Source organism: Bacillus sp. DU-106, assembly GCF_004799705.1.
GTDB lineage: Bacteria > Bacillota > Bacilli > Bacillales > Bacillaceae_G > Bacillus_A > Bacillus_A cereus.
On record NZ_CP026607.1, the window covers coordinates 3,097,034 to 3,154,704 of the forward strand.

Sequence of the window (57,671 nt, forward strand, 5' to 3'; positions counted from 1 at the left end):
TTGGTGGTAAAACGATGGTATGGGCACACAATATTCATATAGCTAAAGGAATTGTCGATGAGAAATTATACCCTTATGTTGCGGGGCAGTTTTTGAAGGAACGTTTAGACAATAATTATGTCACAATTGGTAGTACAACTACGGAGGGGAATTTTACCTTATACAGCGAATATGATCCTTCCACTGAAGGTAAGATTACAACCGACACTATTCCACAAGATGTAAAAAGTTTCAATTATACTCTCGGAAAAGTGCCATATAAAATGTTTTTATTGGATAACCGTCACCTTAAAGGACAAGCAGAAAAATGGGTTAAAGCAAAAAGACCATTACTAAGTATAGGGGGACAAATCCTCCCGAACAGTTCGGTGTATTTTGATACTTCATTGCTTGAGCAATTTGATATTATTTTTCATATTCGAAAAACAAGTCCATCTCATATTAAATAAAAGTACAAAGCAATCCCGTTCTTGCAGATGTAAGAACGGGATTGCTTTGTGGAGGAGTAATAAAGTGAAACTTTAATCAGCAGGTTTTTGTTCATCCCCCACTGATTATTAGCCTTCACCAATCGTGCGTTTACCGGCAGCCCGCCCCCCACCTAACGCTGAATTTTGAGGTGGGAGTCTTACTGCCCAGTAAATAGCGGGATAAAAGCATCTTTTTTAACCAGAAGTAAGCTGCTCTCCCCTTTTTAACATCATTTAGAACTGTCATATGACACTTTTACACTAGTGAGAATGACAAAAAAAGCAGTATGATTCGGTTATTACACAGATAGGAGCGATGAACTTTATGAAATCAAGATTCATCCATAATGGTTATTTTTTATTGCTAACTTTCGGTACAGGATTGTTTTATTTTTGTTTTTACCTAATAGCTCTGCTATTTAGTTTAACCCTTTCATTTACTGTTGTTGGGATTCCATTAATTATGCGCGTACTACAGACTACCACACCCTTTATCCAATTCGAGCGCATACAGACGAAAATTTATACAGATATTTCAACAGACTCTTACGATAGAAGTATAACAATGGATACATCGAACTGGTCTCAGGTGAAATTAGTGCTAACAGATCGTCGCACTTGGTGTGCTGTCTATTGGCTAATGCAGAAATTTACGATTGGCATTTTCAGTCTCATTAGTGCAATCATTTTTTACGTAATGCCACTTATGTTCCTGTTGGCACCACTACTGTATCGATACATCGATATGAATATTATATTTATACAAATAGATACTTTTGCCAAGTCACTCTTTGTAATGTTTATGGGTATAGTATTTACCGCCATAAGTATTAGAATAGTCGATGGTTTGACAAAGAAAATTGGGGGCTATACACGTAGTATGATTCGGCAACTAAATCAATAGAAGTTTGCAGTCTGTGAGTAGTATCGTAGTTTTAAATTAAAAAGTATAATAAGGCAGGAAGGATTAAATTATTATATAGGAAGTAAAATGGTAGGCTATTTAGGGGGTAAAGGACTTGTTAGATATGGTTAAGTATTGGTTTTGGTATGATTGGATTATGTTAGGGGTACGCCTACTTGCTAGTGTGTCTATCATTCTAGCTACATTAAATTTTCAGGATGGTTTAACATTACCACTTTGGATTATTATTCTTTGGGAAATTATTGCCTTCTCTGTTCCATGGGTAGCCTTACTATTCAATTATAAATATTATTTGTTCACAGAAATACTGCTATATGGTGGACTATGTATATATTTAACCTTATTATTTCCAGAAGCTTACAACACATTTCTTATATCGGTGTTTCTAATTGCTGCGAATAGTAAGCATTTGTCCTATTATTGGACAGCTCCAATAACGGTTTTTATAACAACTGGAATTTTCTATGCGGTTGCGCCAAGTAATAGCTATTGGATTATGGTCACCTATTATGGATTCGCATATGTAATGGGCTTCGCTTTTCATTTATTAATCGTCAATCATAAACAAAATGAATCAATTCGTAAACAAAACGCGGTACTTGAGCAATATATGTCTCAGATTGAACGCATTACACTGGCGGAAGAACGAAACAGACTGTCGAGTGAGCTTCATGATACAGTTGGTCACGCTTATACTTCTATTATTATGGGGATGGAAACGTTGCGCACCGAACTTGCTACTGAAATGGGTATACAGAGGCTAGATTCTCTGCTTGAAATGGGACGTAAAAGCATCGAGGACGTGAGAGGTTACCTACATCAAATGGAGTCTCCTTGTCAATCGCCTTCCTTAATTCAATCTCTCCAAAATCTTGGAGCCGAATTTCAGGAGCACGCTCTGGTTAATGTAAGTTTTCGGGCATACGGAGAGGAATATGAATTGTCTCGGCAAGCGAAGATAGCGTTCATTCGTTGCTTACAAGAGTCCCTTACGAATGCAGTACGTCATGGTCAGGGAACTGAAATTATAGTTTCATTGCAGTTTGAACAACAATATACGAGATTAGAAGTTCAAGATAATGGAAAAGGAAATGTAGAATGGCAAGAAGGCTTCGGTATGAATGCGATGAAAGAACGAGCAATGAATTTGCAAGGTCAATTGTCTGTATATACAAAGCCAGATGAAGGAATGCTTGTTACATGTACCATACCGCGACAAACTGAAATAAAAGATGGACTTATTCGTTTGTTAATTGTAGACGACCAGCCATTTGTTCGGGAAAGTTTGAGGACACTACTCGATAGATATGAAGATTTAAATGTAGTCGGTTTGGCCGAGGATGGCAATGAAGCCATCGATTTGTGTGGGCGCCTTCAACCTCATGTTATACTTATGGATTTAGATATGCAACACATGGATGGAGTCGAAGCAACCAAAAAGATTAAGCAACAATGGCCACATATCCGCATATTGATTTTTACCACTTTTCAGGATACCGAACAGGCGTTGGAATCGCTTCGCAACGGTGCGGATGGTTTTTTACTCAAATCTATTGAAACATTGGAGCTAGCTAATACGATCCGACTTATTCACAAAGGTGGGACACTGATTGATCAGGGAATGTCTCACAAAATATTTGAAAAGTTTGATGCGCAAAAAGAGACACCACAATCAAAAGCAACCGCTTATGAGCTAACAGCTAGGGAGATAGAAATATTGCAACTAGTAGCCAAGGGACTTCGATACACTACCATAGCATCAAGGTTATATTTATCGAATGGTACGGTCAGAAATTATGCTTCCACAGCTTATACAAAGCTAGGAGTCCGCAACAAAGAAGAAGCTGTGCAAAAGGCTCTAGAAATTGGAATTATTGAATAAAAAAACGTTTTTTGTTTCTTTACAGCAAGGTAAAATGTAGTTACAAGATACAGTAAAGGATAAAGTGAAACTTTAATCAGCCCTCATCAGTCGGACTTTTACGGGCAAATAGCGGGATAAAATGAGCGAACTATCATGAACTCCTGTTTTATGCGTATAATTAATAGACAACCTAAGTAACAAGTTTGTTCCATTTTTATCAGTAGTCGTATCTAGAAACCTAAAAAAGTCCATTTAGAAGATCTAAATGGACTTTTTCACTCATATAATCCTATCTATAGTTAAACGAATAAGATTAAATACATTTAAATTTTCTTGTTTTATCTACTAAACTGTTTAGGCATTTCTTTAACGTGCTCATCATCATCACGCCAATCATAGGTTTCTTTCTGCGAAACATCTAAAGTTTGATCTCCAATTCTAACAATATTCTTATTTACCCATTCAATATATGGATCGGTATCTGGATAATTCCAATATATATTTTTCTCTGAATCTGTATCAAGGTTAACTAATTCACCCCTAACAGCATCCGCACTTAATGATCCTGCATTATGAAAATAAGTCTTGATGAGATATTTTCCATCTGGAGATTTCACTGTTCGAATTAATTCCCCTTTTGGAACACCTTGCAAACTAAAAAGTTTCCAATATCCAAATCCAATTATAATTACTAACATAGTAAGTATAGTTAGTAATACTTTTCTTTTTGTTTTTTTAATTTCACCTTTTGTATTTATAATACTCATTCAACTCCATTCCATAATATATCAAAAATAAAAATCCTCCGTTAATACGGGATAAACATGAAAATTCCCATTTAGGAAAACTTTAAAAAATCAGACTGTATACTTGAATTGCTCTTCGCAAGAGAATATACTAATAAAGCAGGCTATGACGTTCCTTCCTTCTAACTTCTTTGGCGAAATAGGGATGTTACTTTCCTGCTAAACACATAGGCTATGACAATTCTTCCTTCTTTGTAGAAATTTCAAATTGTTTTAGAGTTGTCAATTTCCTATGAAAATAATTAGACTATAAAACCTCTTTCTTCTTTGGGTTTGAATAAACTTTAGTTTATCAACCATTGATGTAGAGGTTTTCTTTTCTTAATTAACAAATTACTACTTAACAACTAAATGTTACACCCCTAATTTTTCACTAAAAAATAGCTTTATACCCTCAGTGCATTTCTCTACAATTAGTGTGTTTATGCATGTAAAAATAAAAATCTACCACTGAAAGGAGGACAGTCGGACTATTCCCCTCTTTTATAAGGAGTGAATAATCGGCGTTCTCATGAAAAATTCTATTTACATAAGAAGAAGTTTGAAAGTAATTATAAAAAGAGAAGAAAATAAACTACCGAACATGTATTTAGCCACTGCTTTAAAAAACTTGGAAAGTTTAGGATTTACTTTTTCTGAGCCTTTAATAGAAGAGTTGCAAACACTTTCGGTTGGTGCATTCACATCGTTTTACAAAGAGTTGGTAAAACATTTAAAAGAAATGGTTGGTGCACATATTCAGTTTACTCCTATGTATCCAAACTTTCCGCAACAAATGATGGATTTAAGTGACGCTGATTTATACATCAATGCCGTTATTCATTATGTGACGTTGCGCCTACCTGTATCAAAAGTAGAAGAACGACTTCCTCTTTTAGATAGCGTTGATTTGAAAGTTATTGACTTAGGAAGTGAAGAAGATTTCAATCAAATGATTTCTCAATTGATTCGTGCAAACAGCTCTATTTCCTCAACTGATAAGACAGATGTAGAATGGGCTATTACACACACTGAAGATGTTTCCTGTTTTCTACCTAATGTAATTCCCCATAAGGAAAATATGTCTTTTATAATTGGGGTTTTATTAATAAACAGAAAAATATCAGCCGATGCTGCTGCAAAGTATTTTAAAACAGCAACTGATGTTCTTCGCCTTGCAGTTGCTTTATCTGAAGGTGATGTGAGTTTAGCATCCTCCGTTCGATTCAAGAAGTTTAACCGAGTAGAAAGACGCTTTCTTTTAGGATTGTTAGAGCAATGCGGAAACATTACCGAAGATATGATTCGATACAAAAAACGTTGGATTCGTTTAGGTGAAATTCTTCATCCAGCAGAATATCATACTCGTTTCCCAAAAACCCACCGAGCATTTGAGATGCTTCGCAACAACATTAAAGTTGAAACATTTAATGGAAAAATAGAAGCAGCTTTGTTGAATCGTGATATCATGACAGCGAAAAATCTTTTAAAAACTCGCCCGGGGGAATTTGCCAGACGCTTGGATCATTTAATCCGTTTATGTAGTGATACGTCAACAGATGTTTTCAATATTCTCGAAGAGTTTCTAAGTATAATAGGAAATGTTTCTACTCCTGTATTACTTCAACTCACGGCTCATTTTAAGCATCGAAATGATAAAAATGAATTTCGCACCTTTTTTCCAAAGGGAAATGTAGCAAAAGCTATAGGTATTGAAAATACACTTCCATTTATCTCAGAGGATATTTGTTTAATGATTGTAAAAATGTGTGAAGATACTTTAAAAAATCGCTTCGCAGAACTTCCAAGTCTCGGAAAAGTATTTTTGGATGAACAGTTAAAAAATCACTTAGTTCCCTTCTCTCAACGTTCAGCCAGCAAAGCGCTTCGCACATTATCTCGAGGAAGTAAAGTAGATTTGCCAGAAGGAGATACGATTCGTTTTTTCCTATGGTGGAAAGAAGGCTATGTGAATGGACAACATACAGGACGTGTTGACATTGATTTGTCTGCTGCAATGTACGACGAAGATTGGCAATACAAAGAACATGTATCCTTCACGAACTTACGTTCAAAAAATTTCAAAGCCTACCATAGCGGAGATATTACTTCTGCACCAAAGGGGGCATCTGAATTCATTGATTTCGATATTCCGTCTGTGCTGAAATATGGTGGACGCTATGTAGTTATGACTTTGCTTTCTTACACAGACCAACCATATAAAGATTTACCAGAATGCTTTACTGGTTGGATGGTTCGTCAATATCCTGGTTCAGGTGAAATATTTGAACCTTCTACTGTTCAAGATAAAGTGGATATTACTGCCGACACCCAAATCTCTATTCCAGTTATTTTAGACTTAAAGGAACGAAAATTGATTTGGACAGATTTGTCTCTTACAAGAGATCTAACTTATGATAATACCATCGAGGCTAATCAAAAAGGTATGATACTAGTTGGAAAGGCTTTAACTAATTTAGTTAAACCAAATTTATATGACTTGTTCCGATTACATATTGAAGCTAGAGGTGAACTCGTTCAAGACATCGAAGAAGCAGAAACTATTTTCTCTTTGAATAAAGGGATTACTCCTTTCGATATCGAAAAAATAATATCTGATTTTATAGCTGACTCAAAAGGCTAACTACATTACAAACATTGATAATGTGTGGAAAATATCGATGTATAATGTCTATGTGAAACAGGACCTGATAGATGTTATCAGGTCCTGTTTTTTATTTAGTAGATACTAAATAATCTGGTTAATCACTATTCATCTAAATACACTATACTAATAAAGTGAAATTTATTCGAAAGAAGTTCATTAGTTAATATGTATCTAATTAAGAAACATTCATATACCAGCCCAAACATCTTTTCCATATCGCCCTTCATCTTGCACACGATTCAACCAATTTCTTGCTTCTTGTTCACTGACTTCATGAATTTCTTGATATGCTTGACAAAGGGTATCTTCTACATCCGGAGCCATTTTACTTCCATCACCACATATATAAAGATGAGCTCCATTATCTAATAACGAAATTAAATTGATTCTATCTTGTTTTATCAAATGCTGTACATATGTTTTTGGATGTCCCTCTAAACGAGAAAAAGCTGTGTGTAAAGAGATTAATCCATCTCTTTCATCATTTTCTAGTTCTGTACGATAAAGATAATCTTTTTCAGGATGACGACAACCAAAATATAGATGCGCTTGTCCTAAGTTCATACCTTTTTGCTTTTGAACACGACGCGCTTGCAAGAATCCACGGAATGGTGCAATTCCAGTACCTGGCCCAACCATAATAATTGGTGTTTCTGGATCTTTAGGTAATTCAAAGTTTGATTGTGGCGTTCGAATGAAACAGATAATCTCATCTTTATTATGACGCTGAGCTAAGTAATTAGAAGCGACTCCTTCATATGTCCCTTCCCCACTCCATGCAGGTGCATTAACAACACCGACCGTAATGCTCAGACGATTGTGTGTAACGAGTGGAGAGCTTGAAATAGAATAGTAACGCGGTTTGAGCGCAGGGAGAAGTTCTAAAAAGCGTTCAAATCGGATTTCACAAGCCTCATACTTTTCAAGAAGGTCCAACATTGAAATCCGTTTCTTTAATATTTGTTCATGATAAACTCCTTCTTCTAATAATGCTTCCAATTCTTTTTTATGAGGAGGACATGCTGTGAATGTTACCATTTCTCGTATTTGTGCTCGAGTGGCAGCTTCTTGAACTTCAACACTATAACTAAGAAGGTCCAATAAACTAACAGGACTGTCTAAAGGTATGTGATTTATACTTCGTCCACTTGCACTCAGTATAACTTGATCCTTCCCATTTAATCCAAAACGTTTTAAAATTCGGTTGATATTTTTCTCGCTATTAACTGGCAACACTCCAAGGTGGTCTCCTTCTTTATATGTAGCGCCTTCTGGCAAAGATACCTCGATATGTCGTGTACTTCTATCACTGCTGGATGATTGGAGTTCACGATTTTCTAGTATAGATGCATAAACTGCTTCATATGTTCGTGCAAGAGGAGATCCTCCAAGACGACTGACAAATTGCAGACTCAAAGTACTGCGCTCTTTTTCCATATTTTTGTTGAGCTCCAATCCAAATGCCTTCATCGCATCAGACCACATGTTTTGTTTCCATTGCTCAAGCTGTTCCTCGAAATCACCACTTGCATCTGCTTCTCCGCGTTTAGAAAATCTTGTTGCTCCTTTTTGAGCCATTTGCTCATCAATGTATCTTGGAATCCGTTGGTAGGTACTAGCCCAATTATGATCTCCACAACCAAAAACTGCGTATTGAACCCCTTTTAGCTCATCTGGTTTTAGTTCCTCCAACCATTGCACAAACTGCCCTGCATTACTTGGCGGTTTTCCATTATAAGAAGAAGTCACAATAAGTACCGCTCCTTCTTTTGGCAAACTTCCAATTCGATCGTTAAGAGCTACCACTTCCGTTTGAACTCCTTCTAAACTAGCTGTATCTGCTAATTCTCTTGCAATACCTTCTGCTACACCTGTATCCGAGCCATACAGAACAAGAAGTGAAAGATTATCGGCCCCAATAATAGAAGGTGTCTTCTGGACGTGCTGCTTAATTTCATCGTTTTTCAGCTTGTCCTCTGTAGATGCAAGAACAGTAGGATGACTAATAGTTTGTTTTCGGGGTAGAATCCTAATCTTAAAATCACCGGGCTTTAGCGTTAATGTTTGTTTTACGTCCAGCTGATAGTTTTGATAATCAATTAATTCAAAATGTTGAAGAAGCATTCCCATTACAAGAGTGGCTTCATGAAGTGCAAATTGCATACCGATACATGCTCTCTGGCCATTTCCAAATGGCTTATAAGCATGATGAGGAACCTTATCTAGCTCTTCAAATCGTTCAGGTTGGAATTCTTCCACATTGTCTCCCCATGCATCTTTATCCCTATGTAGCTGTGGAATAAGAACAGAAATACGATCTTCTCCTTTCTTAATTGGGTATTTCCCGCCAATCACTGTATCTTCTTTTGCATAGAGACTGAATGCTGGAGCGGTAGGCCATAGACGTAGCGATTCATTTAAAATCATCCGTATATACTTCAGTTTCATAACTTGTTGGTATGTTGGAGTAGAATCTGTCAAAACACGGTCTACTTCTTCATAGGCTTTTTTCAACTTATCCGGATTCTTTAATAAAAAGTAAATTGCAAAAGATAACAATCCACTTGTTGTCTCATGCCCAGCTATTAAAAAAGTAATAATTTGGAAACGGATGTTTTCATCATCTAATTTTTCACCAGTTTCCGGATCCTGCACATTTAACATACGGGAAAGTAAATCATTTTCTTCCTGATTCCCATTACTTTTACGTTCAGCAATAATATTATCTACTAAAGAAAACATAGATTGAATATCATGCTGAAATTGACGTTTCGTTCTCCACATGAGTTTATCTTCTATATCCAGCCTCTGTAATTGGTGCATCGCCTCATCTAGAGCACGGGTCATGCTAGTAATAAAAGGATGAGGGGTCTCACGATAAAAGCTATTGAATCGGTAATTAAAACCACATAGACCAATTGTATCTAACGTAAGACGTGTCATATCCTCCGGAACATCTACGTTTTCATTCGGATTAAGCCGTGCCCATTTTTGAACGAGTTGTACAGCAATATCGACCATCATGGCATGGTAATCTTTCATTGCCCGTTGGCTGAATGTAGGCATCAAAATATTATGAGCTTTTTTCCAGTTAGGCTCGTGAGTCTCGCTAGTAAATAATCCGTCCCCAGCAAAGGCACGAACTTTTGCTAAAGCACCCTCTATACTTTTATCGAACCGTGTTTCGTCACAAACTTCTGCTACCAATTCATGTCCAGAAACGACAATGATGGTATCACTTAAAGTTTGAATTTGAAAAATGGGACCATACTCTTCCGCTATCTTGATAAAGGATAGGGTCGGTTTATCTTTATCGATTAATGGGAGATTACCCAGCGGTCCATATGTTTTCGGCTGAGGAATGGCAGATACTTTTTTTTCCATTAAAAACACCCTTTCAAAAAAGCATGAAATAAAGATATGTAATTGATTACCTTATTTTATCTTTTCCCTAACTATTCATGATTATGATATTGCGTATAAGCTTGGCAATTAGATTTATAACTTGTAGAAAAATACTAAATTAAAATGAAGCGAATAAATATAGTTGGAGCCTTTTAATGTTGGTATTAAAAGATAATCTAAACTTGTAATGTTTATGAGAAATTGCAAACGGATCTCATCTCTTGTATTTGTTCATAAAAATGATTATTTTGATTCATTTTCTTCTAAAACACCCCAAAATAGAGAAGTTGACGAGCTTAAGATTGTAGTATTTGAAAAATCAGTGGTTTAGTTAAACCAATACAATAAGCAATATACCGTGTTACTAATGAAAGAGGACCTGATATGAACATCAGGTCCTCTTTCACTATATAATTATGTCACTGCTTCTTTCAGTTCTTTTCCCATTTTAAATACCGGCGCCTTAGTAGCAAAAATTTGTATTTCTTTATAGTTTATCTAATCAGCAAACAACTTGTAGGAATCATTATCTAACGTTTTATTCTTCTCTACCGATTTAACTTCTCGACGGCTTCCGCACTTGTGTCTACACGTTTAACGAAAAAAACTAATAGTAGTGCAACAACATTCATGCCAAGCGCTACATAGAATGAATATTGAATTCCGGATAATAAAGCCTTCTGAGTTACTATTGCCTTCGTAGTTTCTGTGAAGGTTGTTGGATCTATATGAGACATTAAACTTTCAGCTTTTGTTTTTGTTACAGAGTTCATAATCGTAACAAGAATAGCAGTACCAATGGAACCGGACACTTGTTGAGCTGTATTATTAACAGCTGTACCGTGCGGATTTAAGCGAGTTGGCAATTGATTAAGACCATTTGTCATAAGTGGCATCATCACCATCGCCATCCCAAACATCCGCAGTGTATAAATAAGAATAATATGTGTATGACTAGAGTCAATTTGCAGACTTGCCAACATATAAGTTGAAACAGCTGTAATGGAAAGCCCTACTATGCCAAGAATCCGAGGACCATATTTATCAAATAGTTTACCTGTAATTGGTGACATAATCCCCATTATTACCGCACCTGGAAGCATCATCAGCCCAGAGCTCAGCGGCGAAATACCACGGACGTTTTGTACATAAGCTGGTGTTAAAATCATACCCGAAAACATGGCCACCGCGTTAACAATTGCAATTACAGACGCAAGTGCAAACATTGGGTACTTGTAAACACGTAAATCCAATAACGGCTCATCCATTTTTAATTGACGGATAATGAAAGCAATTAAGGCAATAGCGCCTATGATTAAGGCTGTTAAGACAACTTTATTCGTCCAGCCATCGGAGCTTGCAGAACTGAATCCATATAACAGACCGCCAAAACCGACAGAAGATAATAGTAATGAGAGATAATCAAGTTTTGCATTTTTGTTTTGTTTCATGACATTCTCAGATTTCCAAATCCCTAACAGTAAGCTAATGATTGCTAATGGTAAAATCATTTCAAAAAGCAAACGCCAGTCATAATACTCTACAATATAACCTGATAGTGTCGGTCCAATTGCTGGAGCTGTAATCATAACTAGTCCAAAAATCCCCATTGCTGTTCCCCTTTTTTCTCTCGGAAAGCTTACTAGCATAATATTCATTAACAAAGGTCCCATAACTGAAGAGCCTGCCGCTTGAACCATCCGACCAGTAAGTAATAAACCAAAATTCGGTGCTACAGCCGCTAAGGCAGTACCAAGAATAAAAATCACCATAGATGTAATAAATAGGCTCCTATTTGAAAAACGCGTTATTAAAAATGCTGAGGCCGGAATTAATATACCACTTACAAGCATATACCCTGTAGAAAGCCACTGGATCGTTGAATAATCTTGAATGTTTAAATCTTTCATTATTGATGGCAAGGCTACATTTAAAAGGGAGTTATTTAGAAATGAAACAAATGCCCCAATAAAAAGGATTACAAGCATTAAATATGGTGGTTTTCTTTTATGTAATGTTTCACTCATATATTTAATTGCCCCTTCATTATAAATTTCATTGATTCGTTTAAATCGTTTACATATTTGCACAAGAAAACATTACCCTTGCAGTATTTTGCCAAACTCTTCGAATGGATATTCTCTTTTTAGCAATTCCACTTGCTCAACATACCATTTTAAAATCTTTTTGTTGATGAAACCTTTATAAAAACGTTTGTTAACGGAATTTAAATTAGGCTGAAATACAAAAAGAAGCAACTGAAAATACCCTTCTAAAATAAATTGAAACTTTAAATCAATGGAAATTTTACAGGCAGTGAGAAAAATCAACAAGACCACGCACCCATTCCTTTAAATACAGGCTTGTAGATCTAGTTATGTAACCATCCCAAAAAAGGAATATTACATAGGCTAAGTCTAACATTACATTTTTAAAGTGAGGGGAATTAGTGTATGCACCAATATTGGTATTTGAAGTCACAGAGAAACGGGGAACAATATAATAACCAAATTTCATTATATTCACAGCCCGAAATAACTAAATCTGAGGTAATGAATGATTTGAAGCTTCCTGAGAATTGGAGTTACCGAGTTTATCCAGTTAGTTGGGATTCATCAGCCAATTATACGGGGTTCAATCCCCAACCTCCTCCCTTCTCTTTGGGGCAGCAGCCAATTAATTATGCAGGGATAATACCACAAGGTCACCCTGCTAATTGGACTCCATTACCAGGGCATGCAGGTTTTAATTTTCAAAAACCTCCCTTCCCCTGGGCGCAACCATTCAATCATACAGGGATGTTCGCACAAGGTCATCTTGCAGCTTTACTATCGCCGCCAGCCAAGCCTTTTCATTTCAATACCAATAACTCGGGTGTTTTTGGAAACCCTCCAGGATGGGGTGGTCCGTGGGCCCCAATGGGATGGGGAAATAACGGAGGTAACGGTCAGCTAGGACTGCTTGGAAACTTACTTACAGCAGGAAAAGGCACCATGAGTGGAATAGGAATGATCAGTAGTTTAATCGGGATGGGGAAGTTCTTCTTTTAGTTAATTAGAACAGGAGAATGTGGCTGTAGCTTTAATCAGCCACATTTAAGGACAGTAATCTCCCACCTAACTTCCTAGCATAGCATTCGCGGAAATTTTAGGTGGATATGTATTGTTACAAGTTACTGTTTTACTTTGAGTACTCCTTTACTTTCTTATCAAGTGCCTTACTATAAGCATCTTTGTTTTCCTGTGATAACTCATAAACTGCTTTTTTCCAATGCTCTCCGTCTACACCTGATAAAAATTCAGTACCTTTCATTGCAGCTTCTTGAATCTTCTGTTTATCTTCTTTACCAGCATCCTTAATTAACTTCGTTGCTTTTCTTACCTCTGTTACCCCTTCTTGTATGGATTTGTGAATGTCTTTGTATGTATCAGGTACTTTTATGTGTTCCATATTATCTAAAATTTTATCTATCTCGTTTGATGTTTTTAAAACAGCTTTTGCTTTTTCTTTATCCTTTAAGGATTCTCCTAAGTTTAGTAATAGTTCATCCTTCTTAAATTGGAACTCTACCACTTGCTCACATATGTAGTACGGATACTGTTGTTCGGAAAGTATTGTTATTGCTTTACTAGTTTGCTCAGTCTTATGAGTAGAATCTTTATCTCCTACCTCGCATCCGACTAACAGCATAAATGGAACTGCTAACGTTACTAGTTTCTTTGCTCTCATTATGTATTCTCCTTGTGGAAAGTATTGTAATTAATTAACATATCAAACTATAACATACATTACATTATGGTTCACTTCCATCACGCTTTTAAAATGTAAAATAAGAATACACCCCATAAGCCACAAATAAGATTAATAGAATAGAAATGCCGAGTACCGTATATATAATCCATTTTAAATTTGAATTCATATCATCCTCCTACCTCTCGATAATTCCAGTATATAACAAAAAAGCATTGGATACCCAATGCTTTTTACACTTACGCAAATAAAGAAGTATTCGCATATAAAGCTGGTGAACCACCTGAATGTACGAATAAAATATTGTCTTCCTTATTAAAATTACCTTTTCTAATTAAGTCGATTAATCCCGCTACTGCCTTACCTGTATACACTGGATCAAGTAAAATACCTTCTGTTTTCGCAAGTAACTGAACTGCCTCTACCATTTCCGGCGTTGGTAACGCATAGCCTGGTCCTACATATTCATCAAAGCACGTAACAGCGTCGCGCGAGATAAAGTTTGGAATACCAACATGTGCTGAAGTTTCATCTACAAGTTTTGCTACTTTCTCTTCTTGCTCAGCTTTTCCTCTACTTACATTAATCCCGATTACAGGAATATGGCTTTGTGTTCCAGAAAAACCAGTAATTAAACCAGCATGCATACCGCCGCTACCACTTACACAAACAACTGAACTGAAATCAATTCCTTGCTCAAATGATTGCGTCATAATTTCTTGCGCACAAGCAACGTATCCCATAGCGCCTGTAGGGTTTGATCCACCAACTGGAATTACATATGGTGTATTTCCTTTTTCACTTACTTCTTTTGCTACTTTATGCATTTCTTCCATCAGGTCTGCTCCGTTCGGTACAACAATGACGTTTTCAGCACCTAATAAGTGATATAAGAAATAGTTTCCGTTAAAGTCTCTCTTCTCTTCTGGCTCAAGCCCTTCCTCTAATACAAGAATACATTTCATTTTTTCTTTTACCGCAGCAGCAAGTGTCAGGCGGCAATGATTTGACTGAATACCACCAGCTGTAATTAATGTATCTGCACCATTTTCCTGTGCATCTGCAACTAGAAATTCTAACTTTCTCGTCTTATTGCCACCGGCTGTTAAACCAAGTAAATCATCTCGTTTAAAATAAATAGTCGGACCACCAAGTGCTTCAGAAAAGTTGTTTAACTTTTCAATTGGTGTATATAATTCTGTATATTTTTTCCTCGGGAATTTAGCTAAATTCATTGTAACGCTCCTTTTGCACTTCTTTCACAATATATGTAACGTTACTATTATTACACGTAAAAATGGTGAAGTCATCTTTCTCGGTTAAAAATGTATTAGAATTTCATTTTGATAAGTAAAACCGTATTAATGATTTTAACTTAATTACGGTACATGAAATTTATATCAACGATTTTTTAAATATATCGTTCATTACTTACAATATATCAACGATTTTTCAAATATATCGATCGTAACTTGCAGTATATCAACGATTTTCTTAATATATCGATCTATCGACAAAAAACGACAGACAGGCAACCCCTTTCTCATCAACAAAAAAAGAGCCCACACATTCAAATGCAGACTCCCTCCAATCACTTATTTACCGAAAAACGAAGTAACTGCGTTAATCCCGGCTCTAAATTCATTTCACCTTTATGGCGTACGTATACAGTTTTATCTCCATCAAATTTCGGAGGGTTTGCTTTACTATACGTATGCCACTCATTCGTTCCTTCTATAGAATACTCCATATATTCATTTGCACCGACAATTATATTTTTACGATCATCTGCCATTACATTTGGTGCCATCTGCGCAATTTTTGAATCACTAATTAATAACTTCTTTATATCCTTATCACGTTTGTAATCGTAAGCTGTCACAATTACATCGTTACCATATGCTTTCACTTGTAACCCTTGTTTAAATGAATAGCCATCTGGAGCAGTTTTCTCTCCTCCATTCGGTCCTGCTGACATCCAGCCTGTTTCAATCCCGCCCGTATTTACAACAGTGAAACCTTTTTCATCTCCGCCTGCAATTTTCTTTTTACCAGCCCAGTCCGGTAAGTTTAAATCCCAATGCGTATGACTCGTAAAGAAAACGACCTGCGGATAGTCTTTTAATATATCGTACAATTTATCCACGTTTAAATAATCTTGTAAATATGGTGATTGTCTTGATCCAGATACTGTATCAGGTAAAACGTGATGAGAGAAAATAAAGATTGGCTTATTTTTATCTTTTTGACTGTACTCTTCTAAATTTTGTTTTAACCAACCTAATTGCTCATCACTCATATATACTTCGTCCCACATTTTTGAATCGTGGTATTTCATATATTTTTCCGTTCCTAAAAATAGAAACGGATAACCGTCTAATTCTTTTTTATGATATACCTTTTCTTGTCCACTAAATTTCAGATAGCGGTTAAATAAAGTTTCCTCATTTACACCATTTGGCCATGTACTTTGAGAGAGTTTTCCATCTGCTGTCCATTTACCAGCATAAAACTCATGATTCCCAACAGTAGACCATACATTTTCTGGATGCTTATTTTTATTTAACACACGCTTTACATCATCATATTGTGACTGTTGTCCAGTCGGCGTTATATCCCCATTCATAATAAGCGCTCTAGAAAGTGGCGTCACTTTGTTCATATCTTTTAGCACATGATCAAAATCCCCTAAATCACCTTGAATATCACTAATAACATTAAAAGTTGTAGCTGATTTTCGGGCTTGCTCTTTCCCTTCCGCATGCACTGAAAACGTCGGTAATAATGCCGCCATAACTGCTAACGAAGCAACTGTCTTTTTCATACAAATTCTCCCCCTAATAATAGAATGTACAAACTGACATGTTCTGCTTTCTCTTAGGTGCTTGTCCAATTCACATTATAAAGAGGGATTGTAAAGATAGATGGAGTAAAAAATTAAGTGTTTTTTAAGAGATTTTGTTGTTTTTTGCACTCCACAATTCGCGATTCACGCCAATCTAGCTTTCTAGCCATTTACATTACATAAATGTAAATGAATATGATGAATCTCTTAGTTTAATATGTTGTCTTTTTAATCTCTGTTATATAACCGCCACAAAATATGCTATCTTTTCAAGTTCTCTTTCTTTAATAAACATTACTCCTCTTTTAATTTGCCTTAAAATTGTAAAGTGGCTTAATAATATGTTTAATATCAATTGTTTCTTTTGTATTCTCAATAATTTCTTCCATTGGCTTATATACCATTGGCGCTTCATCTAAAGTACTTTCTGCAACAGATGTAGTCCAAACCTCTGTCATTGTATTTTGAAAATCCTCTAAGTTAAGTACTTCTTTCGCCTTCTTACGGCTCATAATACGTCCTGCTCCATGAGGGCCAGAAAAGTTCCAATCTGGATTTCCTTTACCAAATGCAATGATAGAACCGTCTCTCATATTAATTGGAATGATTACTCGTTCATCTTTCTGAGCTGAAATAGCACCTTTTCTTAGAATCATATTGTCCATATCGATGTAGTTATGGATTGTAGTGAATTGATCTGTTACTTTCCAATCCATTTTAGTGACGATTTCATCAATCATTGCTTTACGATTTAACTCCGCATATTTTTGAGCAATTTTCATATCATTCATGTAATCTTTAAATCCTTGTCCTTCTAAATAAGCTAATTCTTTGCGAATCACCGGTTTCTTAATTCCACGTAAAGCTTCATGTATTTCTTGTTGTCTACCTTCTTTCGTTAAACGTTCAATAATTTCTTCTTTAATAGATTTAACGTTTATAAGTTGCTCGTAAGCAAAGTTTTGATAATACTCTGCTACCTGTTTCCCTAAATTACGCGAACCACTATGAATGACAATGTATACATTTCCTTTATCATCCTCATTCAGTTCGACAAAATGATTGCCCCCTCCAAGCGTACCAATACTTTTTTGAGCACGTTGCAATGTAAACGGGGCTCTTACACTATCAAAATCAATCATTTCTGAAAATCTATGTTCCTTATCTCGAATACGAAAACCACTTGGGACAAATTTGCGTATCGTTTCGTCTAAGTGATCGAAGTTGATTTCCTCTTTTTTCTTATTAATCATAACAACTTCCATGCCACAACCAATATCGTACTTACCTCTCAGTTTCCTGAAAGAGTGGACTATACCTTCTCTACAGTCATCGAGATATGCAGTCTCTACTGTAGGCTCACCGTATTAATTATTCCTCTTCAATTCAAAATGGATGAGGAATAATTCTGTACCTTAGTCTGCTAACATCGTACAAGTCTCTGAACCATTCGATTATGTCACCATAACCACTGGCTGCTGATTGCCCTCGCCTTTTATCGTTAGGGTTTCCAGTCAATTGAGTGAGTAGTTTAAAGTCTGAGCCGCTTAGTTAACCCCGACTAAATTAGGAACAATCTTATCTTGAATTGTCATTGTTGTCCCAATCGTACAACCTGCGCCCGCATGTGTATCTGGCATAATACGGATCTTGCTATCCTTTACGAATTGTTGGTTACAAAGATCAATAATTTGACCTGCTGCAGTTTTTTCTACATTCGTAGTAAACACTTTTGCTTCATTGTATTTCCCTTGTAATTTCAACATCTTCTATTTCCCCTTTCCTTTAGTTTCTACAAAAAATCAATTCATACATATTATATAAATATATTTCCCACCACTACATCTCATTTCCTTTTTTATAAAGAAAGACACAGAGATTCCTCTCCATGCCCACAAATCATCTACCTCTTCACCGCATGCACATAATATACCGTCTCGAAAGCTTTCAAATAATCATTTCTTCCGGCAAAATATAATGTATTTATATCCTCTGGTGATAAGTGCTCATAAATGAGTAAACCTGAATTCTCTAACAATGCTTCCATTTCGCGATAAGAATAACATGACTTCATCGGTTCTCCGCCTATTGCAGCCATTTTTACCATATTTTCAACTCGGTTAGACAACCCTTTTTCCGTAAATAAATTTTCATCGGGATAATCGAAAACGATAGAACTCCCTTCTGTAACCATCTCAAACAAGCACTCTATTAAACTAGCAAGTTCCTCTTTCGTTAAATAGTACGTAACACCTAAAAGGCTAAAGAAAGTCTTTTTATGTTCAAATCCTTCATTGCGTAACTGTTCATAGGAAAATCCTTTCGTAAAATCCATTGAAACAAAATGAAGGTTTTTTGGAACTTCAAGTTCTGTTTCTTTTATTCTTTCCTTCTTAAACGCCTGCGTAGAAGGATGATCCACTTCAAATATTTCTATTTTATTTTCTAATTCTTGGTGTCTAAAACTGAACGTATCTAAGCCTGCACCGAGTATGACGTATTGTTTCGCTCCCAGCGTAATCTCGTGTAGTAATACTCTTTCACAATATGCCGCACGTGCTAAAGGTGTTGGTGATAATTGCACTTGTGTAATCCATTTTAATATTTCTTGTGGATTATCTTGAAACTGCTGTGCAATGTCTGTATTGAAGAAATGTATTCCTTGAACCATATTCGTTTCAATATTAATTCGTTCTTTTGGCGAAATGAACTCTTTAGCTACATAATCATCAAAGATTTTCGGATTATCAAATTCACTATGATATGCCCTGCTGAAAGCTGATACTAACGACGTTACACTTGCTTCACCTTGTTTCACGCACATACACTCTCCTTCATTTTCACAACAAAAATAGGGTTCCCCTGGCCAGGAGAACCCTATTATACACCTTATTTTTATATTGGTAAATTATAGCATAAATAAGTTTTTTTGTCAAGTTTCCAGCCTGCTACGCTCCAACAATTTTTGTAATCTCTAGCAGGAAGACTTCGATCTACACCGAATATTCCAGTTTATAACAACACAAATGGAGGGCGTCATGAAAAGATTAGTTATCATTACAGTTGGAAAAACTACATTTGCTAAAGAGTACTCCCCTACCCCAAATAAGAGATTATAAAAATTACATAATCATAGATTATTATGTAAATACTTCCTCTAGGCGGCACAGATGGTATATAATGATGGAAGAATCTACTTCTATATGCTCAATTTTACACAAAACAGCTCATGCATATGAAAGAAAAGAGGTACAAAAATATGAAAACAAAACAAACAATTGCTGCGTCTACACTAGCTTTAGCAATGATTGCTGGCGCGAACTCTACTCATGCGGAAGTAAATGATGCTACTCCTCAGCAAAGTACGGGAGATCGATTAGCTGAAATTAAGCAACATAAACAAGAGTTAGATGCGAAATTACAGCAACACAAAGAAAACGTGGATCAAACATTAAATGAACTTAACAAAGTTAAGGAAAATGTTGATACGAAGGTGAATGAACTACATGAACGTAAACAAGTTGCTGATGAAAAAATTAACGAGATTAAACAACATAAACAAGAGTTAGATGCAAAACTTCAGCAAGACAAACAAATCGCCGAAGATAAAATCGCTGAAATTAAAGAGCATAAAAAACAAGTAGAAGATAAAGTTGCTGAAGTAAAAGAGCATAAACAAAATATCGATAACAAAGTGAATGAGATTAAAGAACATAAACAAACTGTCGATGAAAAAGTGAATGAAATGAAGCAACATAAAGAGAACATTGATCAAAAGGTTAATGAACTTAAGGAAGTTAAAAAACAAGTAGATGAAAAATTAGCTGAGTTAAAGAAAGCGAAACAAACTGCTGAAGACAAACTAGCTGAACTAAAAGAAAACAAGCCGAATACTGGTAACACGTTAGAGGAACTTAAGAAAATTAAAGGCAATTTAGACAGTCTTTCCGCTAACTTAGAACTAGCTAAACAAGATGTAAAAAACAAACTAGCTGAATTACAAAAGGCTAGAGAAGATTTACTAAATAAAATTAACGAAATTAAACAATCGAAACAAACTGTTTCAGACGATTTAACAAAGAAAAAACAAGACTTAGATATTAAAATCAACGACTTTAAGCATACTGAGAAAAAAATTGACGACAAATTAGCTGAGTTACATACAACGAAGCAAAATGTTGATAACAAGATTAATGAAGTATCACAGTCTAAACAAACGCAAGCAGATAATGGTACTAAAAACAATAACGCTAAAGAACTTCCTAACGCTGGTAGCGAGCAATCAAACAATATGGCTCTAGGAATGCTATCTGTATTAGGCGGGATTTTATTACTTACTCGTAATAAAATTAAAACGTTATTCTCTAAATAAATCCATTAAAAAAAGGAAAACCGCACATACATGTACGGTTTTCCTTTTTTTATATTAACTGTCCATCTCGAAGCGTCAATATACGATCACATACATCAAGCATTCTTTCATCATGTGTAATCATAATTGCTGCTTTTTGGCTCTCTTTCACTTCACGTTTCATCATTTCAACAACTTCACGTGCGCGTTTTGAGTCTAAGCTTGCCGTTGGCTCATCCGCTAATATTAAATCTGGGTTGTTCATGAACGCACGAGCAATTGCTACCCTTTGTTTTTCCCCACCAGATAGTTGATTTGGATAATGATTTTTTCTTTCTCCTAATCCAAATGCCGCTAATAAATGATCCGCACGCTTTTCTGATTCTTGTTTACTTTCTTTTTTTAACTTAGCAATGTAAAGTAATTGTTCTTTCACATTTAAATATGGAACAAGATTTGCGAACTGGAAAATGAAGCCGATTTTTTTCAAACGAATGTCTGTCATTTCCTTTTCTGATAGCTTCGTAATATTTTGCTCACGAATGTAAATATCCCCTTTTGACGGTGATAATAGTGCACCCGCGATTGATAATAATGTACTTTTCCCTGATCCAGAAGGACCGACGATTCCGATAAACTCTCCAGCTTTCACATCAAGCGACATCGGATGAAGGGCTGTTACTTCCGTATTCCCTTCTCCGTACACTTTACTTACTTTGTCTAATTTCAATAATGAAGTCATTACATCCCGCCTCCAATTGCTTCTAATGCATCAACTTTTAATACTTGGTATAACGAAATAAGTGTTCCTAAAATACTAATTACGATAAAGATTGCTGCGTATTGTGCAATCATCGGTGTTGTTAATAAGAACGGCATACCCGCTGGTAAAATTTGTTCTAACCCTTGTACAAGAACGATACTAATTACCATCGCAACGACTGATAAGAATAACGCCTGTACGACTAAGCTATTTGCTAAATATGAGTTCTTTGTACCAATTGCTTTTAATACACCTAATTGCTGTGTTTTTTGTAGTGTAATAACATAGAAGAATACACCAATTAATAACGCAGCGATCACAAGTAAGAACGCAATGATCATCGTTAATGTTCCTTGCTCTTCTTTAAATCCTGGAATACTTTGCAGTACTTCTTTTTTATCAATAACGTGAGCATTTTTAATTTCTTTATCTGTGTTAAGTGCAATTGCACTATAATCTTTTTGGTTTGGTTGTGAAATAGATCCCCATACGTCTTCATTTACATAAACGACTGGTGTATGGCTAAACATTTGATCTTTCGTAAATCCGACGATTGTAAATTCTTTCTTTGAAACAGGATCGATAATTGTATCTCCAATATCGATTCCCTTCTCTTTAATCGATTCATCAGCAACCATCTCGTTGTTTGCTGTACCTAATTTCTCCCCTTTTACAATGTTCGGTTCTAAAAATGAATCTCGTTCGCTTGAGAAAATAGCGATATCAACCTTTTTCGAGCTATCTTTCTTTTCATATGTTGAAACTTTCACACGAAACGGAACTGCCTCTTTCTCGCCTACTTGACTTACTACGTTATCTACATCGTCTTTCTTAATTTGTGAACGAAGTAATTTATTTTCCGCATCATCTGCTAAAACGAACTTATTTGCCTCCATATTTTGAATCGATGAAGCATTATCATATGATAATCCATTTGCTAATCCTGAAATAACAAGGACTAAAAATGATAATAACACCATAATCAATCCGATTAATCCGTATCTTAATTTTGATTGTTTTAATTCACGCAGAGCTAAAAACATTTCGCTCGCTCCTTCCTCTTTCTTTCTATGCACTTATCATAAAAAAGAAATATGAACGGAATATGAACAGAAGATTACAGAGATTAAGATTAAATTTTCAGAAAGTATTGAAAATATTTGAGATCCTTGATACAATTCAGTCAAATAATATTGACCGAGTAATTTAATTTAAGGAGTTGATCATTTTGAAGCCCGTATTAACACTAACTACTTATAGCCAACTAAAAGCATTAAGCGATCCACTACGTGCCGAAATGATGATACGTCTATGCGAACGTCCTTATACTGGACAATTACTATCTGAGAAATTCGGCATTTCAAGGGCGAAAATTCATTATCATTTAAAAGAATTAGAAAAGAATGGTCTTATAGAGATCGTTTATACAGAAGAAAAGAATGGGATTATTCAAAAGTTTTATCAATCTGTCGCGAAAGGCTTTACCCCTGCTGCCGAACTATTACCTCATTTAGAAATAGTAAGTGAATCAGGTCGCCAAATCTTTTTACAAATGACGGAAAGAACGAAAAGTCATATTCTTGCTGCACCCGAAGAAGCTTTTACATTAAGAAAAGAAAGTGAAGACCCGGCTGAGTGGAATTACGTTTCATCTTGCTGGGAGTTTGATGCTACGCCAGAACAATTTCAAGTGTGGGTGAAAAAATTTCATCAATTGATGGCTGAATTAAATGAAATCGCAAAAGACGCGGATAAAGATCCAAATAGTAAATCTTATTACATTTCTACTACTGCACTTCAAATCGCAGAGAGAACAATGCAGCAATTTGTTAAAGAAGAAGAAAAATCGTAATACGATTTTTTTTTACATAAACGGTCAAATATATTTTACCGAATAAATTTCTTATAAAGGAGTAGATTAAATGGACATATTGAAAAACCGGAATTTCCTCTTATTATTTTTAGGGAGAATTTTTACAAACATAGGAGATAGCTTGTACTACGTAGCAGCAATGTGGCTCGTATATAAGCTAAGTGGTAATCCTTTTTATTCTGGATTGGCTGGTTTCCTTACGTTACTACCTTCTGCATTACAATTTCTTACCGGCCCATTCGTTGATAGATGGCCAATTAAAAACACCCTCGTCATCACACAAGTTTTGCAATGCATTCTTATATTAATCATTCCTATTACACACTACTTCGACCTATTAACAGTCCAACTACTACTCATCATCATGCCCATCGTAGCCTTTATCGAACAATTCGCCTATCCTGCACAGTCAAAAGCTTTACCACTTCTACTGCATAAAACACAATTATTAAAAGGAAACTCTCTCTTCTCATTTGCGTATCAAGGCATTGATTTAATTTGTACGACGCTTTCTGGAATATTAGTAGCACTATTTGGCGCGATCACTTTATATGTAATTGACTCTTTCACATTCGCGATTACTGCCCTTTTGTTCTTTTCATTGAAAATACCAAAGCAAACCGAAACAGGTACAACACTTTCAACTAAACAATATTTCTCTGATTTAAAAGAAGGTTTTTCAATCGTCTTCCGTTCCTTAATGGGCGTATTCTTAATCGGTTCCGTTGTCGCTAATTTTTCAATTGGTATGACGATGGCCATACTCCCTTCTTTCGCTGATTCTTTAGGGGGCGTGAAATCATATGGCTTCTTCTTAGCTGCTATATCAGCAGGTAGTCTCATCGGTGCATTATTCAGTTCATGGGTTGGTAAACGTAATGTTGGCCGTGTCTCTATTATTGGCTTTGCGACTGGCGCTACCTTTTGGTTTCTCTCTACAATCGTACCGTTTCAATGGCTATCTATTCTCTTATTCGGCCTAGCTTGGATTCCAATTGGTGCAACCAACATATTATTTGCGACAATTAGCCAAATTGTAATTCCAAATCAATATATTGGCCGCATCAATTCAGTCATGCGAAGTATGAGCACAATTGCTATGCCGATCGGTTCTTTAATTGGCGGATACACTGCAAATGTATTTAGTAGCCAACTCATTTTCGCACTCGCTAGCATCGGTATTTTATTTATTTCTCTCGTATGGCTACTTCATCCGAAATTACGAGCATTGCCAAAAGCTGATGAGATTACAGCGGATACTTTTGGAGTGCAGTTTAGGGAGGAGCGCGGGAAAGGTGCTGCTTTATAGCCAGCAAACATAACCCCGTTCTAAATTTGGGACGGGGTTAAAAATATAATAATAAAGTCGTTTGAATATCTAAATTTTATTCAACAAAAGCACCAACCTAAAACGGCAGTTAACGCTTTGATGGCCATGCCCCCTGCATTTTCCTTAATTGAATAATTTGGCCTGTATGATAAGCATCATGAAGCATGATGTCCAGTAATTTACCTTCAAGTGAATTTTGTTCAAGCTCTCTTTCAGAAATTGCACTTAATACCTGTCTTAAATTACGCTGAGCATTTTCAGAGCGTTCAACGACTTCCTTCCATTCCGTATCATTATTAGATTGCTTAGTCAGATAAAAGGTGTCATTACCGTCAAGATTATGTGTCCATTCACGTCCTTCCAAGTTTGCAGCAAGTCTTTCTTTGTAATAAGTGAGATGATTAACATTCTCCCAAATGGTATTCGTTGTCTCTCCAGCTGGTTTCCACATAGCCTGTTCAGCTGTAAGTCCTTCTATAGCATGTTTAAACGGTGCATACCAACTCTCTTTATCGAATGTTGAATCTAGTACGTTTAATAACAAGTCAATTCGTTTCAAAGTAATTTCCTCCCTACACAGTTCAAGTTTTAATACACTTCCTCTAACTCTGTAGAGATTCTACATTTTTAAATAAACTTCCTCCTAATCCCACTCCATAAACTCATCCGATTATGCAATTAAAATGACTCATATTTTTTCATTTTACACGTATACTTGCGACAAAAAAAGAAGAGGCTGTTCCCAAACAGCCTCTTTCATCTATTTAGGAAGTTCAACCCGAACAGTCGTCCCTTCCCCTTTCGTGCTATATACCGAAACGGTCCCTTTATGCAGTTCAACAATCTTCTGCACGATTGATAACCCTAAACCGCTACCTTCTACGTTTCTTGCTCTCGCTGTATCCACCTTATAAAAACGATCAAAAATACGATCCATTTCTTCTTTTTCCATACCGATTCCGTTGTCTGATATAGAAATTATAACGCTAGACTCTAACTCTTCCACGAAAAACTCAATCGTTCCACCATCGTTTGAAAACTTAATGCTATTCGTGAAAATGTTACTCCATACTTGATGAAGTAAGTTTTCATCACCTTGAATTGTAATGTCCGGCACATCAAATTCAACGGCGATATCTTTTTCCCGCCATTTCCATTCAAGCATAAAAATGACGTCTTTAATTTGTTTTTGTAAGGAAAAGTCTTTTATTTGTAAAACCTTTTCCTCCTTATCTAATGAAGCGAGCGTAAGCAACTGTTTACATAAACTAGACATTCGCTTACTTTCACCTTCAATAATTTGTAAGTAATGATTTCTTTCTTCCTCACTCATCTTTTCTGTTTGCAACGTTTTTGAAAAACCTTGTATGGAAGAAAGTGGTGATTGAAATTCATGTGAAACGTTCGAAACGAATTCTTGTCTCATTTCATCTAGTTCTTTAATACTTTTCGTCATCTTTTGGAAGCTTGTAGATAACGTTCCTATTTCATCTTTTCGTTTTACGTCTAATTCAATTTTATATTCCCCACTCGCAATTTTTTGCGTAGCCTTCGTAAATTTACGGATTGGGCGAACGATATAACCTGCTGCAATCGCTATAAAGATAATGCTTAATAGTACGATAAACCCAAGTAATACCGCTAAGAAAATTCGCATTTCGCCAAATTGGTTCTGAATGTCGGGGCGAATAAATAACGCGTACTGTTTATCACCGTGCTTTACCGGTACACCAACACTATTTATTAATTCATTATCGAAAAATCCTGTAATAAAAAGACGCGTTGGATACGTAGAAACACCATTAAACGTTTCTCCTTGCAATACTTTATGAACAGTAGCATCGCTAATAGACGTCTTACGAAACGCATTACCGATACGCTTTCCATTCTTTTGATCATCGACAATATAAATTTCATACCCTAACTTTGCAATAGAATGCAAATACGTCTCTTGATTTTCTTCACTTTGCTTTTCATATAATGATTTAACTTCTTCCGCATACTTTAAAATCTTTTCACTATTATACGGTTTTAACTTCACTTGATAATATACGTTCGTTAATAAAAAGCCGATAATACTACTAAGTAGCATAATGCCGACCGTCATAAATACAAATCTAGAATATAGTGATTTCATCTTATTTCAACTCCAACTTATACCCGAGGCCGCGCACTGTCGTAATTTGAAAATCATCCGTTCGTTTTGAGAAACGATCTCTCAGCCGTTTCACATGAACGTCAACCGTTCGTTCATCCCCTTCAAAATCCATTCCCCATACTAATTCAATTAGCTCTTCTCTTGAAAATGTTCTCCCAGGATAACTAGCTAATTGTGATAATAATTCAAATTCCTTTAACGGAAGTAAAATCGTCTGTCCGTTACACTTCACCTCAACACCTTTACGATCAATTGTCGTTCCGTGGAGTGTAATAATGTCTGCACTCAGCATTTGATAACGGCGCAGCAATGCTTTCATACGGAAAATCACTTCAGCTGGTTCAAATGGTTTTACGATATAATCGTCTGTGCCAGAAATGAATCCTTTTTCTTTATCCACTAACTGGTCTTTCGCAGTTAATAAAATAACAGGAATATCATGATACTTCCGTATTTCTTCACATAACGTATAACCATCAACAAACGGCATCATAATGTCTACAATCGCAAGATGAATATTTTCCTTCTCTAATACTTCTTGCGCTACCTTTCCATCTTCAGCTTCAAAAACTTTAAACCCCTCTTTTTCTAAATGGTAATGCAATAACTCTCTAATATGTTTATCGTCATCAGCTAATAAAATATGTATCATCTTCATTAAACCCTCTCTCGTTCATCCTTCTACATCACTACATTAAAAAACAATTGGATTTTTTGCAAGAAAAAGAAAAAGAATCTATTTTGAAAAAAGATTATTCAAAATAGATTCTCACGTTTTAGTATTAAGATTATTTTAATCAAAAACAATTTTTAAGCCTTCGAAATATCAACAAATCCTTCTCCGAACACATCACGAACATCGTGGATAGCGATGAACGCCACCGGATCCGTAGTTTGAACAATCCGCTTTAGCTTCACTACTTCTTGCTTATTAATAACAACATAAAGAATGTCCTTCGGAGTTTTCGTGTAATAACCATGACCTGAATACACAGTAACCCCTCTACCCATTAAAGTAGTCACCTTCCCGGCAATTTCATCCGGATTATCAGAAATAATTGTAATGGCCTTTTTCGGATTTAAACCTTCAATTACAAATTCCATTACTTTCGTTCCTACATATAGCATAATAATTGTCAGCATCAATTTTTCTGCACCAATGATGAAATAAGATGAAAATGCAACGATTAAATCGAAGAACAGTAGACCATAGCTAATGCTCCAGCCTAAGTATTTATGTGTCATCCTCGCTAAGATGGTAGTTCCTGCTGTCGTTCCACCAACGCGAATGATAAGACCAATACCACACCCGATAAATATTCCACCGAAAATGGCATTTACGAGCATTTCATCAGAAGCAATCGTCCAGCCTTCTGTTAAATGAAGAAATAGCGAGTTAGTCACTACAGCGATAATCGTATAAATCGTTGTAATCTTATTTAAAAATTTATAACCGACTATTAACAAAATCGCATTTAAAATTAAGTTAACTAAACCTGGTGACCACTCAAATAAATAGTACGTAATAATCGTGATACCTGTTACCCCGCCCTCACCAAACTCGTTCGGAATAACAAATAAATTGACACCTAACGCAAAAAGAAATGCACCGATAATAATAAAAATAATGTCTGTCGTTCTTTTTTTCATACAGTACCTCACTTCTTATGTAAATATTTATTCTGCCATAAACTCTCACTATTATATCGTGGAATATTCAAATCGAACAGTGGTTTGTTTTTATTTTAATATAAGATAAAAAATCAACATTATTTATTATGTACTACAAATAAAGTTTTGATTTCACCCGTAATTTACTCTTAAAAAGAAATGCTAAACATTGACTTGCACAAATTTCAAATAAAAAAGTACCCATCTAATTGTCATACGCAATGAGATGGGTACTGCATGATACATTTAGTTTTTACATGTATTGTTTGGAGAAAATTGCAAATAACAATTTATACTCGCCTTATTAAGACCAAATCCATACATCATCATTATTTTCAACGTTCGTCTTTGCTTCATGAACTTTTTCAATATGGTCAACTGTGTTCCAGTTAATAGAACTTCCGCCCCACCCTACATACTTCATATCAATTTTCACTTTCTCACCCACATTAAATACTTGTCCCTTTGTTAAGAAAACATCAATAATATCTTTCTTCCCATTTAACGATGGATACTCAACTACAACATATTTAGTAGCACCGTCTCCCTCATCTTCCATCGTTCCTACTTTTGATAATTCTCCAATTACATAATTAGGTGAGCCATCTTCTTTCATGTGCATACCTAACTTGTTTGTTGTATTTTCAACTGCAGTTGCAACCATATATTCTGTAAAATTACGCATCATAGATCCAGTAGCTTTTACTTCATCTCCTACTTTCACGTTTGAAAGTGAATCAATATACACACTAACAGGTTCCTCATATTGCTTAGATTTTACAACAATCACACCGTTATCTACTTCTACTACTCGTCCTTCTAACGTCGAGAAATTCGATTCAATAGAAGCTGCACTCGCTTTTGTTAGTTCTAATCCTGGTACATTTGTTCCTGATAATGCTGCGATCCCTAAAGCACCTGCTAAAATTATTTTTTTCATACCCATATGTAACATCTCCATTCATGATGATTTTATTTTTTTGATTGGTATCGACCAACCTGTAATCATTATAGTTACAGGTTATAAAAATAACAACCGTTTTCCTCATGCAATGATGCATACTGTGATTTTCAAATATAAATTTTAGCAAAAAATATTTGTAGATTATTCCTATATTCAGCACTAATACTAAATTCTCAAATTACAGCAGGTGAACTTATTGAAGGCGGAGAAACTAATGTCATGTACAATGTTCTTCAACTCTACGGTTTGTATAGCCGTAGTTCATTACATTATGTAGGAGCGGGATTCATATGTTAATAAAGCCAAAGAGATTACAGCCAGGAGATATCGTAGCGACAGTAAGTCCTTCGTGGGGAGGAGCAGGTGATGCTGAAATAAGATGGCGATATGAGCAAGGAGTAAAAAGATTAGAAGAAGTTTTTAGTCTTACGGTTATCCCAATGCCAAATAGCTTAAATGGTAGCGAATACCTTTATAACAATCCAGAGGCTCGTGCGGAAGATATAATGACAGCATTTAAAGATACACGTGTGAAAGCAATTATCGCGAATATTGGTGGTGAAGATAGCATCCGGTTACTTCCCTATATAGATTTTAATGTGATACGCGAAAACCCGAAAATTTTTATGGGGTACTCTGACGTTACTATTACACATTTATTTTGTCATAAAGCAGGGCTTTCCTCTTTTTACGGTCCAGCCATTTTAACGGATTTTGCTGAAAATGTAGAGATGGATCCATATACAATTGAAATGGTAAATCGAACTCTCTTTTCCAATGAAATGATTGGCGAAATTCAACCAGCTCATGAATGGACGAGTGAGCGTTTAGAATGGATAGAGATAAATAAGGATACAAAGCGTACAATGCGGCAAAACAATGGATATGAGTTACTTCAAGGCTCTACCACTGTACAAGGGCACTTAATTGGTGGTTGCATTGAAGTACTGGAATTTGCAAAAGGAACGGAGCTTTGGCCTGAGAGAAAACATTGGGAGGATAGTATTCTCTTCTTTGAAACTTCTGAAGATCATCCAGAACCAAGTTATATAAAGTATTGGTTACGAAATTATGCAGCGCAAGGCATTCTGCAAAAAGCAAAAGGTATTATCTTCGGTAAACCGAAAGATGAACAATATTATGAAGAATATAAACATGAAATACTGCAAGTTATGAAGGAACATCATTTAGAAGATTTACCGATTCTTTATAATTTAAATTTCGGCCATACTGAACCGAAGTTTATTTTACCTTACGGCGCGTTGGCAGAAATTGATTGTGAAAATGTATCTTTTTCTATTTTAGAGAGTGGCGTGGAATGAAGTGTAACTTTAATCAGTGGGGGGTCCATTCACATCGCTATCAAGCTAACATTTTGAAGTACTCCCAAAACAAAAATTTATTCTTTTCATAGGTAACCAAGGACATTTAGTTTATTTTTTCGTTTTAGGGAACAATTAATTTCTTAAGTTGATAGCGATGTGGCGCTATCCCAAAATATAAAAATCTCCTTCAAAAAAGAAAGGCGCCTACGCACCTTTCTTTTTTAACTCACTTGTACTCTCTTCAGCATCCAAAATCCCTTCGGAATCACTTTAATACATCATTGTACGGATCTAATTGCTTTTTAGAAAAGTAATGGATTGTCTCCTTACTTTTCAGTAACATATTTCCTTTTATAATTAAAAAAAATGATATTATAGTTTTTCAATTCTCATATAAAGTCTATTGACTGTATATATCTTTCTCTATATTCTTTAACAACATTTCCAACCTATCCCTAGTAACTTGATTAAAATGTGGATTTAATTCCTTTATTATGAATTCAAGTAACTCATAGCTTATGTATTCACCCAATTCCAGTGAATATTGTTCAGCTAAAAAAGACTTTAATTTTTTAGAGATATCAATCTTATCCTTTTTACTAATTTTTATCTCCATTCGATAACAAACCCCTCTTAGATTAATCTGAAAAGCTAATTAAAATAACTTTTTATTACCTGAGAACTGGTCACTGTTGCATATCTTTTTTTGAAGTATCTCTGTTTTATATATTACACAGCACAATATATAAAACAAAGCCCAAATACAGAATTTTTAACTTTATCAACTTTTTTAGGAATTCCAAATAAAATTAACTTTTTCATATTATTAAATTTTTTCTATAAATTTTTCATACCTTCTACCTTTTTGGCACTTTCGTTACCGTAAGTTGCAATTTTCCTCATTTTTAAAATAATACAACCTAGACTCAATGCAAAAAGTGCAAATATCCCAAAAGTAACAGTTATAGTATTTAATGATAGACTCCAGCTAATTAAGAAAGATACTAGTGCCCCCCCTAAACTGGCCGATGCGATAAATAGACTAGTCACTTGATCAATATTATTTTCCATAATACGGGAATCTATGATTAATGTTATTGGAAAAACACCCGCTATGACTAAACCAATAATGAAGATGACAAACAAATACATACCTGTACCTCGAACAAAGGGAAATAGAGATAAAAGAATCACTAATGTAAAGCAACTAGATGTAATATATGTCCAATAATTAAATTTATGGGCTAGCTTACCTACAAGTATTCTTCCTATAACTATTGCTAGCCAAAAACAAGATATACTTACTGAACTGATTAATTCATTCTCGGTAAGAATCATTATTGTAGATAAAAAATTTGCAAGATTAGTTTCTATGCCTGCATATAAAAATGCAAAAAGTGAAATGAATAATATAACTGTAATCTTTTAAATTTTAGAGTAAATGAGGAAAGGGATGCTCCTCCCTTTCCATTATTTTGAGGAGAAAAATTTAGAAATTTTGTACGTCCAAACATGTACCAAACAAATAGTGTAAAAATAAAGAATAGTAATATCCCATAAAGAATAAAATACCATTCATAAAATTTTATAATATAATTAACTAGTAACGGAAACCCTAGCGTCCCAACCCCAAACCATACTTCGAGAATGCTAAATTTAGCAGCACTATTCCTTTCTGCTGAAATAATAAAGGAACCCACCGTAGTTTCTAACAAACCCCTAATACAAAGCAAATAACAGTTAAATATGCCCATTCTTTAATATATATATAACCTCCTATAACGATGGACATTACTAAAACACCTAATGTTATTGTTTTAAAATAATGATACTTTCTTACTAGTATGGGTGAACTTAGAACACCAAATAAAAAAACCGTAAATTGAAAAAATATTAAAACGCCTAATTGATCAGGGGTTCTTCCATAATATTGTATGAATGAAGGAATTAAACTACCTATGCAAACATGTATTATTCCTACAATAAAATAAAACAAGCAACCATATCTAGTCCTTTATCCGGACAAAAAAATCGATCCAGTCAAAACTTTAAAATTGATAGTTTACCTGTAGGTACCAAAGAATTGAAATGGGTTATTGTGCCTTCAGAAAAAGATCATCCTTCTACTATCTCTTTCAATGTAATGATTGATGTTCCCCTAGGTACTGATTCTATTCGTTGGAAAAATATTTCACATGAATCTAGGACTGAAGCTTACACAAATACCAAATATTATATCGCAAGTCCAATTGGTGCCACTAACAAATTCACTGTGCAAATTTATGCTATTACAAATTAGAAAATAAAGAATCCCAATGGAGTACCATTAGGATTCTTTTTCGATTTCATTTCGTAAACAATAGATGGAGATTAAATTTATTTCCAAATCATTTAAACCATTTGAGAATTTATATTTTGAACGGCCGTTTATTTCCAAAGAAAAATCCAAAAATATTAACTACATTTTCCTGCTTATCATTTACTCAAAACTGGCTTCCAAAGCGATAGGGCAAAAATCCAATTTGTGTCACCATTGCCTTGATAACCTTGAACTGCTTTATACACTTTCCCCTCATATACTACTCTATCACCTTTAGTATATGCTTTTCTCGCATCCCATTTTTCATATGTGGAATCCTCTGCCTTTGTTGTTACATCCAATACATCACTTCTACTAGATTCATTTCCAGCTAAATCAACCGCTGTTACTACATATTTATACGATGTATTAGCCTTCAATTCCTTATCCATAAAGTTAGACTCTTTATTTTAATACTAGTAGAATCATTTCGTTCATAGAGACTATCTTCAATTAATATTAAAAGCTACTTTCTGGTTGCTGTTGTCCATCTTCACCTATACAATTAGTTTGTAAGAACCCTCCTCTTAAGGAAGGCCCTATCTTTTATCAGAAGTAGAATTCAATTTAATGCTTAGGGCAAACATTTTATCGCAGACACTATCAAAGGTACATTGCATCATTTAACAAATATTTTAATCCTACCGCTAGACTTACAATAAGTATAGACAAATATCAATTTCCGCACCAATACTATTGATAAAACCAATAGTATGTTGATCAAAACATAAAGAAGGGACTTCATTATTTTCTATTTTTACAACAACAGATAATTTGCATTTTAGATTATGTTTACTTTGCATATTAATTATTTCATTTTTTTTATGTTCCAATATGGAAATTAACTTTTTTACAACCTCTTCTGCATTAAGAGATTCTTCATACCCTGTTTCAATACTCCAGTTTGTTTCTTCCCGAATAAATAACGAATTACCTCTAATAAACTCACCTTTTTTATAAGTCATCGTTGGTTCTAAATTAAATTGTTTAGTTAGCTCTTCTGGATTAAATATTTCTCCGAAAATGGCTAGTTCTACATTTATTAATGTACTCAAATTATTTAACACATCCCTATTAATATTTGAAGTAAAGGATAATAAATTTTATCCTTTACTTCATACTTATAATTCATTATAACTAAAAATCTAAAGTCATTTTTTCACAAATGACTTTAGATTTTTTTATTTTATAAATGAATCAGTTGGTATCGGAGTTCCTTTTCCACCTTTTAGGTAAATCCAAAGTCTTCCTGTTTTCTTATCCACATAGATATCATATTTTGAAATACTAACACTTCTACCCAAGTAGTCTCTTTTTAATTCGTGAGCATCAATACCTTTTCTTTTAAGGAATTTATCATCAACCTTATTTATACTCTTGGGAACCTGTTTCATTGCTGAAGTTACTGCTTGTTTTCCATACTTTTTTATTGCATATTGTATACCATATCTAGCCACAGCCGCTACTACTACAGGCCAAATAGAAGCACTTGCTTTTAGGGTATTAACTTCATATTCTTTTCCTGTTTCTTGATCAACGAATGTAGCTATAAAGTCATTTCCTTCAACTTCTTGTACATAAACATCAAAGTTTTGTTGGGTTTCTTCACCATTTTCATCAACCGTCTTACCGAATACAGTAATTCCCCCTGTTTCAAGGTTCATGTCGATATCTGTTGAAACTGATAAATCTGTTGTGTCTAAAGTTGTATTAACTACGACCTTTTCGTCTGTTTCTTTTTCTATATTAATCTTTAATTCATTTGAAACTTCAATTCCTAATTCTTTATTTACTTCAGATTCCACTTTACTTACATCAACGGAAGTTACTTTATCTTGTATTCCTGTATCTGCTTTTACATATTGTATATTAGGAAGTAAAGTAAGTAACATAGAAAACACTAATATTTTAACAATTACGTTTTTCATTAATCGATCTCCTCTTTCAATCTATCATTATTAATCCAGAACCATATTCAGAATCATATCCTTTTTCACCTAGATCTTTAGTTTTATCATTTAAATAAGTTTTAATATTCTGACCATTGAAAATTATATCTTTTTGTGCTAATAGGACTGCTACAGTACCCGTAACATACGCAGTAGCAAAAGAGGTACCACTATAATATGAATAGTCACCTTTATTATCAGTAGTTAAGATATTTATTCCGGGAGCTGCATAATCTATTTTCCCTTTTGCAGATACACCAGATCGTTTTAAATTTTCTTTTATTGCTGAAACAGATATTACATTTTCATATTTAGCTGGATAATCAACTGATAATCCTAATGTATTTCCTGAAGCTGCAACAATTATGATTTCCTTGTCTAATGCTTCATCTATAGCTTCTTTTAATTTCGGATTATCTGATTGTACACCGAAACTAATATTCATTATTTTCACATTTTCTTGAATGCACCATTGTATACCTTTAATTAATGTATCAATATCTGCTAAACCTTTGTCATCGAGAACTTTAACGTCATAAATCTCTGCATTAGGGGATATTCCAGTGAGACCTAAATCATCATCATGGGCGGCTATGATTCCAGCAACTGCAGTCCCATGTCCATAATTATCAACATTTTCGTTTCCTGGATTAATAGCATTATAATCTTTTACAATTTTTCCTTTTAAATCTTGATGATTTTTATTAATCCCACTATCCAATATTGCTACTTTGACTTTAGGTAATGACTTATAGTCATTAATCTTAGTCTCATCAGAATATATTGCTTTAAATCCCCAATTCTTTTGTTTAGTAATCTTTGCTTCGTCACTCTTCTCTTTTTTAGATGCGGGTTTGCTGTTTGAGCTAAAACAAGAACATAAAAAAAAGAGACAAATTATACTGATGGAACAAACTTTTTTTATAAACATCACTCCTTTATCTTGTATGTCCCAAAATATTTTTTCTCCTAAAATGAAAGGGCATACATTTTGTAGTAAAGTTAAAGTTCTTATGACCCTTTAAATACTAAGGTCAATAGAAATTAATAACAAGCCTATTATTCTCTTTCTTTTTTTTGTATAATCAATATGAATAATCGGAATATTACACCTCGTTTAATATTGTTTAATTTAAATATACAGTTTTTAATTATTTGTAAATGTACTATTTTCATATAGTCTTTAACATCAGAATTAATGAGAAATTTGCAACTATATATTATGCAACCTTTATTTTCCGACCATTTATGATGTGCTAAAAACCGAGTTTAATTTAACCTATTCCCCGAAAAAATTCTCCTTCCTCAAGGAACGCGAAATGAGTAAGTGGGAGATACAATGACTTCGGACATGTGATGAAATAAAGCCATTTTAGTTGTCCGCCATACATGGGGTACCGGCCCATTCCCATCAACCTAAGAAAACAAATGTGGGATACTTCAAAATATTAGCTTGATGCACATGGATCAGCACCCTAATAGGCTTGGATTAAAATCATAACAACCAGCTAAAAAAAGATTGCTGTAATAGAAGTTATGCATATAATCAAAAAAGGACAAACTATCCCAGATGAATAGTTTGTCCAAAACCAGAATCTCTTTGGTTTAACACTATATAATTTAGTTCCGCTAGGAATCTTTCATTCTCATTTCATATCCTATTATTTTTGCATCAGAACTAACTACAGTAAATTAGAATAATGACTTAATACTTGCTAGAACAGTAAGTATCCCTATAACAATTACAAATACATTACTCATTTTCCCTCTGTATTTTGCTAGTACTGGTACTTTACGAATCGCATACATCGGTAATAGACATAAGATAGCAGCGACTAACGGACCGCTAAGAGCATCAATGATTCCAAGAATACTTGGATTTGTATAAGCGACATACCAGCATGTTAGTACAACAAAAGTAAGAATCATTGTCTTAACTGTTTTTTCTCCTATATCTTTCCCACGTTTTTTACCAGACTTGATAATCATGTCACGCATTACCTCATACGCTCCTATATAATGGCCAAGGAAAGACTTTGTAATAGCCACAAACGCAATGATAGGAGCTGCAATCGTGATTACTGGCGAATTAAGCTCATTAGCAAGATATGATAGGATTGACAAGTTCTGTTCTTTTGCTACCTTAAGATCATCTGGAGTCAAACTTAAAGTACTGCTCCAAACAAAAAACATAACAACAGCGAATGTCATAATATAACAAACTTTTTGTATTTGAGCACACTTGGCATCAGTAGCGTCTATTCCATACGTAGCTCTCTGTTTCATAACAAATGACGAAATCATAGGAGAATGATTAAACGAGAATACGATAATTGGTAGTATCATCCAAATCGTTCCGAAATACCCTGTTCCAGTTGAAACAGTAGAAACACTTGAAAAACTTAGCATTGAAGTATTCCATTGTGGAATTAAAGATATTGCAATAAAAAGTAGAGAAGCAATGAAAGGATATACTAGCATGCTCATTATCTTTACAGTAATATCCTGACCAAAATTTAGTATAGTGATAAGACCGAGTACTAATACAAGTGATAAAATAGCCCTTGGAAGCTCCGGCATGTGCAATTGGTGTACAATAAAACTACTTGCAGTATTTGTAAGTGCGACCGAGTACATCAGCACGATCGTATAAATGGAGACGAAATATACGATGTTAAAAATGATACTTGCTTTATTTCCGAAATATTCTCTTATTGTACCTGTAATCCCCTCATCGGCAGAATTCGAAGCGTAAATCATTTTAGCAAGCGCCCTATGTGAGTAGTACATAACTGGATATGCAAGTATGGTAATTAACAGCAATGATAATAAACCACCTGAACCTGCATTAATCGGTAAAAAGAGTACCCCTGCTCCAATTGCTGTTCCAAAAAGGCTCAATGCCCAGGTAGTATCCTGTTTATGCCATTTTTTAGGGTCTAGGTATTTTTCATTTTTTACTGCCGTATTATCAGCTTGAAATTCTATGTTTTTTGCAGTATTCCCATTCATATATTAATTCCTCCTTGTTTCCTATTCTTACGTCTTTATTTAAGGTATAGGAATATAGACCGTTCTTTTTGTTTATAAAGTGCGCCACATCGTATATCCTTCTTCTAAGTTGATCAGACTCAAAAAATTAACGAAGCATCAACCTGACGAGTTTGTTACCACTTACAAAATATTTCAATTATATAGTAGGATATTTTATTGATAATTCCCCCAATATCCAGAAATCCTTAAGCGAACAATAGAGAATAGATTGTTAACTTTTTCACAATATAGACGTTAACTGTTCATTGATTTGATTGTTTCTCCCCAAATATTTTATTTTTAATGGCAATCCCTGTAGGTGTAGCCGCAATTCCACCTAAACCTGTCTCTCTTAATTCGCGAGGAATCTGTCTTCCAACTCTATACATCGCTTCAATAACTTCGTCAGCATTGATGATATTGTTTACGCCAGCTAATGCGATGTCCGCTGCTGCTAAAGCATTTGTCGCTCCAATGGCGTTTCTCTTTACACAAGGAATTTCTACCAAACCAGCGACCGGATCACAAACTAAACCGAGTAAATTTTGTAATGCAATCGAAAAAGCTTCAGAAGATTGCTATGGCGTTCCACCTGCAGCTTCTACCGCAGCTGCAGCCGCCATTGCTGAGGCACTGCCTACTTCAGCTTGACATCCTCCATACGCTCCTGAAATACAAGCGTTGTTTGCTACTATCGTTCCAAATAACGCTGATGTGAATAGAAAATGTATCATATCTTCATGACTTAACTGCAACGTATCCTTAATACTAAATAGGACTCCCGGAATCGTCCCACTCGCACCCGCTGTTGGAGTTGCACAAATAGCTCCTAATGCAGCATTTACTTCATTAACGCCGATAGCACTTTGAATCCCTAACACCATCAAATCTCCAGAAAGAGTTTTCCTATTTTCTCGATAGTTTTTAATTTTAACTGCATCACCTCCGGTTAAACCGGTTGGAGAAAATACACCGTCGCCCTCGATACTTTTATTTATAGCATTTTGCATAGTCGCTAAATTTTGTTCCATTTTACTCCAAACTTCTTCATAAGAAGTTTTAGTTTGTTCGATTTCCTGTTCAATTGCTAATTCATAAATTGTCTTTTGACTTTTATTAGCTGCATCCACAATTTCTTTTATGGCCATATACATATTTTTTCTCTCCTTAATGTAACTAAAGAATAATAAGATTAGCTATATTGCTTAAATTCCCTAATTCCTTCTGAGCATTACCAGGCAATAGCGAATCCAAAGCGAATGCATATAAATATTTTGTTTTATCTTTCAAACTATGAAAGTTGTTAATTTCAACATCATATTGTTTAAAGATCCTGCGTAAGACAAATTCAAAGTCAGCTCTTTCTGAAATTGCAATAACAACTGGCAATGGTCCCTGCAGTTCTAAGCTAAATCCGTCAATTTCAACATGTTTGACTTCGATCAATCCACCACCGACTGAAATACCCATCGTTCTAATACTTCGACTGTCATCCTCTACATATACATCTGCCGTATTTGGATGACCCGCAGGACTATCACCTGATTTTTCAATAAAAGTAATGTCAATCCCTTTAGATTCTGCTATTTTAATAGCATCTGGCACTTTGCTGTCATCGGCAGCAAAGCCTAATATACCAGCAATTATTGCAAAATCAGTTCCGTGACCTTTATGGGTTTCAGCAAATGATTCATAATACGTTACCACAACTTTTTTTGGAAGACCTTGAAATAATTTATTAGCAACTGTTCCAATAGACAAAGCACCTGCAGTATGTGAACTTGAAGGACCTATCATTATGGGCCCAATCACATCAAAACAACTTTTGTATTTAACAACCTTTTTTTCTTTAATAGATGCTACATTTATGTTCATATAAGCACCCCCATGGTTTATTATTTTTAATTGCTGTTGAATCTAAGTTATTAGCATAATCAATTCAAAATAAGACCCCTTTTGATAGCGCTTTCTTTCTTGAGTTGAATAGACTTTCCTTTTGTTCCACAACCCTCCATATAGTAATCATATCAGTATGTAAAATTTTAGAAACTCACTGGCAAGTTCTTTAGAATTTTCGAACCAAAACGAGGTTTGATATTTTCGCTAGAGGTCATATATTATCTCTCGACGCCCTCATTATAACTTGTATATTTATGAGTTCAATCTTTTTTTATTTTTAGAAAGATTGAATAGGCAGAATTTTGAATGGGTAATAAATTTCACTTAGTATGTAGCAATTATGTCCTTTGTTTGAAGCTGTATTAGTTAATAGAAAAGTAAAAATAACACAGAATTACTTTCATTAACACATTGATTATATTGAAAAATCATTATAAAGATACTTATATTGTCCTATGTTGGAACATCTTATTTTGGACGTTAAAGCTGTTGTAATAAATGATTATTGAAGATGGAAAGTAATAAGTTAATAAAATATAAAAACATTTTGTTTAATAATAAAATATCACGAATTTATATACATTATTCAGAAAAAAAGAACTTTTCTTGATGAATCCTAAAGTACTAATTTATAACTATCTACTACTATAAAACAGGATGTTAACTCTTCTATATAGGTTATATATTATTTATCCCAAAACCCTAATGAAATTGGATATTTAGAAGTGTTATCTTCATAAATAGAAATTTCACTTGCTGTTTTAATAGTTGAATAGATCATTACAATTCAACTACCTTATATATTATTCCCTCATTTATTAATTCTCTCCCCACCTATCGATTTGAGGTAAAATAAGGGGATTATATATAAATAATATCATCATCAACGTGCAATTTATAAAAGCAATTAAAAAAACAAATTCAAAACACCTTTCTTTAATGGTGAATGAAAGGTGTTTTGAATTTTAAAATATCATATATTATTTAGAATGATATACTAGCGAAAGAGATGCACTTACTTCTTCTGTGCCGGCAGATATCTCTTCTGTTAATGCAGAAACTTCTTGAATTTGACTTATTATTTTATCTAAATCTCTCATAATAGATGAGAATGTTAGATCCACTTTGTGGGCCGCTTCTTTTCCTTCTTCTACCGCAACTACTGCAAACGGTTCGCAAGGTTATTAAGTGCGAGTCGTTCAAACTTAGTGAGTTACCTCTTTTAAAATAGTAGAAATACTATCCTCTAACATTTCCAATCCTTTACTTAATCCTTCTAAGTCTATTGTTAAAGAAGGTAACAACTTAATAACTTCATCATTAGGTCCAGATGTTTCAATAATTAGACCATTTTCAAATGCAACTGAGCAAATCTTTTTAGCTATTCCAAAAGTATTACACGCTATGCCCTGCATAAAGCCTCTCCCTCGTACTTCTCCTTGAAGTTGGGGGTATTTCAAACAAATCTCATTAAGAAAGCTAGTGATTTTTTCACTTTTCCATTTTAAAGCATTAATAAACTCTATATCTTTCCAATAACTCAATGCTTCTGTAGCTGCTAAAAATGCTAGATTATTCCCTCGAAACGTTCCATTATGTTCTCCTGGTTCCCACTTATCATATTCCGGTTTAATTAGTGTAATAGCCATCGGAAGGCCAATGCCACTTATAGATTTTGACAAACAAATTATGTCTGGTTTAATGCTCGCAGGTTCAAAGCTAAAAAATGTCCCCGTACGTCCGCACCCTGCTTGAATATCATCGACAATCAATAATATATTATATTTTTTACACAGTCTGTCAATTCCCTTTAACCATTGGGAACTAGCCGTATTTAAACCACCCTCACCTTGAACTGTTTCTAGAATAATTGCAGCAGGTAAATCCACTCCACTTCCACTATCGCCTAATACTTTTTCTAAATAGGATAAAGAATTAAGGGAATCTAAATAATTTTCATACGGCATGATAATACTATTATTTAGTGGTACTCCAGCACCCTTTCTCTTAAAATGATTACTCGTTATCGAAAGTGATCCTAAACTCATTCCATGAAAAGCATTTGAAAAACTTATGATATTTGTTCGTCCAGTCACTTTTCGAGCAATTTTCAGTGCACTTTCAACAGAATTTGTACCTGTTGGACCAGGAAACATAATTTTATAGTTTAAATCACGTGGTTCCAAAATAATTTTGTTAAAGTGCTTTAAAAAATTCACTTTAGCACTTGTTCCCATATCAAGACTATGAATAATACCATCTTCTAAAAGATAATCTATTAATACCTGTTTCATTTTATCATCATTATGTCCATAATTAAGAGCACCAGCACCTGAGAAAAAGTCAATATACTCTTTTCCATCTACATCCCATAATTTATATCCTTTAGACTTAGTGAAGATCGTTGGAAAGCTTCTGCTATAACTTCGAACTTGGGATTCTAGTTCATTAAATATATCCATTTTTGAACTAACTACCATAAAAGAGCACCTCCTAATTTTTCGTTTTTACTATACTCACAAAGAATAATGAAAAGTTATATAATTGCTATTGTAAATTTATACCGAATGCATATCTTTATAGCGATGAGCTGCTATTGCTGCTTGACCAAGAGAGATTCCCCCATCATTGGTAGGTACTTGTTTGTGCATGTAAACCTCGAATTTACAAGCCTTAAGTGACTTATAGGTTTCTACAAGTAAAAACTTATTTAAAAATACTCCCCCACTAAGAACTAGTTTATTAATCCCTGTTTCTTGACGAATTTGTTTACAGGTTTCTGTAATCGTTTGAACCATTGTATAATGAAAACGATAGCTCAATTCACCCTTGGTATACTTATCTTTAAGTATCAAAGATACCAACTCTTTAAACATAGGTTTTATATCGATTTTTCTAATTCCATTCGAAGCAACTATTTCATATGATAATAAAGGATTGGAAGAATTATTGATATCAATCGCTTGCTCCAACTCAATAGCAGCCTGTCCTTCATATTGGACTGTTTCACGGACACCCAATAGTGCTGAAACAGCATCAAAAAGCCTTCCCATACTTGAAGTAAGAGGAGAATTAATTCCTTTTTGAATCATTTTTATAAGTACATCTAGTTCAAAACTATTTCGCTCTGAAATTATCTTTATTGGTAATTCTTTGACTTGTTCACCATATATTTGCGTCAATATTCCTAAAGCAATTCTATACGGTTCTTTAACAGCTTTATCACCGCCTGGCAGCTGAAAGTAATCGATATATGCCGCTCTTTGATAATTAAGAAAATCACCGATTAAAAACTCTCCACCCCAAATATTCCCATCATCACCATAACCCGTACCATCTAAAATAACTCCTAAAACAGGACCATCTAATTGATTATCAACCATACAAGAAGCCATGTGGGCATGATGATGCTGAACCTGTACAACTGGTAAAACTTTTTGATCAAATGCATATTTTGTACTATAAAAATCAGGATGAAGATCACTTGCAATTACAGAAGGACTAATTTCAAAGATTTTTTGTAAGTGAGCTATAGTATTTTTAAACGATTCATAAATTTTATAGTTTTTTAAATCACCAATATGATGACTAATAAAAGCTTTTTCGTCTTTAGTTAGGCAAATCGTATTCTTTAATTCTGCTCCTAAAGCAAGTACATTAGTTGATCCTTCTTTAAAATCAATTGGGTTTGGTACATAACCTCTAGCGCGACGAATTATTTGTAGTTTTATTACTTCATCATCTAAATCAATACCCCTAACAATAGAGTCATCTACTCTAGTGAATATCTCCCTATTGTGTACTAAATAATAATCTGCAATTCCCTTTAGCTGCTCAATTGCATCTCTATCTTTATATACAATAGGTTCATCAGAAACATTGGCGCTCGTAGCTATTAATGCAATAAAATTCCCTCTTAAAATAAGATGATGAAGTGGTGTATAGGCTAACATTACCCCATAATTATTATTATTTGGTGCAACATCTAAAGAAATAAACTCATTATCCTTTTTGTTCAATAACACAATTGGTCGTTCTTTAGAAACTAATAAAGTTTCTTCATTTTTTGTTATTTCAGCAAAATTTTTCACATCATCTAATTGAGATGACATTAAAGCAAAAGGTTTTTCATCCCGTTTTTTTCTTTTTCTTAATTCTTTTACAGCTTCATGATTCATTGGATCTACAACTAAGTGATATCCACCTAACCCTTTAATAGCTAGGATTTTCCCCTTTTTCAACAAATCAATTGTTTTTTCTATTGGATTATCAGTGGAGACATTTGTACCATCTGTTGTTTTCAATTGAACTTGTGGTCCACATTTCCAGCAAGCATTTGGTTGGGCATGGAATCTCCGATCCAATATGTCTTTGTATTCTTTATCACACTCTTTGCACATAGGAAATTTGGCCATTGTAGTATATGGTCTATCATAAGGAATATCTTTTATTATTGAATATCTAGGTCCACAATTTGTACAATTAATAAATGGATAACGAAACCTTCTATTCGTTGGATCAAATAATTCGTCTAAACATTCATTACATACATAAGTATCAGGAGATATTAAAGTTTGCCTACTACTATGTTTTTGGCTACTCAAAATATCAAAAGAGCTATAACGATTGTTGGATTCTTGTTCCTCTATTAATTTAACCTCTTGCACATAAGCCAATTCTGGGGAATTAAATTCAATATCATGAATAAAATGCGTAATATTATTTTGTTCCCCTTCTACTTCTATAAGCACTCCATTTGAATCATTTAACACCCATCCGTTTAGATGATACTTTTTTGCTATCCTATATACGAAAGGTCTAAAACCAACACCTTGCACAATGCCTTTAACTTGATACTTTTTTATAAACATATTTATTACTTTTTTCATAAATTGTCTCCTAACATAATCGAGGTAATTCTGCCCCATATAATAACTCAATGAGTTTCAATTCACCTGATTTTGCTTCCATGAGCACTTGTCTTTCTTTTGTTTGATTAACTTTACCAATTACCGCAGCTTCTTTACCATATTTAGTATTTTTTAATACCCTCACGACTTCCTCACTTACCTCTGGAGAGACAAACATACAAACATTGCCCTCATTAGCTAGATACATTGGATTAACACCTAACATGTCGGCAGCCATAATAGTTTCTGCTAACATAGGAATATCTCTTTCTTGTATTTTTATTCCAGTATTAATTGTTTCTGAGACTTCATTTAAAACTGTACCTAGCCCGCCTCTTGTAATATCTCGCATACAATGTATAGAATCACCAAAAAGATTTTTCAACTCTGATATCATATGATTTAATGGTGCACAATCACTATTTATTCTCTGTTCAAACCCTAATCCTTCTCTGATAGAAAGGATATGTATACTATGGTTTCCTAGTTGTCCTGTTATAATGATATCGTCACCTTCTTGAATAGAGTTTACCGAAAACGGTGATACATCTCCTTCAAAAACTCCTATTCCAGTTGTATTAATAAAGATTTTGTCTACTTCACCTTTTTTAACAACTTTTGTATCACCAGCAACAATATACACTCCAGCTTCTTTCGCGGTCTCTCTTATAGAATCTAATATTTCTTCCAAATCTTTAATTGGAAAACCCTCTTCTAGTACTAATGCCAATGATAGATAAAGTGGTTTTGCACCACTAACCGCTAAATCATTAACCGTTCCACAAACTGCTACTTTACCTATATTCCCTTCACCAAAAAAGATAGGATCAATAACAAAAGAGTCTGTTGTCATCGCCAATCTTCTACTACTTACCTCAAGAATGGCACTATCCTCCATTTTTCCAAGGTGAACATCTTCTAGTTTTGCAGTAATAATTGAACTAATTAAATCCTGACTCAATAGTCCTCCTGTTCCATGGTCTAAAATTATATTTTCTAAATCTTTAGTTAATTTCATTTATTAAAACTCCTTTTCATTTTTATTTTTGAAAAATAATATCACTTGCTACATAGAACAAGTGATATTACAACGTATTTACTTACGGAATTGCAACTCCATCAAAAGAAATATCTTCATTTTTAGAAATTGAATTGCAGATTTCCTCGATACTCATAATCTTTGCACAATATGAACCTAACCATTTTAAAGCTCGTTCCTTATCTTCAGCCTTCGCTGAAACAACTGCATCTTCTGGTACGATTACATTATAACCACGGAAAAATCCATCCGCTGCAGTTGTTTGGACACAAATTTGAGTTTGCATACCCGTAATAATAATTGTATCTACTCCTAATTTTTTTAAGGTTTCATCAAGATTTGTCTCAAAAAAGCCACTATCCTTATTTTTCTCCATAATAATATCTTTTTCATGAAGAAACTCAGGTAAGATTTCTGCACCTTTAGATCCCTTTGTGACTGGTAAAAAATCACCATATCGTTCAGCTTTCGGATCATCTTCTAAGTTAATTAACTGCAGGTGAATAATAGAAACATCATTTTCTCTCATAGTATCTAAGAAAGACACCATTTTAGGCGTAAACGCCTCCACAGCTGCAATTCTATCCTCATTTTTATTAACCAAATCGTACTGTAAATCATTTGTGAGCACTGCATATTTCATAATAATCCTACCTCCAATTAACTAAGAATTTAATTTTTCTAAAATACAATGTTCATTATTCCACCAGTAGTAAGAATATGTCAAATATTATTTTTTATCTAAATTTTCTAAATAATTTTCTGAAAATTAATACCTAATAGGACTCTATTTCCTATTAGGTATTAATTTAACGCTTTTTATTTTGAATAATCACTCATATGTAATTAAAGTTTTTCACTCTCTGTAAAAAATGATTTATGTTCTACTGGAGAAGAAAGCACTATTAAGGTTGTAGGCTTTCCATACTCTAAGCACAAATTAATATAGTCTTCGAGTGTATGTACAGATTCCGTGACTACCTTTGTTAGATAACTATACATACCGGCAATCCGGTGACATTCAACCACATCTGAATGTTCCATTGCAAACTTTTTATATTTATTGCAATCCCTTGGTTCCATCAAAACAAACGCAGTAATATGTTTTTTTAATTCTTTCGGATTAACAATCGTGCGATAACTTATAATTACCTCTTGTTCTTCTAGTCTTCTAACTCGCTCTGTAACAGAAGGAGAACTCAAACCTACCAGTTTTCCTATTTCAACCATACTTAAACGTGCATTTTCCTGAAGATGAGAAAGAATCTTTAAATCTGTATCATCCATTGCTTGGCCTCCCCTTGATTAATTAAGAAAACATTTAATAATTCTTAAATTCTTTAAGAAAATTATAATTAATACATAAATTATAGCATGTTATCTTTTTTTTAAACTTTATATAATTAATATCAATTAACGAAAGAGAGGCTGAGAATCTTGACACAACAATCATTGAAACGTTCAATTACTTGGGTACAGGGGACCGCATTAACCATCGGAGCTGTGTTAGGTTGTGGAATCCTTATTTTACCTTCAATTACTGCAAATAGCGCTGGACCAGCTTCAATTTTATCTTGGGTTATCATGTCTATATTAGCTTTTCCTATTGTAGCGACTCTAGCGCGTCTTGCTAAAATGATTCCCAGTGCTGGAGGAATTACAGCTTATGTTCAAATGGCATTTAATGCAAATACAAGTGCCATCCTAGGCTGGATTATGTTAGGTTCTATTCCTATTGGAGTACCTATTATTGCTTTAACAGGTGCCCATTATATTGGATATGTTTTTCCAATAAGCAATCTTAGTGTTATAGGAATTGCAGCATTAATTTTAATTACCTCTTTACTCTTACATATAAAAGGGATCGAGCTATCATCAAAAGTTAGTGTGTTTGTAATTTGTATTATTTCACTTTTAATAGTTGTCGCTGTTATCGTTTCTATACCATATGTAAAATTAAGTTCTTTTACACCATTTGTACCAAACGGGTGGTCTTCTGTTGGCGCTTCTTCTGTAATTATCTTTTTCTCATTTGTAGGGTGGGAAATGATAACCCCATTAGCTGAAGAATTTAAAAGGCCCGCTAAGGATATTTCGATTAGTTTATTTTTAGGAGCAATTTGTATCTCCATTATGTACATTGCAATATCTTTTGTAACAATAGGAACCCACTCATATGGTGATAAGGATCAGATAGCTTCCCTTAGTATTCTAATATCAAAAGGATTAGGACCGATAGGTACATATATAACAACTATTTTAGCAATTTTCATTTCGTTTAGTGCTGTACATGCTAACATTGCAGGTTTTTCAAGAATGATTTACGCTCAAGCTAGAGAAGGACATTTCCCTTCCTTCTTTGCTAAGTTACACTCTCAATTTCAAACTCCAACTAGGGTATTACTAGTTCTAGGAGGCATTTTTAGTTGTATTTTAATTTTTTACGGTATGGCACGACCAAATTTAGAAATGCTTCTTAAAGGTCCTAGTGTAATATTTATTACTTCATATATTTTTACAATGCTAGCTGCTCTTAAATTATTAAAAGTGCGTGATATAGGTTGGTGGATGGCCTTCCTATCTCTAATTATATGTATTATTGTATACTCATTTAGTGGTTGGGCTATTTTCTATCCAGTTATCTTATCAGTTATTGGTTGGATTTATATAGTTATGAATAAGAAGTATAGTACTATAACCAATCATTCAATAAATACATCAAATGAAAATTAGGTTCTACTCCTATAAACTAATACCACAACTTATATACTGTTATTAACACTATCCAAGTTGGAAGAAGTACAGTTTCAGCTGACTTATAACTAGGTCAAAGTAATTTAATAAAATATGAATGATTAATAGAATTTATTTTTCAACTTTCAAATAACAACCCTTTTTTATAACGTATCTCTGCAAAGAAATGTTATAAAAAAGGGTGATTGATTATGTGCAGACCCTCTTTCACCTTACTTCACATATACATAAGCTTCATTTGCAATTACAAAGTAGGTTTTATCCTTATTGTTGTGTATTTTAACAGTATAAATATAGGTTCTCGTGCAGCTTTTTTAAACTATAATAAACTCCGAAAAACCAACTAAGGAGCATAATAGATAAGATATGTTAAAGAAAAGTAGTTTGAAAAAGATAATATGTCTGAAATTCTAAAGGAACGTGGTATTCCAATTTATCCAACAATCATTATGCACTAAGTTCGTAAATATGAAAATTTTATCCGTTACTTTTGAAAAACAACAAAGCAAAAATACCTTTTTATCTTTATACTCAACATATTCTTTCCCCTCCACTACCGCTACCACTGCAAATTCATCATTTAAAACCAATGAACCCACATGTTTGCATTAACCACTCCACCTATAGTGATATATTTTATGCTACCTAGCCTTATCTCCCCTGCATTACTTCTTTTCCAAGTTGATTCATACATATAAACATCGTAATTATCTTTGGACGTTTTTTCATCAGGTTCTAATTGTTCAATGCTTACGTCACAACGAATGGTTACTATTAATTGGTGACTTTCTATTAAATGAAAATCGCCTCTTATAGAGCGCAGTTTTACTTATGTTCATTCTTATGCAAATTCTGAAGCATATTCTTCGTATGTCTTTAATGTATTAAGCAATCGAGCTGATTCAATCATGATTTCGTTCGATGAATCAGTTACACAAATGACAATAAATCGATTATCATCTCTATCTCCAAACAACCCTTCTGATTCAAGTTCCATTAACACATTTAACGTTTCTTTCAACAGTGTATGTACTCGTATGTTAAAGTCATCTTCGACGATATTATGATATTTCTTAATAATTTTGTTCACTTCATCAAACGTTCCAAAATCGTTCCATTCGCTCCACTCAACAGCTCCGTATCTATAATAATTGTATAAAGGGTCTGATTTATTAACTTTGATTAGTCTTTCTTTATTTGCCACTGGTCCAATGCTATTGACACAATCGTCTGTTAATATGGAGTACCCGTATATTGTGTCAACACCGCATCTTGTTAAAAGTTCGTTATAATGACAACGAATTGCATTTTTCAATTCAACATAAAAACTTTTTTGCAGCTGCATTTTCATCGTATTTCCTCCATTTTTTTGTAGCGACCTGTTGTTACATATTTCAATCTTAACATTAAAATCAACATTAAACGTTTACTGAGCCAAAATAAGAAAAACCGAAACTAAAAATCATTTCGGTTTTTCTAACTAAAGAAGTCTATTTATTTTAAAGAATGAACAAACAACCCACTACGCAGTTTCGGTTCAAACCACGTTGATTTTGGCGGCATGACTTCACCGGCATCTGCGATTGCTAATAAATCTTCCATAGATGTCGGATATAATGCGAATGCTGCTTTGTATTCGCCGCTGTTCACAAGTCGTTCTAGTTCTTCTAGCCCCCGTATTCCGCCAACAAAATCAATGCGTGAATCAGAACGCGGATCATGTATTTCAAGCACTTGGCTTAATAAATGGTCTTGCAGAATAGATACATCTAAACCTCTAACAAGATCATTCGCATCAAACGTTTCTTCTTTCACTGTGAGCTTATACCACTTCTCATTTACATACATACCAAATGTTTTTGGCTCATTTGGTTTATACGGAGAAACAGGTGCTCCTTCTACATAAAAGTACTGCGTAATTTGATTTAAAAACTGTTCCTCTGATAAGCCATTTAAATCTTTCACAACTCGGTTATAGTCCCAAATCGATAATTCATCATGAGGGAATAGAACCGATAAGAAGAAATTAAATTCCTCTTCTCCTGTGTAATTTGGATATTGTTCTCTTCGCATAAGTCCTACTTTTGCAGCTGATGCAGAACGGTGATGCCCATCTGCAATATAAAGATTAGGAATATCTTCAAATGCGTTTACTAAAGTCGTAATTACATCTTCATCTGCAATCTTCCACGCAACATGCTTAACACCGTCTTCTGCTGTAAATGTATAAATTGGCGCATGCTCTTCTTTCCAGCTTCTAATTAAATGCTTTACTTCATCTTTTGTACGGTACGTTAAAAAGATTGGGCCTGTATTGGCGTCACACACATCTACGTGGCGAATACGATCTAGTTCTTTTTCATGACGTGTTCTTTCATGTTTTTTAATTGTATCATCTTCATACTCATCAATAGATGTACAAACAACAAGACCTGACTGCGTTCTTCCTTGCATCGTCAGTTCATAAATATATAGCGCTGGCTCTTCATCTTGTATGAACACTTCTTCTCGTATAAATTGCTTTAAATTGTCTCCCGCTTTTTCATACACGCGATCATCGTACGGTGACAGTTCAGGATCTAAATCAATTTCTGCTTTATCAACATGCAAGAAAGAATATGGATTCCCTTTTACAACTTCCCTTGCCTCTTCACTATTTAATACGTCATACGGTAAAGCTGCCACTTGTGCCGCTTTTTCCTCTACTGGACGAATGGCCCGAAACGGTCGTATTTTTGCCACATTCCTCTCTCCTTTACACAATCATTCGAACGGCTACAACACCTGTAATTTTGCTTATATTTTCTACAATATTCTCTTTTATTATATCATCAATTCCGTTATCGATATCAATCATTGTGTATGCCCAAGAATGTTTACTACGATTAATCATATCGGCAATATTAATATGATGTTCCGCTAAGCATCCTGTAATTTGCCCTACCATATTCGGGACGTTTTGATGCATAATTGTAATTCGTTTCTTTCCGATATACGGCAATTCTACGTTTGGATAATTTACTGAATTACGAATATTTCCTGTCTCTAAATATTCACGTAATTGACGTGCTGCCATTACTGCACAATTTTCTTCCGATTCAGACGTAGATGCACCAAGGTGAGGCGTCGCTGTTACATTTTTCATCTTTATTACATTTTCATTCGGGAAGTCCGTTACGTAATGTGTAATAATATCTTCTTCTAATGCTTTTTGAAGAACCTTTTCATCTACAAGTTCTCCTCTAGAGAAATTAAATAGACGCATCCCTCTTTTCATCTTCTCTACAGCGTGTTCCCCAATAATCCCCTTCGTTTGATTCGTAAGAGGAATATGCAGTGTAATATAATCACACGTTGCAAAAATTTCATCAAGGCTAAATGCTCTTTGCACATGTGTAGAAAGACGCCAAGCTGTTTCAACTGAAATGTAAGGGTCATATCCGATAACATCCATCCCTAACGCTAACGCATCGTTCGCAACTAAAGCACCGATTGCGCCAAGTCCGATAACACCTAGACGTTTCCCTGCAATTTCTGATCCAACAAATTGTTTTTTTCCTGATTCAACAAGCTGTGGTACTTCTTCACCCTCTAAGTTTTTCGTCCAACTTACACCATTAATAATATTACGTGAAGACATAATAAGACTGGCAATAATGAGTTCCTTTACAGCGTTTGCATTTGCCCCCGGCGTGTTAAATACTACAATTCCTTTTTCTGTACATCGCTCGACAGGAATATTATTTACACCAGCGCCAGCTCTTGCAATCGCCTTTAAATCTTTTGAAAACTCTTCTTGATGTAAAGAATAGCTACGAAGCAAAATTCCATCTGGATGATTGATTCTATCTCCTACTTCATAACGTTCTTCAGTAAAAACTTGCAAACCTTTTTCTGCAATTTGATTTAACGTTTGAACACGAAACATATCCCCATCTCCCTATCTATTCTCAAGCTCAAATTCCTTCATATAATTTACTAATTGCTGTACGCCTTGTACTGGCATCGCATTGTAAATACTAGCGCGCATACCACCGACTGATCGATGCCCTTTTAACGTAACAAGTCCTCGTTCTTTCGCTTTTTGTAAAAACTCACTGTTCAGCTCTTCTGACGGTGTTGTAAACGGAATGTTCATAAGTGATCGATACGTAGGATCAACTGGTGAAGTAAACAATTTTGATTCATCTAAGAAATTATAAAGAAGTGAAGATTTCATTCTATTTTGTTCTTCAATCGCAGATACTCCGCCTTGCTCTTTCAACCACTCTAGTACAAGTTTCGTTACGTAAATACTAAAGGACGGCGGTGTATTATATAAGGAGTTATTTTTACTGTAAGTTTCATAATTTAACATTGTCGGACAAGAGCGATCTGCTTCCCCAATTAAATCTCTTTTTATAATAGCAATCGTTAAGCCCGCAGGTCCTAAATTCTTTTGCGCCCCCGCATATATAAGACCAAACTTCGAAACATCATATCGCTCTGATAAAATATTTGAGGACATATCCGCAACGAGCGGCACTTTTTCTACATGTGGAATGTCCACATATTTTGTCCCCTCAATTGTATTATTCGTTGTAATATGTACATAATCTAGTTTTTCATCACTTAATAAACCGTCCAGTTTAGGAATCGTAGTAAACTTCTCTTGCTCGGAAGAAGCAATCACTTGTACTTCCCCAACTTTTTCGGCTTCTTGCAATGCCTTTTTAGACCATGAGCCAGTTAGTACGTATCCAGCTTTTTTATACGTATTCATTAAGTTCAACGGTATCATAGAGAATTGTAATGACGCACCGCCTTGTAAAAATAAAACTTCATACTCATCAGGGATGCTCATTAATTCACGAAGTAAGTTACTCGCTTCCTCTATAATACTTTGAAAATAAGAAGATCGATGACTCATTTCCATAATAGACATGCCTGTCCCGTTATAATTTAATAGCTCCTTTTGCACTTTCTCTAAAACTGGCAAAGGGAGTATTGATGGTCCTGCTGAAAAATTATAGACTCTCTCCATTACCCTCATAACCTCCCTATTTCTCATCGGATTATTTTTTAAACTTTCTGAATTATAACCTAAAATATAATATGTGGTCAATTTGTTTTCTATTATTAGGGCGCAAGACGCGATGGAATCGCTTGCAAGTGCAGACTTTTTTATGGACATATAAAAAAGTGTTAAGTACATAATCGTACTTAACACTCTAATAATGAAAGAATAATAGCTAATCGTTCGTAAAGAACCGATCAAAAATTTGATAAATAGCAGAGAGACCAATGAGCCAATAAATAGTGTCCACAAGCGCCGGCATAGAACCAAACCATTTCTCAACTACATTGTAATCTAACGCTACAAATAACCAATTCAAACCGCCAAGAATCACCAAAATTACTGTAAGGTAAGACAAAAATTTCATTATGATTGCCCCCTAGGTGATAAGATGGTGAAAGGCCTTTCACTAGAAATATATGTAGTAAACTTTAAAACTTACCTATTTTATAAAAATTATTTTCGGTACCACCCGCTAATAACTGCCTCTGCTTCTTTACTATGTATTTGATACGCATGTGTACTATCATTAGAGCCAATAAACCAAATTGAAAAACCTTTAAAATATGGTTTCGGTTCTAATACATCGCGGTAAGCACGCCATCCATTTAATTGCACATCCTTCGAAAACACATTTGAAACATCTGGATTCCATGGATTTTGTAATCCAAGTTCACGTGCTGGAACGTTAAATCCACCGAAGTAAACTGGCTTTCCTGTTGCATTATGTAATTGTTCCAATTGCTGAACAACATTTTGCCCACGATTATATACTGTTGTCGCAAATAAACTTTGCTTCACTTCTTCATATGTTGGATTTCTTTTTCCTGAAACTTCAAACCAACTGTCTATGCTAACAATATCCACCTTTTTTAAATACGGGCGATTGATTTTCTCTTTAAACTTCGCTTCATAAGAAGGGTCCCAGCTTGCTGTTAACCACCAGTTCATTTGATACAAAACATTTCCTTTATACTGATTACGAACAAAATCAATTGTATCGCTCCAGTATCCTTCTGCATACTCCATATTCACGAAATTAGAAGCAATCTTTAGTCCATACACATTGTATTTACTTGTAATGGAATTAAAAATATCTTGCAGAATAACCGTCTTCCAATTCCAGAAGAAATCATTAATGTTACTTGGGTTCCATTCTGTCTCTCCAACATTCCCCTGCTGAATATACGGGAACGGTTCCACTATAACTTGAATATTACGCTTTAATAATTCTTGAATTAAAATAATAGCTTGTTGCTTTTGCGCTTGATTAATTACCATGTTCGTAGAAGTCACATTTGGGATATCTACTTGAATCGGTACATTTACTGTATTTAAATTTAAACGCTCTACATCAGCTAACACTTTCGCTACATTTCCAACTTCCCATACTGTTACGTTTCCTGATTTGATTTTTCCAGATTGAACAGTATTTACATCTGCCTGTACATTTCCTTGAAAACAAAAAGAAAACAACATAAGAAACACTCCTAAAAAACTTATTAAACTCTTATTTTTCTTCACAACTTTCCCCCTATAATTTTTGGCTTTCTTGATTATTTTATACAACGTTTCATATATATTCCACAAAAAATCCAATAAATTTTTATTGATAAAAATGCTATTCATCCTTTATTCACATCTTACTCATACTAAGCTCCTAAAAATAGTAAGATAAATAAAAAAGGAACGGATTTCCGCTCCTTTTTTATCTTTTTACAATTATCAATCCATTTCCCTTTTAGGCTCTACCAACATGATATGGGATTCCTTTTCAGTGAAAGGTTTATGCTCAACGCCTCTCGGGACAATAAACATCTCGCCTTTAGAAATTTTCACCTGTCCATCACGAAAATCGATGAACATCTCCCCTTCAAGCACAATAAATAGCTTATCTGTATTAGGATGCTCATGCCATATAAAATCTCCATTAGCTTTAAAAAGCTGAATTTGATCGTCATTCATTTCACCAATCACTTGTGGATACCAATAATCGTTAATTTTAGATAACTCGTCATTTAGTTTAATAGGTTGGTAATGGATAATAATCCCTCCTCACTTTCAAATTCCACTATATTACAGTAATATAAGTAAAAAAGTCGTTATTACGCTTAAAAAGAAATTGCTCCGGCCAGAACTTTTCATTCAGATAGTACAAAGGAGTGATTTCAATGAAAGTACTTTCAATCCAATGTTTCCTTTAACTCTCCATAAGTATAGAACAGTGATTTTCAAATAAGAATGGACCCCTGTTGACATTAGTATGGATTATTGATGAACTTCTCGCGATATTTAGTAGGCGAAATGCCAACTCGCTTCTTGAAAACTCTACTAAAATAAAAAGGGTCTGCGATTCCAACAGCCTGCGCAATTTGTTGTACAGGCACATCACTTGTACATAACATTTTTTGAGCCATCTTTATACGATAGTTCAATAAATATTCTGCTGCCCCCATACCTGCATGCTTTCTAAACACGTAAGAAAGACGATTTCGATTAACATTATTTTGTTCTGTAAGTGTATGAATTGTAATATCTTTATAATAGTATTTACGAACGTAACTAGATATTCGTTCGAATAAAGTATGCGACTCATAATTGCTTTCTCTATTGAAAACACTTAATAAAGCTTCATTCAACGCTTCGCGAAACAGCATTTCGGTCTGAAACATCGAAATGCCTCCACGCTGATTATATACATCCCAAAGACGCATAAGTAATTCGACAAGACGAGGAGATTGTCCTGTTAATAATTCAAAATGCTGATGAGTAAAGCCAGAGTCTTCTCGTTCTGAATTGCTTATCCGATATAAAACAAGAATATATTCCCAGTTTATTTCACCAAGCATTTTATGGGCTAATGTCATTTTTGCACCCCCATGTATAACTTTTCCTGGGGAAAGAGTATACGGCGTACCATTAAATTGAAATTGCGTCTTCCCTGTAATTGGAAATACAAATCCTGGGAAAAAATCTGTAGACTCAGCAAAAGGCACACCTGGATTTTTAGCATAACGATATACTCCTTCTACTCGGAAAGGAGTATTGGCAAGATACTCTGCTAACTCATTCACGTCTAACTTCACAATACACGCCTCATTTCAATAATAGTTTTCTTGTAATTCGCGAGATTAATTGGTGTACATTCTGGGAAACGCTAAACTAAAAATAGTACATACAACTTAACAAGATCTGGTTATTAACCTATAAATATATTGTTTTTCATTTATTGACCAAAGTATCCTCCCTATATTATTGATAATGATTTTCATTGTAGTTTGATAAAAAAACATTTGTCAAGTTGGCTGGCCTAGAAAAATGATGAAACAAGGGGGATAGAGGAACAGTTCTGTTGCAAATAATACCTAGTCTTTGTTAACTAATTCCCCTCAAAACTGGAATGATCATGTTAATAGTTGTAATGACTTTATTAGTTACAGCACTTACAGCATGTGGAAATAATCGTAATCCTGAAGAAGTTGCTACAGCGTATTTCGAAGATGGAAACAGCCTACTATCAAATTA

At 34.5% G+C, this 57,671-nt stretch carries 46 protein-coding genes and 6 pseudogenes (1 of these 52 cut by a window edge); 11 read left to right on the forward strand and 41 right to left on the reverse strand.

Features of this window, described 5'->3' with window-relative positions:
* From C3Y97_RS15775 to C3Y97_RS15785, 3 genes are all read left to right on the forward strand, one after another.
* Positions 1-449 carry the end of an erythromycin esterase family protein gene (locus C3Y97_RS15775; RefSeq protein ID WP_136363513.1) on the forward strand. Its footprint begins 889 nt before the window's first position, so only the last 449 of its 1,338 coding nucleotides appear in the window; the start codon falls outside the window, past its left edge; its stop codon occupies positions 447-449.
* A gap of 346 nt (positions 450-795) precedes the next feature.
* Entirely contained in the window at positions 796-1,374 is a 579-nt protein-coding gene (locus C3Y97_RS15780; RefSeq protein ID WP_000842190.1) for a sensor domain-containing protein, read from the forward strand.
* A 115-nt stretch (positions 1,375-1,489) separates the two neighbouring features.
* Entirely contained in the window at positions 1,490-3,277 is a 1,788-nt protein-coding gene (locus C3Y97_RS15785; protein ID WP_000886428.1) for a helix-turn-helix transcriptional regulator, read from the forward strand.
* Between the two features lie 320 nt (positions 3,278-3,597).
* On the opposite strand, the gene C3Y97_RS15790 is transcribed toward C3Y97_RS15785, so the two are convergent.
* A complete protein-coding gene (locus tag C3Y97_RS15790; RefSeq protein ID WP_000022541.1) occupies positions 3,598-4,026 on the reverse strand; it encodes a DUF5412 domain-containing protein in 429 nt (142 codons plus the stop codon).
* A 550-nt stretch (positions 4,027-4,576) separates the two neighbouring features.
* Between C3Y97_RS15790 and C3Y97_RS15795 the strand changes: the two genes are divergently transcribed.
* Positions 4,577-6,688, forward strand: a complete 2,112-nt coding sequence (locus C3Y97_RS15795) for a TerD family protein (protein WP_000798039.1) — start codon at positions 4,577-4,579, stop codon at positions 6,686-6,688.
* 210 nt (positions 6,689-6,898) lie between these two features.
* Here C3Y97_RS15795 and cypD read toward each other — a convergent pair whose 3' ends face one another.
* The 3 genes from cypD to C3Y97_RS15810 all read right to left on the reverse strand — a co-directional run bounded on the left by cypD (position 6,899) and on the right by C3Y97_RS15810 (position 12,456).
* Positions 6,899-10,096, reverse strand: coding sequence for a bifunctional P-450/NADPH--P450 reductase (gene cypD, locus C3Y97_RS15800; protein WP_136363514.1), 3,198 nt, complete (start codon positions 10,094-10,096; stop codon positions 6,899-6,901).
* A gap of 569 nt (positions 10,097-10,665) precedes the next feature.
* The gene (locus C3Y97_RS15805) at positions 10,666-12,144 is read right to left on the reverse strand and encodes a DHA2 family efflux MFS transporter permease subunit (RefSeq protein WP_000005110.1); all 1,479 of its coding nucleotides are present in this window, start codon (positions 12,142-12,144) and stop codon (positions 10,666-10,668) included.
* Between the two features lie 72 nt (positions 12,145-12,216).
* Positions 12,217-12,456 carry a hypothetical protein gene (locus C3Y97_RS15810; protein WP_000243464.1) on the reverse strand — a complete coding sequence of 80 codons (240 nt, stop codon included), beginning with the start codon at positions 12,454-12,456 and terminating at the stop codon, positions 12,217-12,219.
* Between the two features lie 114 nt (positions 12,457-12,570).
* Here C3Y97_RS15810 and C3Y97_RS15815 point away from each other — a divergent pair, with 114 nt between their 5' ends.
* Positions 12,571-13,167, forward strand: coding sequence for a hypothetical protein (locus C3Y97_RS15815; RefSeq protein WP_136363515.1), 597 nt, complete (start codon positions 12,571-12,573; stop codon positions 13,165-13,167).
* A gap of 130 nt (positions 13,168-13,297) precedes the next feature.
* Here the strand turns inward: C3Y97_RS15815 and C3Y97_RS15820 are convergent, their stop codons facing one another.
* From C3Y97_RS15820 to C3Y97_RS15845, 6 genes and pseudogenes are all read right to left on the reverse strand, one after another.
* Positions 13,298-13,846, reverse strand: a complete 549-nt coding sequence (locus tag C3Y97_RS15820; protein WP_001201797.1) for a hypothetical protein — start codon at positions 13,844-13,846, stop codon at positions 13,298-13,300.
* Between the two features lie 260 nt (positions 13,847-14,106).
* Positions 14,107-15,102, reverse strand: a complete 996-nt coding sequence (gene cuyA / locus C3Y97_RS15825) for a D-cysteate sulfo-lyase (RefSeq protein WP_001046574.1) — start codon at positions 15,100-15,102, stop codon at positions 14,107-14,109.
* 356 nt (positions 15,103-15,458) lie between these two features.
* Complete coding sequence (locus C3Y97_RS15830; protein ID WP_000754287.1) at positions 15,459-16,691, reverse strand: DUF4073 domain-containing protein; 1,233 nt, start codon at positions 16,689-16,691, stop codon at positions 15,459-15,461.
* Between the two features lie 326 nt (positions 16,692-17,017).
* Positions 17,018-17,977, reverse strand: a complete 960-nt coding sequence (locus tag C3Y97_RS15835; protein ID WP_000454383.1) for an RtcB family protein — start codon at positions 17,975-17,977, stop codon at positions 17,018-17,020.
* Positions 17,978-18,262: 285 nt separating this feature from the next.
* Positions 18,263-18,478 (reverse strand): annotated as a pseudogene (locus C3Y97_RS15840) (RtcB family protein); the annotation flags it as partial.
* A gap of 137 nt (positions 18,479-18,615) precedes the next feature.
* The gene (locus C3Y97_RS15845; RefSeq protein WP_002204744.1) at positions 18,616-19,536 is read right to left on the reverse strand and encodes a class I SAM-dependent methyltransferase; all 921 of its coding nucleotides are present in this window, start codon (positions 19,534-19,536) and stop codon (positions 18,616-18,618) included.
* Positions 19,537-19,971: 435 nt separating this feature from the next.
* On the opposite strand from C3Y97_RS15845, the gene C3Y97_RS15850 reads away from it, so the two are divergent.
* A complete protein-coding gene (locus C3Y97_RS15850) occupies positions 19,972-21,084 on the forward strand; it encodes an LPXTG cell wall anchor domain-containing protein (protein WP_000851034.1) in 1,113 nt (370 codons plus the stop codon).
* A 49-nt stretch (positions 21,085-21,133) separates the two neighbouring features.
* Here C3Y97_RS15850 and C3Y97_RS15855 read toward each other — a convergent pair whose 3' ends face one another.
* Both C3Y97_RS15855 and C3Y97_RS15860 read right to left on the reverse strand, forming a co-directional pair.
* Positions 21,134-21,805 carry an ABC transporter ATP-binding protein gene (locus C3Y97_RS15855; protein ID WP_000202606.1) on the reverse strand — a complete coding sequence of 224 codons (672 nt, stop codon included), beginning with the start codon at positions 21,803-21,805 and terminating at the stop codon, positions 21,134-21,136.
* The gene (locus C3Y97_RS15860) at positions 21,805-22,869 is read right to left on the reverse strand and encodes an ABC transporter permease (RefSeq protein ID WP_000477773.1); all 1,065 of its coding nucleotides are present in this window, start codon (positions 22,867-22,869) and stop codon (positions 21,805-21,807) included. The genes C3Y97_RS15855 and C3Y97_RS15860 overlap by 1 nt, the downstream gene beginning before the upstream one ends.
* A gap of 185 nt (positions 22,870-23,054) precedes the next feature.
* On the opposite strand from C3Y97_RS15860, the gene C3Y97_RS15865 reads away from it, so the two are divergent.
* Positions 23,055-23,678, forward strand: a complete 624-nt coding sequence (locus C3Y97_RS15865) for an ArsR/SmtB family transcription factor (protein WP_000805787.1) — start codon at positions 23,055-23,057, stop codon at positions 23,676-23,678.
* A 70-nt stretch (positions 23,679-23,748) separates the two neighbouring features.
* Entirely contained in the window at positions 23,749-25,008 is a 1,260-nt protein-coding gene (locus C3Y97_RS15870; protein WP_098212722.1) for an MFS transporter, read from the forward strand.
* A 109-nt stretch (positions 25,009-25,117) separates the two neighbouring features.
* Here C3Y97_RS15870 and C3Y97_RS15875 read toward each other — a convergent pair whose 3' ends face one another.
* The 5 genes from C3Y97_RS15875 to C3Y97_RS15895 all read right to left on the reverse strand — a co-directional run bounded on the left by C3Y97_RS15875 (position 25,118) and on the right by C3Y97_RS15895 (position 29,804).
* Positions 25,118-25,588, reverse strand: a complete 471-nt coding sequence (locus tag C3Y97_RS15875) for a DinB family protein (protein WP_000821001.1) — start codon at positions 25,586-25,588, stop codon at positions 25,118-25,120.
* A gap of 201 nt (positions 25,589-25,789) precedes the next feature.
* On the reverse strand, positions 25,790-27,166 hold the full coding sequence (locus tag C3Y97_RS15880) for a sensor histidine kinase (protein WP_000839519.1): 1,377 nt from the start codon (positions 27,164-27,166) through the stop codon (positions 25,790-25,792).
* Between the two features lies 1 nt (position 27,167).
* Complete coding sequence (locus C3Y97_RS15885) at positions 27,168-27,845, reverse strand: response regulator transcription factor (protein ID WP_000781959.1); 678 nt, start codon at positions 27,843-27,845, stop codon at positions 27,168-27,170.
* Between the two features lie 152 nt (positions 27,846-27,997).
* Positions 27,998-28,837, reverse strand: a complete 840-nt coding sequence (locus C3Y97_RS15890; protein ID WP_136363516.1) for a YitT family protein — start codon at positions 28,835-28,837, stop codon at positions 27,998-28,000.
* A gap of 325 nt (positions 28,838-29,162) precedes the next feature.
* Complete coding sequence (locus tag C3Y97_RS15895) at positions 29,163-29,804, reverse strand: hypothetical protein (protein WP_136363517.1); 642 nt, start codon at positions 29,802-29,804, stop codon at positions 29,163-29,165.
* Between the two features lie 308 nt (positions 29,805-30,112).
* Here C3Y97_RS15895 and C3Y97_RS15900 point away from each other — a divergent pair, with 308 nt between their 5' ends.
* Positions 30,113-31,144 carry a S66 family peptidase gene (locus C3Y97_RS15900; protein WP_098212721.1) on the forward strand — a complete coding sequence of 344 codons (1,032 nt, stop codon included), beginning with the start codon at positions 30,113-30,115 and terminating at the stop codon, positions 31,142-31,144.
* Between the two features lie 268 nt (positions 31,145-31,412).
* On the opposite strand, the pseudogene C3Y97_RS15905 reads toward C3Y97_RS15900, so the two are convergent.
* From C3Y97_RS15905 to C3Y97_RS15915, 3 genes and pseudogenes are all read right to left on the reverse strand, one after another.
* Positions 31,413-31,523: pseudogene (locus C3Y97_RS15905) on the reverse strand (HXXEE domain-containing protein); the annotation flags it as partial.
* Positions 31,524-31,547: 24 nt separating this feature from the next.
* Positions 31,548-31,763: a DUF2164 family protein gene (locus C3Y97_RS15910; protein WP_000403244.1), complete on the reverse strand. Its 216-nt coding sequence runs from the start codon at positions 31,761-31,763 to the stop codon at positions 31,548-31,550.
* 221 nt (positions 31,764-31,984) lie between these two features.
* Positions 31,985-33,107, reverse strand: a pseudogene (locus C3Y97_RS15915) (MFS transporter).
* Between the two features lie 36 nt (positions 33,108-33,143).
* Here C3Y97_RS15915 and C3Y97_RS15920 point away from each other — a divergent pair.
* A pseudogene (locus tag C3Y97_RS15920) lies at positions 33,144-33,446 on the forward strand (hypothetical protein); the annotation flags it as partial.
* 176 nt (positions 33,447-33,622) lie between these two features.
* Here the strand turns inward: C3Y97_RS15920 and C3Y97_RS15925 are convergent.
* From C3Y97_RS15925 to C3Y97_RS15985, 13 genes and pseudogenes are all read right to left on the reverse strand, one after another.
* Positions 33,623-33,907: pseudogene (locus C3Y97_RS15925) on the reverse strand (carbohydrate-binding protein); the annotation flags it as partial.
* A gap of 252 nt (positions 33,908-34,159) precedes the next feature.
* Positions 34,160-34,561: a DUF4279 domain-containing protein gene (locus C3Y97_RS15930; RefSeq protein ID WP_000105603.1), complete on the reverse strand. Its 402-nt coding sequence runs from the start codon at positions 34,559-34,561 to the stop codon at positions 34,160-34,162.
* A gap of 126 nt (positions 34,562-34,687) precedes the next feature.
* Positions 34,688-35,434 (reverse strand): SAR2788 family putative toxin, encoded by a 747-nt coding sequence (locus C3Y97_RS15935; protein ID WP_000800054.1) that lies wholly within the window; start codon positions 35,432-35,434, stop codon positions 34,688-34,690.
* A 16-nt stretch (positions 35,435-35,450) separates the two neighbouring features.
* Entirely contained in the window at positions 35,451-36,386 is a 936-nt protein-coding gene (locus C3Y97_RS15940) for a S8 family peptidase (RefSeq protein WP_000470028.1), read from the reverse strand.
* Positions 36,387-37,147: 761 nt separating this feature from the next.
* Complete coding sequence (locus C3Y97_RS15945) at positions 37,148-38,467, reverse strand: aromatic amino acid transport family protein (RefSeq protein ID WP_136363518.1); 1,320 nt, start codon at positions 38,465-38,467, stop codon at positions 37,148-37,150.
* 284 nt (positions 38,468-38,751) lie between these two features.
* Positions 38,752-39,642 (reverse strand): annotated as a pseudogene (gene sdaAA, locus C3Y97_RS15950) (L-serine ammonia-lyase, iron-sulfur-dependent, subunit alpha).
* A 22-nt stretch (positions 39,643-39,664) separates the two neighbouring features.
* Positions 39,665-40,363 carry an L-serine ammonia-lyase, iron-sulfur-dependent subunit beta gene (gene sdaAB / locus C3Y97_RS15955; protein ID WP_001024894.1) on the reverse strand — a complete coding sequence of 233 codons (699 nt, stop codon included), beginning with the start codon at positions 40,361-40,363 and terminating at the stop codon, positions 39,665-39,667.
* A 1,004-nt stretch (positions 40,364-41,367) separates the two neighbouring features.
* Positions 41,368-41,511, reverse strand: coding sequence for a hypothetical protein (locus C3Y97_RS15960; RefSeq protein ID WP_000366276.1), 144 nt, complete (start codon positions 41,509-41,511; stop codon positions 41,368-41,370).
* A gap of 81 nt (positions 41,512-41,592) precedes the next feature.
* Positions 41,593-42,867 (reverse strand): diaminobutyrate--2-oxoglutarate transaminase, encoded by a 1,275-nt coding sequence (gene ectB, locus C3Y97_RS15965; protein WP_000261661.1) that lies wholly within the window; start codon positions 42,865-42,867, stop codon positions 41,593-41,595.
* Between the two features lie 78 nt (positions 42,868-42,945).
* Entirely contained in the window at positions 42,946-45,276 is a 2,331-nt protein-coding gene (hypF, locus tag C3Y97_RS15970) for a carbamoyltransferase HypF (RefSeq protein WP_098212720.1), read from the reverse strand.
* A gap of 10 nt (positions 45,277-45,286) precedes the next feature.
* Positions 45,287-46,315 carry a hydrogenase expression/formation protein HypE gene (gene hypE, locus C3Y97_RS15975; protein WP_000778913.1) on the reverse strand — a complete coding sequence of 343 codons (1,029 nt, stop codon included), beginning with the start codon at positions 46,313-46,315 and terminating at the stop codon, positions 45,287-45,289.
* 82 nt (positions 46,316-46,397) lie between these two features.
* The gene (locus C3Y97_RS15980) at positions 46,398-46,979 is read right to left on the reverse strand and encodes a cysteine hydrolase family protein (RefSeq protein ID WP_000872526.1); all 582 of its coding nucleotides are present in this window, start codon (positions 46,977-46,979) and stop codon (positions 46,398-46,400) included.
* Positions 46,980-47,182: 203 nt separating this feature from the next.
* Positions 47,183-47,623, reverse strand: coding sequence for an Lrp/AsnC family transcriptional regulator (locus C3Y97_RS15985; protein WP_000342842.1), 441 nt, complete (start codon positions 47,621-47,623; stop codon positions 47,183-47,185).
* A gap of 150 nt (positions 47,624-47,773) precedes the next feature.
* Between C3Y97_RS15985 and C3Y97_RS15990 the strand changes: the two genes are divergently transcribed.
* Positions 47,774-49,069, forward strand: a complete 1,296-nt coding sequence (locus tag C3Y97_RS15990) for an APC family permease (protein WP_000193978.1) — start codon at positions 47,774-47,776, stop codon at positions 49,067-49,069.
* An 862-nt stretch (positions 49,070-49,931) separates the two neighbouring features.
* Here the strand turns inward: C3Y97_RS15990 and C3Y97_RS16000 are convergent.
* The 8 genes from C3Y97_RS16000 to C3Y97_RS16040 all read right to left on the reverse strand — a co-directional run bounded on the left by C3Y97_RS16000 (position 49,932) and on the right by C3Y97_RS16040 (position 57,232).
* Positions 49,932-50,441: a DUF4303 domain-containing protein gene (locus tag C3Y97_RS16000; RefSeq protein ID WP_000783836.1), complete on the reverse strand. Its 510-nt coding sequence runs from the start codon at positions 50,439-50,441 to the stop codon at positions 49,932-49,934.
* Positions 50,442-50,584: 143 nt separating this feature from the next.
* Positions 50,585-51,832, reverse strand: a complete 1,248-nt coding sequence (locus C3Y97_RS16005) for a DUF1015 domain-containing protein (RefSeq protein ID WP_030026422.1) — start codon at positions 51,830-51,832, stop codon at positions 50,585-50,587.
* 13 nt (positions 51,833-51,845) lie between these two features.
* Positions 51,846-53,018, reverse strand: coding sequence for a 3-phosphoglycerate dehydrogenase family protein (locus C3Y97_RS16010; RefSeq protein WP_000490228.1), 1,173 nt, complete (start codon positions 53,016-53,018; stop codon positions 51,846-51,848).
* A gap of 12 nt (positions 53,019-53,030) precedes the next feature.
* Complete coding sequence (gene serC, locus C3Y97_RS16015) at positions 53,031-54,113, reverse strand: 3-phosphoserine/phosphohydroxythreonine transaminase (RefSeq protein ID WP_000442921.1); 1,083 nt, start codon at positions 54,111-54,113, stop codon at positions 53,031-53,033.
* Between the two features lie 208 nt (positions 54,114-54,321).
* Positions 54,322-54,513 (reverse strand): DUF378 domain-containing protein, encoded by a 192-nt coding sequence (locus C3Y97_RS16020; RefSeq protein WP_000670804.1) that lies wholly within the window; start codon positions 54,511-54,513, stop codon positions 54,322-54,324.
* A gap of 89 nt (positions 54,514-54,602) precedes the next feature.
* Positions 54,603-55,670 (reverse strand): glycoside hydrolase family 113, encoded by a 1,068-nt coding sequence (locus C3Y97_RS16025; protein ID WP_000739789.1) that lies wholly within the window; start codon positions 55,668-55,670, stop codon positions 54,603-54,605.
* A 201-nt stretch (positions 55,671-55,871) separates the two neighbouring features.
* Positions 55,872-56,111: a cupin domain-containing protein gene (locus C3Y97_RS16030; protein WP_000997182.1), complete on the reverse strand. Its 240-nt coding sequence runs from the start codon at positions 56,109-56,111 to the stop codon at positions 55,872-55,874.
* Between the two features lie 293 nt (positions 56,112-56,404).
* The gene (locus C3Y97_RS16040) at positions 56,405-57,232 is read right to left on the reverse strand and encodes a helix-turn-helix transcriptional regulator (protein ID WP_136363519.1); all 828 of its coding nucleotides are present in this window, start codon (positions 57,230-57,232) and stop codon (positions 56,405-56,407) included.
* Between the last annotated feature and the right edge of the window lie 439 nt (positions 57,233-57,671).

What these genes read in the sequence shown, in the direction of transcription:
- C3Y97_RS16000 (WP_000783836.1), bottom strand. Translation starts at nt 50,441, where the DNA reads ATGAAAATGCAGCTGCAAAAAAGTTTTTATGTTGAATTGAAAAATGCA.
- cypD (WP_136363514.1), bottom strand. Translation starts at nt 10,096, where the DNA reads ATGGAAAAAAAAGTATCTGCCATTCCTCAGCCGAAAACATATGGACCG.
- C3Y97_RS15820 (WP_001201797.1), bottom strand. Translation starts at nt 13,846, where the DNA reads ATGAGAGCAAAGAAACTAGTAACGTTAGCAGTTCCATTTATGCTGTTA.
- C3Y97_RS16010 (WP_000490228.1), bottom strand. Translation starts at nt 53,018, where the DNA reads ATGTTTCGTGTTCAAACGTTAAATCAAATTGCAGAAAAAGGTTTGCAA.
- C3Y97_RS15830 (WP_000754287.1), bottom strand. Translation starts at nt 16,691, where the DNA reads ATGAAAAAGACAGTTGCTTCGTTAGCAGTTATGGCGGCATTATTACCG.
- C3Y97_RS15850 (WP_000851034.1), top strand. Translation starts at nt 19,972, where the DNA reads ATGAAAACAAAACAAACAATTGCTGCGTCTACACTAGCTTTAGCAATG.
- C3Y97_RS15885 (WP_000781959.1), bottom strand. Translation starts at nt 27,845, where the DNA reads ATGAAGATGATACATATTTTATTAGCTGATGACGATAAACATATTAGA.
- serC (WP_000442921.1), bottom strand. Translation starts at nt 54,113, where the DNA reads ATGGAGAGAGTCTATAATTTTTCAGCAGGACCATCAATACTCCCTTTG.
- sdaAB (WP_001024894.1), bottom strand. Translation starts at nt 40,363, where the DNA reads ATGAACATAAATGTAGCATCTATTAAAGAAAAAAAGGTTGTTAAATAC.
- C3Y97_RS15935 (WP_000800054.1), bottom strand. Translation starts at nt 35,434, where the DNA reads ATGAAAAACGTAATTGTTAAAATATTAGTGTTTTCTATGTTACTTACT.
- C3Y97_RS15890 (WP_136363516.1), bottom strand. Translation starts at nt 28,837, where the DNA reads ATGAAAAAAAGAACGACAGACATTATTTTTATTATTATCGGTGCATTT.
- C3Y97_RS15945 (WP_136363518.1), bottom strand. Translation starts at nt 38,467, where the DNA reads ATGAATGGGAATACTGCAAAAAACATAGAATTTCAAGCTGATAATACG.
- C3Y97_RS15815 (WP_136363515.1), top strand. Translation starts at nt 12,571, where the DNA reads ATGCACCAATATTGGTATTTGAAGTCACAGAGAAACGGGGAACAATAT.
- C3Y97_RS15795 (WP_000798039.1), top strand. Translation starts at nt 4,577, where the DNA reads ATGAAAAATTCTATTTACATAAGAAGAAGTTTGAAAGTAATTATAAAA.
- C3Y97_RS15900 (WP_098212721.1), top strand. Translation starts at nt 30,113, where the DNA reads ATGTTAATAAAGCCAAAGAGATTACAGCCAGGAGATATCGTAGCGACA.
- C3Y97_RS15985 (WP_000342842.1), bottom strand. Translation starts at nt 47,623, where the DNA reads ATGGATGATACAGATTTAAAGATTCTTTCTCATCTTCAGGAAAATGCA.
- ectB (WP_000261661.1), bottom strand. Translation starts at nt 42,867, where the DNA reads ATGGTAGTTAGTTCAAAAATGGATATATTTAATGAACTAGAATCCCAA.
- C3Y97_RS15940 (WP_000470028.1), bottom strand. Translation starts at nt 36,386, where the DNA reads ATGTTTATAAAAAAAGTTTGTTCCATCAGTATAATTTGTCTCTTTTTT.
- C3Y97_RS15870 (WP_098212722.1), top strand. Translation starts at nt 23,749, where the DNA reads ATGGACATATTGAAAAACCGGAATTTCCTCTTATTATTTTTAGGGAGA.
- hypE (WP_000778913.1), bottom strand. Translation starts at nt 46,315, where the DNA reads ATGAAATTAACTAAAGATTTAGAAAATATAATTTTAGACCATGGAACA.
- C3Y97_RS16030 (WP_000997182.1), bottom strand. Translation starts at nt 56,111, where the DNA reads ATGAATGACGATCAAATTCAGCTTTTTAAAGCTAATGGAGATTTTATA.
- C3Y97_RS15980 (WP_000872526.1), bottom strand. Translation starts at nt 46,979, where the DNA reads ATGAAATATGCAGTGCTCACAAATGATTTACAGTACGATTTGGTTAAT.
- C3Y97_RS15845 (WP_002204744.1), bottom strand. Translation starts at nt 19,536, where the DNA reads ATGTGCGTGAAACAAGGTGAAGCAAGTGTAACGTCGTTAGTATCAGCT.
- C3Y97_RS16020 (WP_000670804.1), bottom strand. Translation starts at nt 54,513, where the DNA reads ATGAAATTTTTGTCTTACCTTACAGTAATTTTGGTGATTCTTGGCGGT.
- C3Y97_RS15895 (WP_136363517.1), bottom strand. Translation starts at nt 29,804, where the DNA reads ATGGGTATGAAAAAAATAATTTTAGCAGGTGCTTTAGGGATCGCAGCA.
- C3Y97_RS15855 (WP_000202606.1), bottom strand. Translation starts at nt 21,805, where the DNA reads ATGACTTCATTATTGAAATTAGACAAAGTAAGTAAAGTGTACGGAGAA.
- C3Y97_RS15790 (WP_000022541.1), bottom strand. Translation starts at nt 4,026, where the DNA reads ATGAGTATTATAAATACAAAAGGTGAAATTAAAAAAACAAAAAGAAAA.
- C3Y97_RS15780 (WP_000842190.1), top strand. Translation starts at nt 796, where the DNA reads ATGAAATCAAGATTCATCCATAATGGTTATTTTTTATTGCTAACTTTC.
- hypF (WP_098212720.1), bottom strand. Translation starts at nt 45,276, where the DNA reads ATGAAAAAAGTAATAAATATGTTTATAAAAAAGTATCAAGTTAAAGGC.
- C3Y97_RS15910 (WP_000403244.1), bottom strand. Translation starts at nt 31,763, where the DNA reads ATGGAGATAAAAATTAGTAAAAAGGATAAGATTGATATCTCTAAAAAA.
- C3Y97_RS15805 (WP_000005110.1), bottom strand. Translation starts at nt 12,144, where the DNA reads ATGAGTGAAACATTACATAAAAGAAAACCACCATATTTAATGCTTGTA.
- C3Y97_RS15880 (WP_000839519.1), bottom strand. Translation starts at nt 27,166, where the DNA reads ATGAAATCACTATATTCTAGATTTGTATTTATGACGGTCGGCATTATG.
- cuyA (WP_001046574.1), bottom strand. Translation starts at nt 15,102, where the DNA reads ATGAATTTAGCTAAATTCCCGAGGAAAAAATATACAGAATTATATACA.
- C3Y97_RS15835 (WP_000454383.1), bottom strand. Translation starts at nt 17,977, where the DNA reads ATGGAAGTTGTTATGATTAATAAGAAAAAAGAGGAAATCAACTTCGAT.
- C3Y97_RS15860 (WP_000477773.1), bottom strand. Translation starts at nt 22,869, where the DNA reads ATGTTTTTAGCTCTGCGTGAATTAAAACAATCAAAATTAAGATACGGA.